At 33.8% G+C, this 57,671-nt stretch carries 53 protein-coding genes (2 of these 53 cut by a window edge); 24 read left to right on the top strand and 29 right to left on the bottom strand.

Translation table 11 applies throughout. From position 1 onward, the window contains the following. Positions 1-560, bottom strand: the 5' portion of a protein-coding gene (locus D9R05_RS09465) for a LysE family transporter (RefSeq protein ID WP_121666988.1). The gene continues 67 nt to the left of window position 1, outside the view; only the first 560 of its 627 coding nucleotides appear in the window; the start codon lies at positions 558-560; its stop codon lies off the left edge, out of view. 10 nt (positions 561-570) lie between these two features. Then, positions 571-1,245 carry a tRNA (guanosine(46)-N7)-methyltransferase TrmB gene (gene trmB, locus D9R05_RS09460; protein WP_121666987.1) on the bottom strand — a complete coding sequence of 225 codons (675 nt, stop codon included), beginning with the start codon at positions 1,243-1,245 and terminating at the stop codon, positions 571-573. 69 nt (positions 1,246-1,314) lie between these two features. Between trmB and D9R05_RS09455 the strand changes: the two genes are divergently transcribed. After that, positions 1,315-2,376: a glycosyltransferase family protein gene (locus tag D9R05_RS09455; RefSeq protein ID WP_121666986.1), complete on the top strand. Its 1,062-nt coding sequence runs from the start codon at positions 1,315-1,317 to the stop codon at positions 2,374-2,376. On the opposite strand, the gene D9R05_RS09450 is transcribed toward D9R05_RS09455, so the two are convergent. Continuing rightward, on the bottom strand, positions 2,329-3,390 hold the full coding sequence (locus D9R05_RS09450; RefSeq protein WP_121666985.1) for a sensor histidine kinase: 1,062 nt from the start codon (positions 3,388-3,390) through the stop codon (positions 2,329-2,331). The two genes, D9R05_RS09455 and D9R05_RS09450, sit on opposite strands and share 48 nt — an antisense overlap. Then, positions 3,391-4,074, bottom strand: a complete 684-nt coding sequence (locus D9R05_RS09445; RefSeq protein ID WP_121666984.1) for a response regulator transcription factor — start codon at positions 4,072-4,074, stop codon at positions 3,391-3,393. A gap of 203 nt (positions 4,075-4,277) precedes the next feature. Here D9R05_RS09445 and D9R05_RS09440 point away from each other — a divergent pair, with 203 nt between their 5' ends. The 3 genes from D9R05_RS09440 (at position 4,278) to D9R05_RS09430 (ending at position 10,143) form a co-directional block, all read left to right on the top strand. After that, a complete protein-coding gene (locus tag D9R05_RS09440) occupies positions 4,278-7,070 on the top strand; it encodes a TonB-dependent receptor (RefSeq protein ID WP_121666983.1) in 2,793 nt (930 codons plus the stop codon). 55 nt (positions 7,071-7,125) lie between these two features. Beyond that, positions 7,126-9,039 (top strand): hypothetical protein, encoded by a 1,914-nt coding sequence (locus tag D9R05_RS09435; RefSeq protein ID WP_121666982.1) that lies wholly within the window; start codon positions 7,126-7,128, stop codon positions 9,037-9,039. 126 nt (positions 9,040-9,165) lie between these two features. Continuing rightward, complete coding sequence (locus tag D9R05_RS09430) at positions 9,166-10,143, top strand: LuxE/PaaK family acyltransferase (RefSeq protein WP_121666981.1); 978 nt, start codon at positions 9,166-9,168, stop codon at positions 10,141-10,143. 161 nt (positions 10,144-10,304) lie between these two features. Here the strand turns inward: D9R05_RS09430 and tyrS are convergent, their stop codons facing one another. Further along, complete coding sequence (gene tyrS, locus D9R05_RS09425; protein WP_121666980.1) at positions 10,305-11,600, bottom strand: tyrosine--tRNA ligase; 1,296 nt, start codon at positions 11,598-11,600, stop codon at positions 10,305-10,307. Between the two features lie 82 nt (positions 11,601-11,682). Here tyrS and D9R05_RS09420 point away from each other — a divergent pair, with 82 nt between their 5' ends. Beyond that, positions 11,683-12,693, top strand: a complete 1,011-nt coding sequence (locus tag D9R05_RS09420; RefSeq protein WP_121666979.1) for an SDR family oxidoreductase — start codon at positions 11,683-11,685, stop codon at positions 12,691-12,693. 2 nt (positions 12,694-12,695) lie between these two features. Here D9R05_RS09420 and D9R05_RS09415 read toward each other — a convergent pair whose 3' ends face one another. From D9R05_RS09415 to D9R05_RS09405, 3 genes are read right to left on the bottom strand one after another with little or no spacing between them, the layout of a single operon-like run. Further along, on the bottom strand, positions 12,696-13,130 hold the full coding sequence (locus D9R05_RS09415; RefSeq protein ID WP_121666978.1) for a DUF4296 domain-containing protein: 435 nt from the start codon (positions 13,128-13,130) through the stop codon (positions 12,696-12,698). A gap of 5 nt (positions 13,131-13,135) precedes the next feature. After that, on the bottom strand, positions 13,136-14,476 hold the full coding sequence (locus tag D9R05_RS09410; protein ID WP_121666977.1) for a dihydroorotase: 1,341 nt from the start codon (positions 14,474-14,476) through the stop codon (positions 13,136-13,138). A gap of 18 nt (positions 14,477-14,494) precedes the next feature. Beyond that, entirely contained in the window at positions 14,495-15,223 is a 729-nt protein-coding gene (locus D9R05_RS09405) for a polyprenol monophosphomannose synthase (protein WP_121666976.1), read from the bottom strand. Positions 15,224-15,321: 98 nt separating this feature from the next. Between D9R05_RS09405 and D9R05_RS09400 the strand changes: the two genes are divergently transcribed. Together D9R05_RS09400 and D9R05_RS09395 are read left to right on the top strand one after the other, a co-directional pair. Then, positions 15,322-15,978, top strand: coding sequence for a DUF4271 domain-containing protein (locus tag D9R05_RS09400; RefSeq protein WP_121666975.1), 657 nt, complete (start codon positions 15,322-15,324; stop codon positions 15,976-15,978). 33 nt (positions 15,979-16,011) lie between these two features. After that, positions 16,012-16,758 (top strand): uroporphyrinogen-III synthase, encoded by a 747-nt coding sequence (locus D9R05_RS09395; RefSeq protein ID WP_121666974.1) that lies wholly within the window; start codon positions 16,012-16,014, stop codon positions 16,756-16,758. Positions 16,759-16,830: 72 nt separating this feature from the next. Here the strand turns inward: D9R05_RS09395 and pckA are convergent, their stop codons facing one another. Continuing rightward, positions 16,831-18,429 carry a phosphoenolpyruvate carboxykinase (ATP) gene (pckA, locus tag D9R05_RS09390; protein WP_121666973.1) on the bottom strand — a complete coding sequence of 533 codons (1,599 nt, stop codon included), beginning with the start codon at positions 18,427-18,429 and terminating at the stop codon, positions 16,831-16,833. A 75-nt stretch (positions 18,430-18,504) separates the two neighbouring features. Then, complete coding sequence (locus tag D9R05_RS09385; RefSeq protein WP_121666972.1) at positions 18,505-18,894, bottom strand: DUF423 domain-containing protein; 390 nt, start codon at positions 18,892-18,894, stop codon at positions 18,505-18,507. A gap of 76 nt (positions 18,895-18,970) precedes the next feature. Between D9R05_RS09385 and D9R05_RS09380 the strand changes: the two genes are divergently transcribed. Beyond that, on the top strand, positions 18,971-20,341 hold the full coding sequence (locus tag D9R05_RS09380) for a saccharopine dehydrogenase family protein (RefSeq protein WP_121666971.1): 1,371 nt from the start codon (positions 18,971-18,973) through the stop codon (positions 20,339-20,341). Positions 20,342-20,519: 178 nt separating this feature from the next. Here D9R05_RS09380 and D9R05_RS09375 read toward each other — a convergent pair whose 3' ends face one another. Both D9R05_RS09375 and D9R05_RS09370 read right to left on the bottom strand, forming a co-directional pair. After that, entirely contained in the window at positions 20,520-21,212 is a 693-nt protein-coding gene (locus tag D9R05_RS09375; RefSeq protein WP_121666970.1) for a zinc metallopeptidase, read from the bottom strand. Positions 21,213-21,441: 229 nt separating this feature from the next. Next, a complete protein-coding gene (locus tag D9R05_RS09370; RefSeq protein WP_121666969.1) occupies positions 21,442-24,594 on the bottom strand; it encodes a leucine--tRNA ligase in 3,153 nt (1,050 codons plus the stop codon). Between the two features lie 142 nt (positions 24,595-24,736). Between D9R05_RS09370 and D9R05_RS09365 the strand changes: the two genes are divergently transcribed. From D9R05_RS09365 to D9R05_RS09350, 4 genes are read left to right on the top strand one after another with little or no spacing between them, the layout of a single operon-like run. Beyond that, positions 24,737-25,615, top strand: a complete 879-nt coding sequence (locus tag D9R05_RS09365; protein ID WP_121666968.1) for a cell division protein FtsX — start codon at positions 24,737-24,739, stop codon at positions 25,613-25,615. Between the two features lie 27 nt (positions 25,616-25,642). Continuing rightward, positions 25,643-25,942 carry a hypothetical protein gene (locus D9R05_RS09360; RefSeq protein WP_121666967.1) on the top strand — a complete coding sequence of 100 codons (300 nt, stop codon included), beginning with the start codon at positions 25,643-25,645 and terminating at the stop codon, positions 25,940-25,942. A 9-nt stretch (positions 25,943-25,951) separates the two neighbouring features. Further along, the gene (locus tag D9R05_RS09355) at positions 25,952-26,221 is read left to right on the top strand and encodes a DUF3098 domain-containing protein (protein ID WP_121666966.1); all 270 of its coding nucleotides are present in this window, start codon (positions 25,952-25,954) and stop codon (positions 26,219-26,221) included. Then, a complete protein-coding gene (locus D9R05_RS09350) occupies positions 26,221-27,012 on the top strand; it encodes an undecaprenyl-diphosphate phosphatase (protein WP_121666965.1) in 792 nt (263 codons plus the stop codon). Before D9R05_RS09355 ends, D9R05_RS09350 begins: the two co-directional genes overlap by 1 nt. Before the next feature lie 63 nt (positions 27,013-27,075). On the opposite strand, the gene D9R05_RS09345 is transcribed toward D9R05_RS09350, so the two are convergent. Continuing rightward, positions 27,076-28,440, bottom strand: a complete 1,365-nt coding sequence (locus tag D9R05_RS09345) for a peptide-N-glycosidase F-related protein (protein WP_121666964.1) — start codon at positions 28,438-28,440, stop codon at positions 27,076-27,078. Positions 28,441-28,587: 147 nt separating this feature from the next. Between D9R05_RS09345 and truB the strand changes: the two genes are divergently transcribed. Next, a complete protein-coding gene (gene truB, locus D9R05_RS09340; RefSeq protein WP_121666963.1) occupies positions 28,588-29,295 on the top strand; it encodes a tRNA pseudouridine(55) synthase TruB in 708 nt (235 codons plus the stop codon). A 157-nt stretch (positions 29,296-29,452) separates the two neighbouring features. Here truB and D9R05_RS09335 read toward each other — a convergent pair whose 3' ends face one another. Next, on the bottom strand, positions 29,453-30,064 hold the full coding sequence (locus D9R05_RS09335) for a thioredoxin family protein (RefSeq protein WP_121666962.1): 612 nt from the start codon (positions 30,062-30,064) through the stop codon (positions 29,453-29,455). A gap of 73 nt (positions 30,065-30,137) precedes the next feature. On the opposite strand from D9R05_RS09335, the gene D9R05_RS09330 reads away from it, so the two are divergent. The 3 genes from D9R05_RS09330 to D9R05_RS09320 are packed head-to-tail and all read left to right on the top strand — an operon-like array spanning position 30,138 to position 31,980. Beyond that, positions 30,138-30,704 carry a DNA-3-methyladenine glycosylase I gene (locus tag D9R05_RS09330; protein ID WP_121666961.1) on the top strand — a complete coding sequence of 189 codons (567 nt, stop codon included), beginning with the start codon at positions 30,138-30,140 and terminating at the stop codon, positions 30,702-30,704. A 15-nt stretch (positions 30,705-30,719) separates the two neighbouring features. Then, positions 30,720-31,304 carry a hypothetical protein gene (locus D9R05_RS09325; protein ID WP_121666960.1) on the top strand — a complete coding sequence of 195 codons (585 nt, stop codon included), beginning with the start codon at positions 30,720-30,722 and terminating at the stop codon, positions 31,302-31,304. Next, positions 31,285-31,980 (top strand): DUF2490 domain-containing protein, encoded by a 696-nt coding sequence (locus D9R05_RS09320; protein ID WP_121666959.1) that lies wholly within the window; start codon positions 31,285-31,287, stop codon positions 31,978-31,980. Before D9R05_RS09325 ends, D9R05_RS09320 begins: the two co-directional genes overlap by 20 nt. On the opposite strand, the gene aat is transcribed toward D9R05_RS09320, so the two are convergent. The 3 genes from aat to D9R05_RS09305 form a co-directional block, all read right to left on the bottom strand. Beyond that, positions 31,975-32,610, bottom strand: coding sequence for a leucyl/phenylalanyl-tRNA--protein transferase (gene aat, locus D9R05_RS09315; protein ID WP_121666958.1), 636 nt, complete (start codon positions 32,608-32,610; stop codon positions 31,975-31,977). The genes D9R05_RS09320 and aat overlap by 6 nt on opposite strands. A 211-nt stretch (positions 32,611-32,821) precedes the next feature. Next, complete coding sequence (locus tag D9R05_RS09310) at positions 32,822-33,199, bottom strand: DUF3127 domain-containing protein (RefSeq protein ID WP_121666957.1); 378 nt, start codon at positions 33,197-33,199, stop codon at positions 32,822-32,824. A gap of 21 nt (positions 33,200-33,220) precedes the next feature. After that, positions 33,221-34,093, bottom strand: coding sequence for a flavin reductase family protein (locus tag D9R05_RS09305; RefSeq protein WP_121666956.1), 873 nt, complete (start codon positions 34,091-34,093; stop codon positions 33,221-33,223). 115 nt (positions 34,094-34,208) lie between these two features. Here D9R05_RS09305 and D9R05_RS09300 point away from each other — a divergent pair, with 115 nt between their 5' ends. Continuing rightward, the gene (locus D9R05_RS09300; protein WP_121666955.1) at positions 34,209-35,354 is read left to right on the top strand and encodes a sensor histidine kinase; all 1,146 of its coding nucleotides are present in this window, start codon (positions 34,209-34,211) and stop codon (positions 35,352-35,354) included. Here the strand turns inward: D9R05_RS09300 and D9R05_RS09295 are convergent. The 3 genes from D9R05_RS09295 to D9R05_RS09285 form a co-directional block, all read right to left on the bottom strand. Further along, a complete protein-coding gene (locus D9R05_RS09295; protein WP_121666954.1) occupies positions 35,351-35,740 on the bottom strand; it encodes an HIT family protein in 390 nt (129 codons plus the stop codon). The two genes, D9R05_RS09300 and D9R05_RS09295, sit on opposite strands and share 4 nt — an antisense overlap. 75 nt (positions 35,741-35,815) lie before the next feature. Beyond that, positions 35,816-36,925, bottom strand: a complete 1,110-nt coding sequence (locus D9R05_RS09290) for an ABC transporter permease (RefSeq protein ID WP_121666953.1) — start codon at positions 36,923-36,925, stop codon at positions 35,816-35,818. A 5-nt stretch (positions 36,926-36,930) separates the two neighbouring features. Further along, on the bottom strand, positions 36,931-39,072 hold the full coding sequence (locus tag D9R05_RS09285; protein ID WP_121667042.1) for a carboxy terminal-processing peptidase: 2,142 nt from the start codon (positions 39,070-39,072) through the stop codon (positions 36,931-36,933). Positions 39,073-39,297: 225 nt separating this feature from the next. Between D9R05_RS09285 and surE the strand changes: the two genes are divergently transcribed. Genes surE through D9R05_RS09260 form a run of 5 tightly spaced genes read left to right on the top strand, consistent with a single transcriptional unit; the run spans position 39,298 to position 44,067 of the window. After that, positions 39,298-40,080: a 5'/3'-nucleotidase SurE gene (gene surE, locus D9R05_RS09280; RefSeq protein WP_121666952.1), complete on the top strand. Its 783-nt coding sequence runs from the start codon at positions 39,298-39,300 to the stop codon at positions 40,078-40,080. Then, a complete protein-coding gene (locus tag D9R05_RS09275) occupies positions 40,073-40,360 on the top strand; it encodes a hypothetical protein (RefSeq protein ID WP_121666951.1) in 288 nt (95 codons plus the stop codon). The genes surE and D9R05_RS09275 overlap by 8 nt, the downstream gene beginning before the upstream one ends. Positions 40,361-40,374: 14 nt before the next feature. Continuing rightward, positions 40,375-41,487 carry a lipid-A-disaccharide synthase gene (gene lpxB, locus D9R05_RS09270; protein WP_121666950.1) on the top strand — a complete coding sequence of 371 codons (1,113 nt, stop codon included), beginning with the start codon at positions 40,375-40,377 and terminating at the stop codon, positions 41,485-41,487. Between the two features lie 17 nt (positions 41,488-41,504). Continuing rightward, positions 41,505-42,002 carry a C40 family peptidase gene (locus D9R05_RS09265; protein ID WP_121666949.1) on the top strand — a complete coding sequence of 166 codons (498 nt, stop codon included), beginning with the start codon at positions 41,505-41,507 and terminating at the stop codon, positions 42,000-42,002. Between the two features lie 31 nt (positions 42,003-42,033). Beyond that, positions 42,034-44,067: a ComEC/Rec2 family competence protein gene (locus tag D9R05_RS09260; RefSeq protein ID WP_121666948.1), complete on the top strand. Its 2,034-nt coding sequence runs from the start codon at positions 42,034-42,036 to the stop codon at positions 44,065-44,067. 29 nt (positions 44,068-44,096) lie between these two features. On the opposite strand, the gene D9R05_RS09255 is transcribed toward D9R05_RS09260, so the two are convergent. From D9R05_RS09255 to D9R05_RS09240, 4 genes are all read right to left on the bottom strand, one after another. Then, positions 44,097-44,636, bottom strand: coding sequence for a thioredoxin family protein (locus tag D9R05_RS09255; protein ID WP_121666947.1), 540 nt, complete (start codon positions 44,634-44,636; stop codon positions 44,097-44,099). 65 nt (positions 44,637-44,701) lie between these two features. After that, positions 44,702-46,477 carry a peptide MFS transporter gene (locus D9R05_RS09250; protein WP_121666946.1) on the bottom strand — a complete coding sequence of 592 codons (1,776 nt, stop codon included), beginning with the start codon at positions 46,475-46,477 and terminating at the stop codon, positions 44,702-44,704. A gap of 17 nt (positions 46,478-46,494) precedes the next feature. Then, complete coding sequence (locus D9R05_RS09245) at positions 46,495-48,321, bottom strand: peptide MFS transporter (protein ID WP_121666945.1); 1,827 nt, start codon at positions 48,319-48,321, stop codon at positions 46,495-46,497. A 10-nt stretch (positions 48,322-48,331) separates the two neighbouring features. Then, the gene (locus D9R05_RS09240) at positions 48,332-50,509 is read right to left on the bottom strand and encodes a S9 family peptidase (protein ID WP_121666944.1); all 2,178 of its coding nucleotides are present in this window, start codon (positions 50,507-50,509) and stop codon (positions 48,332-48,334) included. A gap of 196 nt (positions 50,510-50,705) precedes the next feature. Between D9R05_RS09240 and D9R05_RS09235 the strand changes: the two genes are divergently transcribed. Together D9R05_RS09235 and D9R05_RS09230 are read left to right on the top strand one after the other, a co-directional pair. Next, a complete protein-coding gene (locus tag D9R05_RS09235; RefSeq protein ID WP_121666943.1) occupies positions 50,706-52,010 on the top strand; it encodes a hydroxymethylglutaryl-CoA reductase, degradative in 1,305 nt (434 codons plus the stop codon). Beyond that, positions 52,003-52,926, top strand: a complete 924-nt coding sequence (locus tag D9R05_RS09230) for a GYDIA family GHMP kinase (protein WP_121666942.1) — start codon at positions 52,003-52,005, stop codon at positions 52,924-52,926. Before D9R05_RS09235 ends, D9R05_RS09230 begins: the two co-directional genes overlap by 8 nt. Here the strand turns inward: D9R05_RS09230 and D9R05_RS09225 are convergent. The 5 genes from D9R05_RS09225 to lptC form a co-directional block, all read right to left on the bottom strand. Next, positions 52,923-53,756, bottom strand: a complete 834-nt coding sequence (locus tag D9R05_RS09225) for a phospholipase A (protein ID WP_121666941.1) — start codon at positions 53,754-53,756, stop codon at positions 52,923-52,925. The genes D9R05_RS09230 and D9R05_RS09225 overlap by 4 nt on opposite strands. A gap of 135 nt (positions 53,757-53,891) precedes the next feature. Next, a complete protein-coding gene (locus D9R05_RS09220) occupies positions 53,892-56,012 on the bottom strand; it encodes a SurA N-terminal domain-containing protein (protein WP_121666940.1) in 2,121 nt (706 codons plus the stop codon). A gap of 95 nt (positions 56,013-56,107) precedes the next feature. Further along, positions 56,108-57,397, bottom strand: coding sequence for a hemolysin family protein (locus D9R05_RS09215; protein ID WP_121666939.1), 1,290 nt, complete (start codon positions 57,395-57,397; stop codon positions 56,108-56,110). Next, positions 57,397-57,588, bottom strand: a complete 192-nt coding sequence (locus D9R05_RS09210; protein WP_205589281.1) for a hypothetical protein — start codon at positions 57,586-57,588, stop codon at positions 57,397-57,399. The genes D9R05_RS09215 and D9R05_RS09210 overlap by 1 nt, the downstream gene beginning before the upstream one ends. Further along, positions 57,588-57,671 carry the final stretch of an LPS export ABC transporter periplasmic protein LptC gene (gene lptC / locus D9R05_RS09205; RefSeq protein ID WP_121666937.1) on the bottom strand. 483 nt of this gene lie beyond the right edge of the window, so the window shows 84 of its 567 coding nt (coding positions 484-567); its start codon lies beyond the right edge, outside the window; the stop codon is at positions 57,588-57,590. The genes D9R05_RS09210 and lptC overlap by 1 nt, the downstream gene beginning before the upstream one ends.

The following is a 57,671-nucleotide window of genomic DNA, read 5'->3' as shown; positions in this document are numbered from 1 at the left end:
TTAGAATATTTCGAAAAATGTCCGGTATGTTTTTCAATTTTCAAAAAAGAAATCACATAAACATATAAACTTGTAAAAGTTCCTAAAGCTGCAGCTAAAGCAAAAACAGCCACACTTAATGCACTATAATTATAGCCTCCTTTTGCGTTAAAAGCAGTACTAATAACCACAAAATAAGGAATAGGAAAAACATTAAGCAAAGCAATGGTAATGCCCGTAAAGAAACTTTTAGCTGAATTGTGCTTGGAGACTTTTGTTTTTTTAACTTTCTTTTTTCTCGCCATTATAAAAAAGTAAATGGCTAAAATTACAAAAACAACTAAACCGGCACGCAATAACATATTGCGCACAAATGGATGATTAAAAATATATTTTGCCATTAAAATGGCAATACAAGCCTGGCAAAAAACAATTAAGGAAGCTCCTAACGCTACTAAAATACCATTAGATTTTCCTTTTTGAACACAAGTTTTGGCTACGGTCATGTTTACTAAACCTGGTGGTAAAACCCCAAGTAAAGCTGCAAAAAAAGTAAAGAAAAAGAGTTGTGCTTCTTCCAAAAGTAATTGGTTATTTAATTCTGAATTGTATAAAGGTTATTTTTTTATTTTGTTCAAGATACTGATTTTCATAGAAAGTTTGAATACCGACCACCTCTTTTGGTGAATATTCATTTTTATAAACGTCATGATTAGCATGTAAAATCTCGTGTCCTTCGCCGTGTAATAAGCCCAAAGTATAGCCGTGCATGAACTCACTATCGGTTTTTAAGTTAACTACACCCTCAGGTTTTAGTATCTTTTTATATTTCTGAAGAAACTCGGTATTCGTTAGTCTATGCTTTGTACGTTTGTATTTTATCTGAGGATCTGGAAACGTAATCCAAATTTCATCTATTTCATTTTCTGCAAAAATCTGATCTACCAATTCTATTTGTGTTCTTAAAAACCCAACATTTGTCATGTTTTCTTCAAGGGCTGTTTTTGCTCCTCTCCAAAATCGAGCACCTTTAATATCGATTCCTAAAAAATTTTTATCAGGAAACATTTTGGCTAACCCAACACTATATTCACCTTTCCCACAACCTAATTCTAGAACAACAGGCAGGTTATTTTTAAAAAAATCGCTAGCCCATTTTCCTTTCAACTTAAATTCTCCTTCAACAATTTCACTTCGCTTAGGCTGAATTACATTGCTGAAGCTTTCATTTTCTTTAAATCGCTTTAACTTATTTTTACTTCCCACAGGTTATATTTAATATTTTGGTAAAATTAATTAAAATACTATAGCCATAAAATAAACCTATGTTTGTTTATGGCAAAAAAGAAAATTCTTGTAGCTCCGTTGTATTGGGGTTTGGGTCATGCTACGCGTTGTATTCCTATCATTAAAAAACTAGAGCACCTTGGTTTTACGCCTGTAATAGCTTCTGATGGAGCTGCTCTTTTGCTTTTAAAAAAAGAGTTTCCGCACTTACAAAGTATTCAACTTCCTGCTGTTGACATTAAATACAGTAAAAAAGGAATTTTCTTTAAATGGAAAATATTACTAAGTTCCTTTCGGTTTTTAAAGACAATAAAAGCCGAACATAAATTTGTTGATAAGCTAATTGAGACAGAAAAAATAAGCGGAATTATTTCTGATAATCGTCTTGGCGTTTTTTCAAAAAAAGTACCGAGTATTTTTATCACTCATCAACTTCGTGTTATTTCTGGGAGCACGACTTACTTCAGTTCAAAAATTCATCAACATTATATTAAAAAGTTTGATGAATGCTGGGTACCTGATGTAAAAGGCACACCTAATCTTAGCGGAAAATTAGGTCACCTTAAAAAAATTAAAGGCTTTAAATTACGCTACATTGGACCTTTAAGTCGTTTTGAAAAAGAGACTTCAGCACCTATTTATGATTTGCTTATTATTCTTTCCGGACCAGAACCTCAACGTAGTATTCTTGAAAAAAAGCTTTTAAAAATCTTTAAAAATACTACTCAAAAAATAATTTTTATAAAAGGTATTGTTGAAGAAAAACAAACTAAACATCAAGAAAATAATATTACCATCTATAATTATGCTAGTGGAAAAAATTTAGAACAATTTTTTAACCAAAGTAAAATTGTACTAGCCAGAGCGGGTTACACCACTTTAATGGATTGCGCTAAATTAGATAAGAAAGCATTTTTTATTCCAACGCCCGGACAGTTTGAACAGGTTTATTTAGCCAAGCGATTGAAAAAATTAGGAATAGCTCCTTCCTGTAAACAACATGAATTTTCATTAAAACATTTAGAAGAGATTGATAATTACAAAGGCTTGCAAGAAATACAATCAACTGTCGGTTTCAGTAGACTCTTTAGCCTTTTCAATGGTGAATGAAAATTCGCTTCCTACGCCAAAATCACTTTCAACATAAATTTTCTCGTTATGAGCTTCAAGAATATGTTTTACAATAGACAAGCCTAAACCAGAGCCACCTTCTTTACGTGAACCACTTTTGTCCACTCGATAAAAACGTTCAAAAAGACGTGAAATATTTTTTTGTTCAATCCCTTCGCCATTATCAGTTACACGCACAATTACTTTATTTTTGATAAGGTCTTCTACACTTACTTCGGTTGTCCCGTCGCGTTTTCCGTATTTAATTGAATTAACAACTAAATTGGTCACTACTTGCTGAATTCTATCCTTATCGGCATCTACCCAAATTGGAGATAAATAATCAGTATCAAAAGTGAGTGAGATATTTTTTTTAGCCGCTTTCATTTCAAGTAAATCAAATACGCTCTGGACTAATTCTACAATGTCAAAATTTTCATTATATAAGTGTAAATCGCCTGTCTCTAATTTAGTAATCATATCTAAATCTCGAACAATATAAATTAATCGCTCTACTCCTTTACTGGCACGATTTAAATATTTATCACGTACTTTTTTATCTTTAATAGCACCATCTAATAAGGTTAAGATATAGCCTTGTACAGTAAATAATGGTGTTTTAAGTTCATGAGAAACATTTCCCATGAACTCTTTTCGATAATTTTCTCTAATTTTTAAGGCTTCTATTTCAAGTTTTTTTCCTTCGGCAAATTTTTCCACTTCCTTGGTTAAGGTTGCCATATCTGTGGTAATTTGTTCTTGCTGTAAAGAAGAAGAATCGAGTAAAGAAACTTTGTCATAAACAGCTTTTACACGTTTGTAAATAAAGTGTTCTATACGCAATTGTATAATAAGAAAGGAAAAAACATAACAAACTATAGAAAAAATAAAAAGGTGATTCCAATTTAAATAGCTGTAAAAGGATTGATAGAGACCTAAAATCAGACTTACAAATACCGTAATAAATAAAGAGGTATAAAAAGCAAACTTATATGAACGTTTAAATTCTTTCACTTATAATACAAACTTATAACCAACTCCTTTAACGGTTTTAAATTTATCGTCGCCTATTTTTTCTCTTAATTTTCTAATATGCACATCTATTGTTCTACCCCCGACAACAACTTCATTTCCCCAAACTTTATTAAGGATATCTTCACGTTTGAAAACTTTACCGGGTTGAGATGCTAATAAAGATAGTAACTCAAATTCCTTTCTTGGTAAAACAATCTCACTTTTACCGTTTAAAATTTTATACTCATCCCTATTAATAGTAAGATCACCTATTTTTACGATGTTTTCCTCTGCTTCGTCAGATTTTAAACGTCTTAAAAGTGCTTTTACCTTACTTAATAAAACCTTAGGTTTTATGGGCTTTGTAATATAATCGTCGGCCCCGGCATCAAAACCTGCAACTTGAGAGTAATCTTCTCCTCTAGCTGTTAAGAATGTAATTAAGGTATTTTCCAGGCTTGGTATTTTTCTAATTTGCTCACAGGCTTCAATGCCGTCCATTTCAGGCATCATTACATCCAAGATAATTAGATCTGGTGTTTTTTTCTTCGCCATTTTTACAGCTTTAGCCCCATTATCTGCAGTAACAACTTGGTAACCTTCTGCCGTTAAATTATAGCCGATAATTTCTAAAATATCCGGCTCGTCATCAACCAAAAGAATAGTAATGTCTTTAGTTTTCATAATACTATTGATATTAATTTTTTGCTCGGTAAAAGTAAAGATAATATTAAAAATCCGAAGTTAACAAATCTTCAATACTCATAACATAGATAACATTTTCGTAACAATAGGCTTAGTTACAATTAACAAGCACGTAACATCTATAATGTAGTTGTTAGCTTCCTTTGCATCGAAAAGAAAGTGACCCAAAAGTGACCCAAAAAATGAGAATTTTAACTTTATTATTTTTAAGTATGTTAGCCAGCGTTTCTTATAGTCAAGAAACCGGAGCTTTAAAAGGATCTTTAGCAGACAAAGAAACAGACAACCAGCCCTTACCGTTTGCTAATGTCGTTATTAAAGGAACAAGTAAAGGTACCACTACAGATTTTGATGGACTTTACGAAATCAAAAATGTTGAACCAGGAACCTACACTATAGTATTTAGCTTTGTAGGTTATGAAACTAAAGAGATTCCGGATGTAGTTATTAAAGCCGGAGAAACAACAACCTTAAATGGAAGTTTAGGAAGTAGTGCTGCAGCGCTTGATGCAGTAATGATCAAAGCCGTAGGTAGAAGAGATTCTGAATCTGCCTTACTACTGAAGCAAAAAGATGCGATTGAAATTAAAGAGAGTATCGGAGCGCAAGAATTAACAAAAATGGGTGTAAGCGATGCTGCAACGGCAACTACAAAAATATCTGGAGTAAATAGCAGTGAAGCTTCAGGAGATGTTTTTGTACGTGGTTTAGGAGACCGTTATCTATACACTACTTTAAATGGTTTACCTATTCCCTCTAATGATATCAATCGAAAAAATATCGACCTAGGCTTATTCCCAACAAGAGTAGTAGAAAGTGTTTCCATTAGTAAAACCTATTCTCCAAGCTCTTCTGCAGATCAAGCATCAGGACATATCGATATTACTTCACGCTCTTTAGCCGGAACCGAAGAATTTAACGCCAGCACACGTATAGGAGTTAACACCAATGCAATACAATCTGGAATCGGAAATAATTTTAAGCAAACTGCCAATAACGATGATATCTCTTTAGGTTTTTACTCAAAAAGTAGATCTACCGAGAATGCAGTAACCGAACAAACATGGAATAACGGAAGCACTAGCATGCCCGTAAATTATAGATACACTTTTAGAGGTGGAAAAAAAATCGGTGAAAAATTTAAATTCTTCATTACCGGATCGCATCGTGGTGATTATGAATACCGAAACGGATTTTTTAAAGAGTATCAAAACAATAGATTAGTACAAGATTTTAGTGATGTAGAACAATTCCGTAAAAACGTAACAACATCAGCTCTATTAAATCTAGACTACAAATTTAACAACGAGCATTCGTTAAGAGCCATGAGTTTGCTTATAAATGAGCTATCTGACCGCGTATATGAATCCGGAAGAAACGGAGAAGGTTTTGTCTTTGAAGAAACAGCGGTAGATGACAACCTATCACAATTCATTAGAGACCAAAACACATTACAAACAAGACTATGGGTAAATCAACTTATAGGTGAGCACGAATTAGGCGAAAAAAACACCTTAAATTGGGCTATAGGTTATAATATAGTAGATACCGATCAACCTAACCGTATTAGAAATGAACTGAACTTTTCTGCAAATCAAGAAGATGTTTATTTAGGAGAAATTGGAGGATATCAAAATAATAAAAGTTATCAATACATTGATGATACGGAATATAATGGACGTATTAGCGATGAATTTAAAATTATCAATAAAGAAGATAAGAATCTAACCCTAACTGCAGGAGGTAATTACCGTAGAAAAGACCGTGATTTTAAAGCTCGTTCTTTTGGTTTAACAGAGCCTAACAAACGTACTTTAAGTGCTCCATCCATAGATAATCTTGATCCAATTTTAAATCAGGAAAATATCGACAATGGTACTTTAAACTTCGTAGATTTTCTTCCTCAAGATGTTTACGATGCCTATTTAGAGTCTATGGGAGGCTTTTTATCAGCAAACTTTAACGTAAACAACTTTAACTTTAATGTCGGTGCACGTTATCAAAATGATGATATCTATGTGAATTACGATGTAAACAATATTAGCGACGGATCGGTAAATAAAACTTACGATAACATCTATCCCTCTCTTAGTATAAAGTATGCTTTAAACGAAAAAAACAACTTTAGAATTGCCGGAAGTAAAACAATAACATTACCGGAACTTAAAGAAATTGCACCTTTTGAATATGTACCTGCTAACGGACAAATTGTAGCCGGTAATCCAGATGTTGAGGCAAGTACTAACTACAATTTAGATGCTAAATGGGAGTTTTTTCCTTCTAGTGGCGAGCTATTATCAATTACTGGGTTTTATAAACAAATCCAAGACCCTATCAACCGTGTACAACGACGTGGATCTTCAGGAGTGTTCTCATACTTCAATTCTGGTGAGAAAGCAGAAGTATATGGGGTAGAATTTGATGCAAACATAGGTTTAATTGAAGAAAATGTGGATGACAATACAGGAATCAACTTAGACTTAAACGCTAATGTTACCCGCATGTGGCATAATCAAGACTTAAAAGAAATTGTAAACGAAAGTGGTATAATCGCAAATTCATTCCGTTATGCAGGAAAAACAGAAGAAGGTTTACAAGGTGCATCAGATTGGATTTTTAATGCTGCCTTAAATTTTAGTACAGCTTGGGAGAATGAATTATCAGCTAATGTATCAGCGAGTTATTCTTCAGATAAAATTTTCGCTCTAGGTCGTGGCGTTCAAGATTTATCTTTAAGTGATGTTTATTACAACGATGCGATCATCGAAAAAGGTTTTGTGACCTTAAATCTAGTAGTTAGCCAAGAATTAAACGAAAATTGGACCTTACGATTTACAGGTAAAAACCTACTAAACCCAACAATAGAAAGAGAACAAGACGTACTACCTATCGATGGTGATACGGTACAAACTAACACAGTACAATCCTATACAAGAGGAGCTGTACTGTCACTTGGAGTAAGTTATAATTTATAAACAAAAATCTTTATTAATCAATTTTTAATCTTTAATTATTTAAATCAAAACAAAAATGAAAAAATCAATTAAAAACTTATCGGTTTTATTTTCGATTTTACTTCTAGCTGTTTTTGCAGTTAGCTGTAGCGACGACGATGATTCATCTTCGGATGACGATCCAATTATGGACTCAGAACTTAACGGGTCTATTACAGAAGACATGACTCTTGATGCAGGAACAAACTACCAATTAACTGGTACTTTTAGCGTGGAAGAAGGAGCTAAACTAACTATTCCAGCCGGAACTCAGATAACGACTGGAACAGGAACAGATGTGTATATCGTAGTTCAACAAGGTGCACAAATTGATATTCAAGGTACATCTTCATCTCCTGTTTACATGGCTCCAGAAGGAGAAGGAAATTGGGGTGGTTTAGTAATCTTAGGAGAGGCTGAAACCACTGCTGGTGTAGATGCAGTTGCAGAAGTTGGCAACTTAATTTATGGAGGCAGCAACAATGCTGACAACTCAGGTTCTATCAGATATTTAGTGATTGAGCAATCTGGAGCTCAGATTAACACCGACTCTCAGTACAACGGACTTACACTTTATGCAGTTGGTTCAGAAACAACGATAGAAAACGTAGCAATCCTTAACGGATTAGATGATGGTATCGAGTTTTTTGGAGGAACTGTAAGCGCTTCGAACGTATATGTTGAAAACCTAGAAGATGATGCTATCGATTGGACTGAAGGTTGGAACGGTACATTAACAAACACGTATGTATTACATACTATTGAAGGATTCTCTACTGCTATTGAAGCAGATGGAACAAACAACAATCCTTCTATTGTAAACTTTACTGCGGTTTCTGAAACTGGAGGAACTGCTTTACAATTTAAAGCTGAATCTGGAGCTACAATTACAGGTTTATCCCTAAATGGTTATGATACTTCTGTAGAAATGGCTGACAACGGACCACTTGCAAACATCTCTATTGATGGTGAGGTTGCAGATCCTGCTAACACTTACACAGGACCTTCTACTGTAAATCCTGCTGATTTTGACTGGATTGCAAATGCTAACGTAGACAATGTATTAAACGGAAGTATTACAGGTGATGTAGAATTAGATGCTAATATTACGTATAAGCTTCCTGGTATTCTTAGTATTGAAGATGGTGCTTCATTAACTATTCCTGCAGGAACTAACATTGAAACAGGAGCTGGAACAGATGTATATATTGTTGTACAAAAAGGTGGACAAATCTTCATTGAAGGTGAAGCTTCTAATCCTGTAACGATGGGACCAACCGAAGGTGATGATTGGGGAGGTTTAGTAGTTCTAGGAAATGCTACAACAACTGCCGGAATAGATGCAACTGCTGAAGTTGGAGGATTAATTTACGGTGGTAGTGACGATGAAGATAACTCAGGTTCTATTGAATACTTAATTCTTAGAAAATCTGGTGCTCAAATTAATACGGATTCTCAGTATAACGGACTTACACTTTATGCGGTTGGTTCTGGAACAACAATAGACAATGTTGCTATAATTGAAGGAAAAGACGATGGCATCGAGTTTTTTGGAGGGACTGTAAGTGCTTCTAATGTATATGTTGAAAACTTACAAGATGATGCTATCGACTGGACTGAAGGATGGAGTGGCACATTAACAAACACGTATGTAATGCACTCTATCACAGGATTCTCTACTGCTCTAGAAGCAGATGGAACAAACAACAATCCTACTATCGTAAACTTTACTGCGGTTTCTCAAGAAGGAGGTACTGCTTTACAGTTTAAAGCACAATCTGGAGCAACTATTACAGGTTTATCTCTAAATGGTTATGATACTACTATCGATATGGCAGACAATGGGCCACTTTCAAACATATCGATAAATGGTAGCATCGCAGATCCCGCTTTAGACTATGATGTTGAAGCAACTGTAGATGTAAACGATTTTAGCTGGGCAACAAACTAAAATTAGTTTTTGTAATCATTTTAGTAGGCTGTTCATTATGAGCAGCCTATTTTTATTATAATAAAGCAGTACTACTTAAGGCTGCTTTTTTTATTTTAATATTTTTGTAACCAAGAAAATCTATATATGGAAATCGATTCTATTTTTTCGATTTCGAATCCACAAGCATTCGAAAAAAAAGCCCTGGAAATATTTCAGTTTCAATACCAACAGAATTCGGTTTATCATCAATTTTGTGAACTCATAAAATGTAATCCTTCAAAAGTGGATAGATTGGAAAAAATTCCTTTTTTACCGATTGAATTTTTTAAAACACATCAAATTGTTTCTTCAGCAAAAAAAACGGAACAAATTTTTACCAGTAGCGGGACAACAGGAAGTGTCACAAGCAAACATTATGTAAGCGATATTTCTGTTTACGAAAAAAGTTTTAGAACTGCTTTTTATCATTTTTACGGCGCTATTGAAGATTATGTGGTCTTAGCATTGTTACCATCGTATTTAGAGCGGTCGGGTTCTTCACTTATTTATATGGCACAAGATTTTATTGAAAGTAGTAAGCACCCAGAAAGTGGCTTTTACTTAAACGAACTTGATGAATTGGCAAAGAAATTAATTAGGCTTGATGCTGAAGGAAAAAAAATCTTATTAATTGGCGTCTCTTTTGGTTTGTTAGATTTAATTGAAAAACATCAATTTCACTTAAAAAATACCATTGTAATGGAAACCGGCGGCATGAAAGGTCGGCGTAAAGAAATGATTAGAAAAGAGCTACACGAACATTTAGCAAATGGTTTTGGTGTTAAAAAAATCCATAGTGAATATGGAATGACCGAATTATTATCGCAAGCTTATTCTAAAGGAAATGGTATTTTTTCTTGTCCGCCACAGATGAAAATTTTAATTCGTGATCCTGAAGACCCGCTTACGCTTTTAGGCGAACAAAAAAATGGAGGAATAAATATAATTGATTTAGCAAATGTTAATTCTTGTAGTTTTATAGCTACACAAGATTTAGGAAAAAAAATTGGCCCAAATCGCTTTGAAATCCTAGGTAGATTTGATCACAGCGATGTAAGAGGCTGTAACTTAATGGCTTTGTAAACTATAAACTTTGTTATTCTTATGTTAAGATGTAAAAAATTTGTAATAAAATTGCTTTTTGTACGTCTTATATAATGCTAAGATGAAGTTTTTTCATAATAGATTGGTTAGTTAGTTGGAGAATCCCGAGCGCTTTGCTCGGGTTCTCCTTTTTTATAGCATTAGTTTGCCTTAATAATATAGGTATTTTTCTTCCCTTTGTTTAGAATAACATATTTCCCATTTATTAAATCTTCGCTGGTAAGCCTATAACCTTCTTTTACTTTTTCTTTATTTACAGAAACAGAATTTGCCTTTAGCGCTCTTCTTGCTTCTCCATTGCTTGCTAAAAAATTGGTTTCTGCGGCTAAAGCGGCAATCATATCTACGCCTTCTTCAAATTTTTCTTTACTAATTTCTGCCTGTGCAACACCTTCAAACACGTCTAAGAAAGTTTGTTCATCTAACTTTTTTAAATCATCTGCGGTGCTTTTTCCAAATAAAACTGCTGAGGCTTGAATAGCATTTTCTAAATCTTCTTTAGAATGAACCATTGTTGTAATTTCTTCTGCTAATTTTTTCTGTAACAAACGTAAATGCGGAGCTTCTTGATGTTCTTTTACTAAAGCTTCAATGGTTTCTTTATCTAAAAAAGTAAAAATTTTGATGTACTTTTCGGCATCTTCATCGCTTGTATTTAACCAGTATTGGTAAAATTTGTATGGTGAAGTTCGCTCTTTATCTAACCAAACGTTTCCGCCTTCGGTTTTTCCAAATTTGCTTCCGTCGGCTTTAGTAATCAACGGACAAGTGAGCGCATAACCTTTCCCGTTTCCGATTCTTCTAATCATTTCGGTTCCGGTGGTAATATTTCCCCATTGGTCACTTCCGCCCATTTGCAACGTGCAATTATGTGTTTTAAAAAGATGTAAAAAATCATAACCTTGTACCAATTGGTAGGTAAATTCAGTAAAGCTCATTCCTTCTTTTGCTTCAGAAGAAAGTCTCTTTTTTACCGAATCTTTTGCCATCATATAATTTACGGTAATGTGTTTACCAACATCGCGAATAAATTCTAAGAATGAAAATTCTTTCATCCAATCGTAATTATTCACCAATACGGCAGCATTTTTTTCCTCACTTTTAAAATCAAGAAATCTTGAGAGTTGCTCCTTTAACGCTTGTTGATTATGGCGTAAGGTTTCCTCATCTAATAAATTTCGCTCATTAGATTTTCCTGAAGGATCACCAATCATTCCTGTTGCACCGCCAACTAAAGCATAAGGTTTATGACCTGCAAGTTGAAAATGACGTAACATCATTACACCTACCAAATGACCAATATGCAACGAATCTGCTGTAGGATCTATACCTACATAGGCAGATGTCATTTCTTCTAGCAAATGCTCTTCGGTTCCGGGCATTGCATCGTGTAACATTCCTCTCCACGTAATTTCTTCAACAAAATTTTTGGCCATTTTTTTCAATTTAATTTTAAACGAAAAACAAAGATAGTAGAAACTGAATTTTTTTCGATACAGAAATCCCTATATTTACGCTATGATTTTAGTTACCGGAGCTACAGGATTGGTCGGTTCGCATTTATTGGCGAAATTACTTCAGCAAGAAGCTCCTATTCGGGCTTTATATAGATCTGAGTCAAAAATTAGCGAGACTAAAAAAATTCTTGAACATTATTTTGAAGAAAAAACCGAGGCTTTTTTTTCCAAAATTGAATGGTTTCAAGCAGATATTACTAATATTCCTAAGCTTAATGATGCTTTTGAAGGAATTACGCAAGTTTACCATTGCGCCGGCTTGATTTCTTATGATTTACGCGATTATAAAAAATTGCGAAAAATTAATATAGAAGGCACCGCTAATGTGGTGAATATTGCTTTAGCAAAAAACATTGATAAGCTCTGCCATGTGAGTTCTATTGCAGCTTTAGGTGATGAAATTGGTAAGAAAAAAATTACTGAAAATTCTCCGCGAATTAATGAAAATTTTCACGACAATTATTCTATCACAAAATATGGTGCCGAAATGGAAGTTTGGCGCGCGTCGCAAGAAGGCTTGCCGGTGGTTATTGTAAATCCTGGCGTAATTATCGGTAACGGGTTTTGGGATAGCGGTAGCGGCTTACTTTTTAAAAAAATTGACAATGGCTTAAACTACCATTTCCCATTAACTACAGGTTTTGTTGGAATAAATGATGTGACGGAAATTATGGTCAAGTTAATGCAAAGTAATGCTGTAAATGAACGTTATATTCTGGTAAGTGAAAACTTATCTTTTGAAAAAGTACTGAAAGAAATTGCCAACAAAATTTCTAAACCTGGACCAAAAAAAAGCCTAAAAAAATGGATGATTTTTTTAGGCTGGATCTTTCAAGCTACCGGAAATTTATTTTTTAACACCAAACAGGAAATTACGTGGCATTCTTTAAAAGCAGTTTTCTCAAAATCGTATTATTCATCAAAAAAAGTTAAAAAAGAGCTTCACCATTCTTTTGAATCTATAAATAGTGTTATAAAAAAAACAGCTAATTATTATCTTGAAAACCGCTAGAATTATTCTTGTGCTTTTCTTAAGCTTTCCTTTAATTCTTTCACCAAACTATCGCTTTGAGCTTGAGTTAAATCCTTTTCATTTTCAATGCTCACTATAGAATCAATATATTCTTTATCTCTAGCTAAACGTTCTTTTACGCTATCAAAAACTTCTTCATTTAATTTAAAATCTTCTGCATAAAAAGCAATATTATTTGCCATTTGAGTGCTATCGACTTGATATTTTTCAAAGATCATTTTTTTAATCTCTACTTCTCTGTTATTAAATTCACGTTGACTATAATTTTTACTCGCCTCAAGTTTAGTAAGATCATATAAAATATCAATCATCTTTTCTTTTGCGATAAAATTTTCGGGCTTTTCTACAGTTTTTACTTTCTGGCAAGCTGAAAAAACAAGCAATAAAAAACACAGTATAGATAATTTACTTTTCATAAAAACTAGCGATCAAATTGAAGCTGCTGAGCGTTTTTAATATTTAACACTTTAAAGTTTTTATAGACTAATTTTCCGTTTACAAACGTGTGCGTAATTCTAGATTTAAAGGTTGTTTTCTCAAACGGAGACCAACCACATTTGTATAATATATTCTCTTTTTGAACTGTCCACGGTGCATTTAAATCTACCAAAACTAAATCGGCTTTAAAGCCTTTTTTAATATACCCTCTTTTTTCTATATTAAATAAAATAGCCGGATTGTGACACATTTTTTCTACAATTTTTTCAAGCGTAATTTTATTACGATGATAAAATTCTAGCATCGCCGGTAAGGCATGTTGCACTAAAGGCCCGCCACTTGGTGCCTTTGTGTAAACGTTTTGCTTTTCCTCTTTAGTGTGTGGCGCGTGATCTGTTGCTATTACATCAATTTTATTATCGATTACTGCTTTTAACAACGCATCTTGATCTTTTTTAGTTTTTACAGCCGGATTCCATTTTATAAATGTTCCTTTTTCTTTGTACATAGAATCGTTAAACCATAAATGATGAATGCAAACCTCTGCGGTTATCTTTTTATCTTTTAAGGGTTTTTTACTGTCGAATAATGATAATTCTTTAGCCGTAGATAGATGAAAAACGTGCAAACGTGCTCCGGTTTTTTTGGCAAGCGCTACTGCTTTTGAAGAAGATAAATAACAAGCCTCTTCACTTCTTATTTTCGGATGAAATTCAATTGGAATATTATCTCCATACTCTTCTTTATAGGCAGCTAAATTTTTCTGTATAGTTTCTTCATCTTCGCAATGTGCGACAACCATTACAGGCGAATTTTTAAAAATTTCTTCTAAAACTTTTTCGTCATCTACCAGCATATTTCCGGTAGAAGATCCTAAAAATAATTTTAAGGCTGCAGTAGTTTTTGGGTCTACTTTTTTAATTTCCTCTAAATTATCGTTAGTTCCGCCAAACATAAAAGAATAATTTGCGTAAGAAACTTCCTTTGCTAAATCAAATTTCTCTTGTAGTTTTTCTATGGTTGTGGTTTGCGGATTGGTATTAGGCATTTCTATAAACGAGGTAATCCCGCCAGCTACAGCCGCTCTAGAACCTGATGCAATATCTTCTTTGTGCGTTAAGCCCGGCTCTCTAAAATGTACTTGATCATCTATAATCCCCGGAAGTAAATGTTGCCCCTCTGCGTCTATAATTTGTACATCTTGTGATTTTGCACTAATCATATCGGCAACATCAACAATCATGTCGTCTTCAATATAAACATCGCCATCTACTACTTTTCCTTCGTTAACGATTTTTGCGTTTTTAATTAAAATCTTCTTCATTTACTTCTTCTTTATGCTTTAGACCTCTTTTCCTATCAGGCTTTTTAATTTCATTTTAATGACTCCAAAAACTGCTTCAGAAATTATATTACTGCTCAGTTTTGATTTTCCTCGGGTTCGATCAGTGAAAATTACCGGTACTTCTACAATTTTAAATTTGTGCAAATAGGCTTTAAATTTCATTTCTATTTGAAAAGCATAACCTATAAATTGAATGCTATCTAAGTTTATTTTTTCTAAAACTTTACGATGGTAACACACAAAACCCGCCGTGGTATCTTGTATATCCATTCGTGTAATAGCACGCACATATTTAGAAGCAAACCAAGACATTAATACACGATTCATAGGCCAATTTATAACATTAACGCCTTTGATGTAACGCGAGCCAATACTTACGGATGCTTTTTGCTTTACACACGCATTATAAAGCCGAATTAAATCATTGGGATTATGCGAAAAATCTGCATCCATTTCAAATATATAATCATATTCTCGTTGAAGCGCCCATTTAAACCCATGAATATAGGCTGTTCCTAAACCCGATTTATTTTTACGAACTTCCAGGTGTAATTTTTCTTTAAATTCTTTCTGTAATTCGTTTACTTTTTTTGCCGTTTCGTCTGGCGAATTATCATCGACTACTAGAATATGAAAGAGATGCTTTTGAGAAAACACATTACGTATAATTCGCTCTATATTCTCAATCTCGTTATAAGTAGGTATAATAACAAGCCGCTTAGACATTCAACTTTTTTAGGCAAATGTAACTATTTTTAAGGTCTTCTATTCCATGTTTTTGTGCTATTTAATTTTACCTTTGCAAAAAACCCAGCAAGTCTATATTGGAAGCAATTGAACGAAATATATTATCTACCGATTGGAACACTATTTTGTTTCTGCTCATGCTTTTATTACTGGTTTTAGCAAAAATATTTAACAGTGAGCGTTTTTATGATTTTTCACGCATTCTTTACTCTAATAAATATTTTACCAGTCATAAAAAATCATTACAAATAATTAACCGCTTCAGTTTTTCTCTATTTCTATTGCATACGCTACTCATTAGTTTAGGCTTATATCTTGTATTTAAAACCTATGGCGTTTATTTTGAAGACAAACGAGGCGTCTTGTTTTTTATTCAAATTTTTGTAGCCTACGCTATATTTATTAGTGTAAAATATTTTTTTGAAAAAATTATCGGCAATATTTTTTCTATTGAAAAAATTATCGACAATTACATTTTTTATAAAATTACTTACAAGAATTTTTTAAGCTTAGGTATTTTTCCTGTTTTAATTTTATTGGTCTATGGTTTCTCTGCATCAAAAATGGCACTACTTATTTTAGGCAGTATTTTGATTCTAAGTAACCTACTTATGTTATTAAGTTATTATCAAAAAAACCAAAAGCTAGTTTTTACCCATTGGTTTTATTTTATTTTGTACCTTTGCACCCTTGAAATCGCTCCGTATTTCATTTTATTTAAAGTAATTACGTAAGTAGCATCAGGTTTCAAGCTAAAAAGACTGTATATGAAAGTGAAAACAATTTTAATTTCTCAACCAGAGCCTAAGGTTGAAAACTCTCCTTATTTTGAACTAGAAGAAAAGCAAAAGGTTAAAATTGATTTTATTCCGTTTATCCATGTAGAAGGAGTTTCTTCTAAAGAAGTTAGACAGCAAAAAATTGATTTATCGCAATACACCGCTATTATTTTGACGAGTAGAAACGCTGTAGATCACTTTTTTAGAATTGCAGAAGAAATGCGATTTAAAGTACCGGATTCTTTAAAATATTTTTGCCAAAGTGAAGCTGTCGCCTATTACTTGCAAAAATACGTAGTCTACAGAAAGCGTAAAATTTATGTGGGAAAAAGAACTTTTCCTGATTTAGCTCCTATGCTTAAAAAATACAAGAATGAAAAATTCTTGCTTCCTTCATCAGACATGTTGAAACCTGCTATTCCGAAGCAACTAGACAAACTAGGTGTTAATTGGACACGTGGAATTTTTTATAAAACAGTAGTTAGCGACCTTTCTAATTTAAAGGAAGTCTTTTATGATATTGTAGTATTTTTTAGTCCGAGTGGTATTATTTCATTATTTGAAAACTTCCCGGATTTTGAACAAAAAAACACGCGTATAGCTGTTTTTGGAAATTCTACCATCAAGGCTGCAAAAGAGCATGGACTCACCATTAATATAAAAGCTCCTACGCCAGAAACACCATCGATGACCATGGCCTTAGAAAAATATATAAAAGAAAATAACAAAAAATAATTTTCTAAAAATTTTGATATAAAAAAACCGGTAATAAAAATCACCGGTTTTTTTACGCTTAATTATTTAAGCTTATTTTATTGGTCCTCCAGCTAAAATTTCTTCGTTAGCATAGGCTTCAAACTTCTTAAAGTTGTCTTTAAAGAAAGAAGCTAAGGTTTCTGCTTTTTTATCATAAGCCTCGCCATCACTCCAAGTTTTCTTAGGGTTTAAAACCTCCTTAGGAACATTAGGACATTCTTCCGGCATTTCTAACCCAAAAATATCATGCTGTACAAAAGAAGCATTTTCTAACTTACCTTCTAATGCCGCAGTAATCATAGCGCGTGTATATTTTATTTTCATTCGCGAACCAGTTCCGTAAGGTCCTCCAGTCCAACCGGTATTTACCAACCACACATTTACACCGTTTTCTTTCATTTTTGCACTCAACATTTCTGCATAGCGAGTTGGGTGAAGCGGCATAAATGGCGCTCCAAAACAAGCAGAAAAACTTGGTTGTGGCTCATCGATTCCTGCTTCGGTTCCGGCAACTTTTGCCGTATACCCGCTAATAAAATGGTAAGCTGCTTGACCTGGAGTCAATTTACTTATCGGAGGCAAAACTCCAAAAGCATCGGCGGTTAAAAAGAAAATATTTTTTGGCTTATCAGCAATTGATGGCTGTTGAATATTATTGATATGATAAATCGGATAACTCACCCGTGTATTTTGAGTAATAGAAACATCATCAAAATCTACATCCCCTTTATCATTTAAAATAACATTTTCTAAAATTGCTCCCGGTTTTATTGCTTTATAAATATCGGGCTCATTTTCTTTAGAAAGGTTGATTACTTTAGCATAACAACCGCCTTCAAAATTAAACACTTTATTTTCTTTTGTCCAACCATGTTCATCATCACCGATTAATTTTCTATCAGGATCTGCAGAAAGTGTTGTTTTTCCAGTTCCTGAAAGGCCAAAGAAAATTGCTGTATCTCCTTCTTTACCAACATTTGCTGAGCAATGCATTGGCAAGGTGTTTTTATCTACTGGAAGAATAAAATTTAAGGCAGAAAAAATTCCTTTTTTAATTTCACCGGTATATCCGGTTCCTCCAATTAAAGCAATTTTTTTACTGAAGTTTAAAATGGCAAAATTATGCTGACGTGTTCCGTCTACTTCTGGATCTGCCATAAATCCTGGCGCATTTACAACCAACCATTCTTCTTCAAAATTCTCTAATTCTTTTTCTGTCGGTCTTAAAAACATATTGTGAGCAAACATATTGCTCCAAGGATATTCATTAATCACACGTATGTTTAATCGGTATGCAGGATCTGCACAAGCATAAGCATCACGAACAAATACTTCTTTTTCAGAAAGATAATCAGTTACCTTTTTGTAAAGCTTATCAAACTTTTCACTTTCAAAAGGAATGTTGATATTTCCCCACCAAATTTCATCTTCGGTAACTTCATCTTTTACAATAAAACGATCTTGTGGCGATCTTCCGGTAAATTCTCCGGTTTTTATTGCTAAAGCGCCAGAACTGGCTTCTACGCCTTGTCCTTTTTCAATAGTAATATTATGAAGTTCTTCCGGTGATAATTGGTAGTTGACTGTCGCGTTCTTTATTCCGTAATCTGATAAGGATAACGTATTTGTGGTTTGATTGTTTGCCACCATGAAAAATTTTTAATGTTGTGTTTGTAAAGCAAAAATATAAATAATACCAAAGAAATAACGATTTCAGCGCTATTTTTATTTCATTTTAATCTTCAAAATGTTAATAACTACTATTAGCCAAGCTATAATTAAGAGTGTCCCGCCTAACGGGGTAAGCAAAGCTAGACTTGTAAAATCGAAGTTTGTCAAATTATTTGTTGCTAAACCATAAATAGAACCGGAAAACAAGATTATTCCTGTTAACAACAAATAAAAAAGTATCGTTTTTGTTTTTGTACTAAAAAAAGAAAAACCACCAATCAATAACGCTAAAAAAGCATGATAAAATTGGTAACGCACACCGGTTTCAAAAGTTTGCAAAGCCTCTGCATCGACTAATTTTTCCAAGCCATGGGCACCAAAAGCTCCCAAAATCACAGCTAACAATCCTGCTATACTTCCTAACAACAATAATTTACGATGCATAAATTAAATTTTTAAAAACAATAATAATTTAAGTACTTTGAAAGTAACCCAACAAATTTAATTAACTAAACTTAAGATGCGAAATATTTTAATCATAGGAGCAGGAAAATCAACCTCTTCTTTAATCAAGTATTTAAAAGAAAAAAGTGAAACCGAACAATTGCAATTAACCATTGGCGATTTAAAATTAGAAAACGCTGAAAAATTTGCAGGAGATCATCCTCGCACTAAAGCCATCAGCTTAGATATTTTTGAAGAAAAAGAACGCCAAGAAGCTATAAAATCTGCTGATATTGTCATTTCAATGCTTCCGGCGCGTTTCCATATTGAAGTTGCCAAAGATTGCGTTCAATTCAATAAAAATATGGTCACCGCTTCTTACGTAAGCGAAGCTATGCAGGCGCTTGATGAAAAAGTAAAAGAAAAGGGCTTAACTTTTATGAATGAAATTGGTGTAGATCCAGGGATTGACCATATGAGTGCCATGCAAGTAATCGATAGAATTCGTGAAAAAGGCGGAAAAATGCTTTTGTTTGAATCTTTTACCGGCGGATTGGTTGCTCCTGAAAGCGATACCAATTTATGGAATTACAAATTCACCTGGAATCCAAGAAATGTAGTCGTAGCCGGACAAGGAGGTGCTGCGGAATTTATTCAAGAAGGACAATATAAATACATTCCGTATAACCGCTTATTTAGAAGAACCGAATTTTTAGAAATTGAAGGTTACGGAAGATTTGAAGGTTTAGCCAATAGAAATTCCTTAAAGTACCGCAGTGTTTATGGTTTAGAAAATGTAAAAACATTATACCGTGGAACTTTACGTCGTGTTGGTTTCAGCAAAGCTTGGAATATGTTTGTACAACTCGGTATGACAGATGATACATACAGTATGCAAGACTCTGAAAATATGAGTTATCGCGATTTTGTAAATTCTTTTTTACCTTATTCGCCTACCGATTCTGTAGAATTAAAAATGCGCTACAGTCTAAAAATTGATCAAGATGACGTGATGTGGAATAAGCTGGAAGAATTGGATATTTTTAATCCAAATAAAAAAATCGGACTTAAAAATGCAACGCCAGCGCAAGCGCTTCAGAAAATTTTAGAAGAAAAATGGACGCTCGCTCCTGATGATAAAGATATGATTGTGATGTATCACAAATTTGGATACGAATTAAATGGCGAGAAAAAACAAATCGATTCCACAATGGTTCATATTGGTGAAGATCAAACCTATACTGCAATGGCAAAAACTGTTGGTCTTCCGGTAGCAATTGCCACCATAAAAATATTGAATAAAGAAATTACTACACCCGGTGTTTTACGACCAATTCATAAAGAAGTTTACACGCCTATTTTAAAAGAACTTGCCGAAAACGGTATTGAGTTTAAGGAAAAAGAACGTGAATACTTAGGCTACAACATAGATAATGTAGTAGGCTAGTTTTGTAGTTATTAATTATAAAAAAGAGGCTGTTTAAAAAGGTGAAAAAAGCGTCATTCTGAATTTATTTCAGAATCTCATTTTGCTGAAATACAAACCAGTATGAGAACCTGAATCAAGTTCAGGTTGACAAAAATAGACTTTTTATACAGCCTTTTTTTGCTAATAAAAAGCTGTTTTAATCCCTTCCTAAAAATATTCCGATAAAATAAAGTAGCGTTGCCAGCGAACCAATTGCAGCAACTACATAGGTTCTCGCTGCCCATTTTAATGCATCTTCAGAATGTTTATATTCTTCTGATGTCACAATATTTTCCGTTTTTAGCCAAGCTAGCGCGCGATTACTCGCATCATATTCTACAGGAAGCGTAATAAAGCTGAACAAGGTTCCCATACCGAACATAATAATTCCTCCCAATAAAACCATTTGCCCAACACCGCTCAAAGACATCATCATCAAAAGCAACCCACCAATTATGACAAGATGGCTAAAACGAGAGGCAACACTCACGGCAGGAACCAATGTACTTCTCATTTTTAACCAACCGTAGGCTTTAGCGTGCTGAACCGCGTGACCACACTCATGTGCTGCAACAGCAGCCGCAGCCGCATTTCGTTGATTGTAAACCGATTCACTTAAATTAATCGTTTTTTTAGTCGGATGATAATGATCGGTTAATTGTCCTGGTGTTGAAATTACTTTTACATCGGTAATTCCATGATCTGCCAACATTTTTTCGGCAACTTCTTTCCCGCTCATTCCGTTTTGTAAATGAACTTCTGAATATTTTTTAAATTTACTTTTCAGCTTGTGGCTTACATACCAACTTGCCAACATAATTAGTCCAATAAGCAAATAATATCCCATCATAATTTTTCGTCTTTAATCGTATACTTGAATTGTATAAATCAAAAACCTCGCCATTTCAGCAAGGTTTTATAAAGCGGTTATTTTGTCATTCGTTAGCATGTAGATCGCTACGCTATTAGATATGAGAATTTAGATTAAATGGACACGATTTTTCAGTATTCTTGACTCATATTTTAATAATCTTAATAGAATATCTTTTCTCTTACAGCAAAGCGGTCCTACTTCTTATCTACCCAACAATATTTACAATTTTACCGGGAACAATGATTACTTTTTTCGGTTCGCGGCCGTTGAGTTGCTTTTGAGTACGCTCATCTTCCATCACGATTTTTTCAATTTCATCTTTTGATAGGTCTAACGACAAATCAAGCGTAAAACGCATTTTTCCGTTGAAGGAAATAGGATAGGTTTTCGTGCTTTCTACCAGATGTTTTTCTTCAACTATTGGGAATTCAGCGGTGGAAATACTTTCTGAATGCCCTAATTTGCTCCATAATTCTTCCGCAATGTGTGGCGCATAAGGCGAAATTAAAACAGCTAAGGGTTCTAAAATTTCTCGGCTGTTACATTTTTGTGCAGCTAATTCGTTCACGCAAATCATAAAGGTTGAAACCGACGTATTAAAACTGAATTCTTCAATATCTTCAGTTACTTTTTTAATGGTTTTGTGTAGTGTTTTTAACGATTCTTTGCTTGCCTCAGTATCGGTTACCGAAAACTGTTCTTCCCCTTCGGAGGAGTTAGAGGGGGAATGGTAAAGTTTCCACAGCTTTTTCAAGAAATTATAAACACCCGTAATTCCTGCAGTATTCCAAGGTTTTGCTTGTTCTATCGGCCCGAGGAACATTTCATACATTCGCAAGGTATCGGCGCCATATTCATTACAAATATCATCGGGATTAACGACATTGTATTTTGATTTCGACATTTTTTCAACTTCTCTCTCAACAGTATACTCACCATCTTCTTCGATCATAAACTCCGAATTTCTAAACTCAGGAAGCCATTCTTTAAAGCCTTCAATATCTAATTCATTAGAGGTGTTGACTAAAGAAACATCGGCGTGAATCCTTAAAACAGAGAATGATAATTTATTTGGATCAAAACCATATCTCAATATAGTTTCTATCTCACTTTTATTCAATCTAATGCAGTCAGAAACTAGATATCCGTTATCGCCTTTTTCATTTTCTTTTAAAAGAGGGTATGAAATGAATCTTTGTTTAAAAATTTGTTTATACAGATCATGTAATTCTGTTTTCTTGACAAACTCGTCATCTAAGTTTAGCCCTAAATCATCAAAAGGATACAATAATCCAGAAATCCTGTAAACAAAAGCACTTTCACCCAAAATCATGCCTTGATTAATCAGCTTTTTAAAGGGTTCTTCTACAGGTACCAATCCGCGGTCTTTTAAAAACTTGGTCCAAAAACGCGAGTATAATAAGTGACCGGTTGCGTGCTCGCTTCCGCCTAAATATAAATCTACATTTTCCCAATACTTCATCGCTTCCGCGGAAGCAAAAACTTCATCGCGCTTTTCATCTTCCATATAGCGGAAAAAATACCAAGAACTTCCCGCCCAACCCGGCATCGTGTTTAATTCTAACGGATAAACTTCAGGATGAGATTCCGAGTCAAGTTCGGAAGTACGTTCAGTTTCGTCATGCTGAACTTGATTCAGCATCGCATTAGAAACCACTTTATTATTTTTTGCATCCCACGCCCAAACATCAGCTCTTCCTAATGGCGGTTCACCTTCTTCGGTAGGTAAATATTTTTCGACTTCCGGTAATTGGAGCGGCAAATATTTTTCGTCGATCATTTTTGGCATTCCGTTTACGTAATATACCGGAAACGGTTCGCCCCAATAACGCTGGCGACTAAAAACGGCGTCGCGTAATCTATAATTAGTTTTTCCTTTTCCCTGACCAATTTTTTCTAATTCATAAATTGCCGTTTTCAAGGCTTTTTTATACGGAAGATCATTTAAAAAATCTGAATTTGCGATCACTGTTCCTTCTTTTCCGGCATGCGCTTCTTCAGAAATATCGACATCTTTAAAAATGTTTTTTATCGGAATATTAAAATGTTTCGCAAAATCGTAATCACGCTGATCGCCACACGGTACAGCCATTACCGCGCCGGTTCCGTAGCTCGCTAAAACGTAGTCGCCAATCCAAATCGGCACTGGTTCTTTGGTAAATGGATGCTCAGCATACGCGCCGGTAAAAACGCCGGTAATGCTTTTTACATCGGCCATTCGGTCACGCTCGCTGCGTTTTGCAGTGGCTTCAATATAATTTTCAACAGCTTCTTTCTGTTCTGGAGTTGTTAGTTGCGACACCAATTCATGTTCCGGCGCCAAGGTCATAAACGTAACACCAAAAATAGTATCGGGGCGGGTGGTGAATACGGAAATACGAGGATGGGATTCCGAATCAAGTTCGGAATGACGCGTGTCACCCTGAACTTGTTTCAGGGTCTCATCGTACAAATTGAAATGGACCGTAGCTCCTTTCGATTTACCTATCCAATTTCTTTGAATATCTTTTAAAGATTCTGACCAATCGAGTTCTTCTGAGTTATAATCAATACCATTTAGCAAACGTTCTGCATAGGCAGAAATTCGCATACTCCATTGCTTCATTTTTTTTCGAACTACAGGATAACCTCCACGTTCAGAAACGCCGTTTACAATTTCATCGTTCGCTAAAACAGTTCCTAATTGCGGACACCAATTTACTTCGGTTTCAGCTAAATAAGTTAAGCGATATTTTAATAAAATTTCTTGTTGTTCTTTTTCAGAAAATGCGTTCCACGCTTCCGCAGAAAATTCAGCTACATCATCATCGCAAGCAGCATTAATTGTTGTATTTCCTTCTTCAGCAAAAACATCTTTTAGTTCAGTAATCGGTCGAGCTTGTTGTGAATCGTTGCAGTAATACGATTCAAAAAGTTGAATAAAAATCCACTGCGTCCATTTGTAATAATGAGGATCGCTGGTGCGAACTTCTCGGCTCCAATCAAATGAAAATCCTATTTTATCAAGTTGTTCTCGATAGCGTTTCACATTTGTTTTGGTGGTAATTGCAGGATGTTGACCGGTTTGTATCGCGTATTGTTCTGCGGGCAATCCAAACGAATCGTAACCTTGTGGATGCAATACATTAAAACCTTGATGTCTTTTGTAACGCGCTACAATATCGCTGGCGATATAACCGAGCGGATGCCCAACATGCAAGCCGGCTCCCGATGGATACGGAAACATATCGAGTACATAAAATTTCTCTTTGTCGCTTTTGTTCGAGGCTTTAAAAGTTTGGTTTTCTGCCCAATATTGTTGCCATTTGGCTTCTATCTGCTTAAAATTGTAGCTCATTTTCTGTTTTTTTCGTAGTTACGAATGCTGAAATTTGATTCGCAAAAGTACTATTAATGTACGAAAGTGAAAAGTTTAGACGTTTTAAAGAAAAGAGTTCAGATTACTTTATTATTTTTACAAAAAATCACACGCGCTTTTTATGAGTTCTTCTTTTGAGAGATATCAGAAAAGACGGTTAATTTCGTCTTATTTTTCGGTTGTTATTAGTATTTCGCTTGTCCTTTTTTTATTAGGATTGCTAGGGCTTTTGGTGTTGAATACCAAAAAAGTTGCCGATCATTTTAAGGAGCAAATTGCTTTAACCATTTACCTAAAAGATACCGCGAAAGAAGTAGAAATTAATCAGCTTCAAAAAAGTTTAACTTTAGCCGAATATACCAAAAGCACTAATTTTGTATCTAAAGAGGAAGCTGCCAAAGCACACAGCGAAGAAATTGGCGAAGATTTTATGGACTTTTTAGGCTATAATCCGTTACAAAATTCGATTGATGTTTATTTTAATGCCGATTATGTTTCTGAAGTTCAAATTGCAGAAATTTCGCGCGATCTAACTGAAAAAGATTTTATTGATGAAGTCATTTATGACAAACCGCTTATTGCTTTGTTGAATGATAACGTAAAACGAATTAGTTTTTGGATTCTGGTGGTAAGCGGAATTTTCACATTTATCGCTGTTTTATTGATCAACAGTTCTATTAGGCTTTCAGTTTATTCTAAGCGATTTACCATAAAAACCATGCAAATGGTGGGCGCTACAAAAGGATTTATCAGACGTCCATTTATTTGGAAAAGCATAAAATTAGGAATGATTGGTGCAATTTTAGCTTTAGCGGGAATGGCAGGTGTTTTATATTACATCAATAAAAGTTTTCCGGAGCTTGAACTTTTAAAAAATCAAGTGCTATTAGCGGGATTATTTGGTGCAGTATTTTTAACGGGAATTATTATTTCTTGGTTCAGCACCTTTTTTGCAACGCAACGTTTTTTAAATTTAAAGACTGATGAACTTTATTATTAGAATATTTTTAATCGCGCTTATTTTTCAATGACGAGTTGTAGTGGTTTTTTCTCGCCAACGTTAGAAAACACCAAAAAAATAACGATTAAACTTAAAGGAGCAGGAACTACGTCTTCAGAAAACAATAATGATGTTCTTATTTTTGCTGAAGATTTAAAAGTATACACTATTGAAGATGGTCAAAAAAATATTGACATTAAAATTCTGAATAATTATCAAGGAGAAAAAGTAGATATTTACCTTCCAAAAATGTGGTTTAATCAAGTAGGCAACAGAATTGCTCAGGTTTCTGTAAATGATAGTATTTTATATACTGAATTGAAATAGAATTTAAAAATGGGAGAACAAAAAAGAAAACAAGAAGTTAAGCAAAAAAACGAACCTTATTTTATTTTTGAAAAGAAGAACTTTAAGGTCATGCTAATTGGTTTAGCTGTAATTGCATTAGGCTTTATATTAATGGCAGGCGGCGGTAGCGATGATCCTGAAGTTTTTAACCCAGAAATTTATAGCTGGCGAAGAATTAGACTTGCTCCAATGCTTGTATTATTAGGTTTTGGTATTGAAGTTTACGCTATTCTCTTAAATCCTGCTAAGAAAAAATAATGGAGATTTTAGACGCCCTATTATTGGGGATAATTCAAGGGTTAACCGAATTTCTACCCGTTTCTTCCAGCGGTCATTTAGAATTAGGAAAAGCCATTTTAGGCGACACCAGTGTTCCAGAAGAATCACTCCTTTTTACTGTTGTCTTGCATTTTGCCACCGCATTAAGTACCATTGTCATTTTTAGAAAAGATATTTGGGAAATTTTACGCGGATTGCTTCAATTTAAATGGAATGAAGAAACCAAATTTTCGCTGAAAATCATTATTTCTATGATTCCCGCGGCACTTATTGGTTTGTTTTTTGAAGAAGAATTAGAGCAACTTTTTGGCGGAAGCATCATGCTTGTCGGTTTTATGCTCATCATTACTGCCTTACTTTTGTGGTTGGCCGATAAAGCAAAAAACACAGCAAAAAAAGTAAGTTATTCCAACGCTTTTGTCATCGGGATTTCACAAGCAATTGCCATGCTTCCGGGAATTTCCAGAAGTGGCGCTACAATTTCAACCTCTGTTTTACTAGGCAACGATAAAACCAAAGCCGCGCGTTTTTCATTTTTAATGGTCGTTCCGCTTATTTTAGGAAAAATCGCTAAGGATTTACTAAGCGGGGAATTAACACATACCGGCAATACCACAAGTTTAGCTATTGGTTTTGTAGCCGCATTTATTTCTGGTCTTTTTGCTTGTACCTGGATGATTTCTCTCGTCAAGAAAAGTAAATTAAGATACTTTGCTATTTACTGTCTAATAGTTGGTATCATAGCCATTATTGTAAGTTATTACTCTTAAAATAGTCATATAAAAACCCGCAAAAGATATTTGCGGGTTTTATGATTTGAACTAAGTTTTTAATTAATTTACTGTAGGTTTTGAAATCTCAGTATTACTTTTTACAACTACAAAAGTAGAAATCGCATAAAAAGCACCGTCTCCTGTACCATCAGAAGTCCAAGGCTCAAACTTGTATTCAAATTCTATGGTTTCACCCGACATTGAAGAGTCAAAATTATTGATTCGAACTGGAACTTCCATCCCAGGACACCAACCAGCACGATCTGGTTGCCAATTTCCAGCTTGTGGACTTACAGGATTTTGACTACACCCAATAGCATCCATATCGTGAGTAAATGTTTCTACCCCATTTACATATATATGATGTGTTCTAAAACACCATTCTGCACAACGTCTATTTCCTGAATCTGCTGGAGTAGCATGTCCCCATCCTGAGATTATACTACGTAAATGTGTTGCTTCTGTATTATCAGGAAAATTAATATTTTTGGTTAAATCAAATTCATTTTCATCATAATTTACACCATAAGGAACACCTTCTAGCGAATTTTTATTATACTCTATTACACGAGCAATGTTATAATATTTATAATCAGCGTAACCTTCTGTATAGTCAAACTCTAAAGAAACGCTCCAACCTGGATTCACCCAAGTTTCTGCATAAACTCTTAACTCAACCTCTCCCTCTAATAAAGATTTAAAATCAGTTACATCTACAGGAAAACCTCTTTCTAATTGATGATTATCGACTCCATATGGAGTAATATAACGTCCCATTTCATACCATAAACCAGAAGAAGGATCTTTAACTTGAACGTGTGCAAACCTATCCCAAGCATCACAACCTCCTGAAGGACAATTTAAACGGATATACATCATTATATTCTTGGTGCGCGAAACATCTTCTTGCAAAGTGAATGATTGCGCTGAAGCTTGATTATGATCATTCCCAAAAGCTAAATGTTCATTTTCAAAAGCTTGATAAGTATTTATTGTCCTAACTCCTGTTCCTTTTAAATCGATGTTGATAGTATTAATATTAGCATTTGCAATTGCTAAACTCCCCGTTTGCTCTCCTTCTTCTGTTGGGGCAAACTGAATATACAGATTTTGTTCAGCGACAATATTCTCTTCTGTTAGCTCTAGCTCACTATCAAATGTTTCTCCATCAATAGAGATTTTATAATTTCCTGATGTATTTATAGATGTTATTCCCGCTATGCTTGCAGTTTTTATATAGATTTGCTGTTCAGCTAAATGACCTATAGAAACCTCTCCAAAATCAGTGATTTCACCATCAACATTTAAACTCGGATTTGAAGTTTGTGGTTCTTCTGAAGTTTCATCGTCGCTACAACTTAAAATTAAAAAAGGCGATGTAAAGCAAAAAGCAATTAATAAATTGCGTAAGTATATTGTTTTCATATTAAAATGTTAAAAATTTAACGGTAAAGTTAACTAAAAGTATTCTTGAAGGCAAAAAATATATTAGTCTCCTTTTATTATATTATTTCAAGATTAGTTTTGAAGAAAAGCACTTAAAAAATTACCTTCGCTTAAAATTTAGTGTTCATGACTCAGTTTACCGCAGAAGATTTTAAAAACGGACAAATTTTAGTATTTGATAAACCTTTAGAGTGGACTTCCTTTCAATTGGTAAATAAAGTGCGTTGGTTAATTAGAAAAAACTGTGGCATCAAGAAAATAAAAGTCGGTCACGCCGGAACTTTAGATCCGTTAGCAACCGGTATTTTAGTGATTTGTACCGGAAAATTCACTAAAAAAATCCCAGAACTCCAAGGGCAAGAAAAAGAATACACGGGCACATTTACTTTTGGAGAAACCACGCCATCTTACGATTTAGAGACCGAAGTCGATAAAACTTTTCCTACAGAACATTTAACCGAAGAAAAAATAAAAAAAGCTACCGCACAATTTACAGGAGAAATTGAGCAATATCCACCAGTTTTTTCAGCTTTAAAAAAAGACGGTAAACGTTTGTATGAATATGCCAGAAAAGGCAAAGAGGTGAAAATTGATCCGCGAAAAGTTACGATTTCTTCTTTCGAGTTAACTCAAATTCAACTTCCAAAAGTTGACTTTAAAGTGACTTGCAGTAAAGGAACTTACATTAGAAGTTTGGCACACGATTTTGGAAAAGCACTAGAAAGTGGCGCACATTTATCCGCATTAAGAAGAACAAAAAGTGGCAATTTTCATATAGAAAACGCTTTAGATTTAGAAACCTTTATCGAGATGTTACCTAAGAAAGAAAGTTAAATTTAAAAACGTTTTCCTAAACTAATTCCTAAACGAGGAAAAGCTTCAATAGTTTCATCATTAAAAAGTCTACCTACCCGGCATAAATTTCACCGCTAAATCCATTTCTAGCTAAAAGTTTAAAACCTACTGCAAGCCCAAACCAAAACTGGTGAATTTATTTTTCTAATAATGCTATAATATCTTTTACAATGGTTTGTCCTTTATCTTTGTTATACCAGCGTTGTAACTCTTCCTTAAATTCAGGTGTAATTGTGCCGTACTCTTTTTTATATGCCTCTACCATTTTTGTAGCGGTTGAAGGTCGCGGGCCCCAATTACCAATTACCGTTTTTGTCTCTGGTTTATATATAATTAGTTTAGGAATAGACTTGCCTCCATTTGTCAAAAACTGATTCATTAGCTCATCGTGAGAATCTTGAAGTACAATTTTTAAATCGATGTTATCATTTAATTCTGCTAATTTATTCAACACTGGTAAAGCGTGCGCCGCATCGCCACACCAACCTTCAGAAATAACTAGCCAGTAAACCTCTTCTGAATAATTTTCTATTTTTTTAATTTGATCAGAACTCAATTTTAAGGTTTTATCCCAACGTTTCATTCGACGTTCATTCAGTTTAGAATATTCCGTTAGAATTGGTGTTTGTATTTTGGCTGTAGACTCATTTTGAGCAAGTAATTCTGAAACCAAATTTTTATATTCTTGGTATGAGTATGCTTCAACTAAACTCTTTTCAATCAACTTACTTAAAGGCAATGTTTCCATAGTATTAATTTACTGTAAAGGGCGATAAAGCCAAAAAAAACTTTCTATTTTAGACATCAAATATAAGATAATTATGCCGAAGAAAAGATGTGGCTGGTGTGAAGGAGACGATCTTTATGAAAGCTATCATGACCAAGAATGGGGCGTTCCTGTTTACGATGATAAAACCTTGTTTGAATTTTTACTGCTCGAAACTTTTCAAGCCGGTTTAAGTTGGATTACCATTCTACGTAAAAGAGAAAATTTCAGAAAGGCTTTTAGTGATTTTAATTATGAAAAAATTGCTGTTTATTCTGAAGAAAAAATTCAGAAATTACTGACTGATAAAGGAATTATCAGAAACAAATTAAAAGTAAAATCGGCAGTCACCAATGCAAAAGCTTTTATAGAAATACAGCAAGAATTTGGAAGTTTCAGTAAATTTATATGGGCTTTTGTAGATGAAAAACCAATTCAACATACTATAAAGGATTATAAAAAAGCACCTGCTACTTCAGCAATAAGTGACAAAATTAGTAAAGAATTAAAAACAAGAGGATTTAAGTTTACGGGTTCTACTGTAATTTATGCATTTATGCAAGCCACCGGTATGGTAAACGATCATGAAGTTAGTTGTTTTCGTCAGCAAGAACTACGTTAAAGATATTTTTAAGTTATGAAAAAGTTAATTTTTATACTGTTTTTTTTAATTAGTTTGAGTACTATTGCACAGCAAAAAAAATCGGAAAAAGAAGAACGGATTTCTAAAGAGGAAATGCCTCAAAAAGCACTTTTGTTTCTAAGAAATTTTGAAAACAATAAGACAAAAAAGAATCGGTTTTATTTTGAAATTGACAGCGAAAAAAAAGGTTACGAAGCAAAATTTAAAATAGCTTCTTTCCTTTATAGTGTAGAGTTTGGTGAAAAAGGAAACTTACAAGACATTGAAATTGTTAAAGATTTTGACAGTATTAATCCTTTAGCTAAAAAAACAATCCAAACGTATTTTAAAGAAAACTACGCTAAGTTTAATGTAGAAAAGGTACAGTTGCAATTTAAAAAACAACGTACTGAAACTGAAAAAGAAACTTACAATCGCGCCATCAATCACAGACGAAATAAGCCTGACTATTATGAGTTTATTGTAAAAGTTAAAATTCAAAAAGAACGTAAACGTTTAGAAATTTTGTTTGATTCTTCCGGTAATTTCAAAAAACAAAGAGAAATAGCGGAGAGTTCTTATGATTACTTTATGTACTAAAAAAACAAGCGTACTATTTTTTATCATTGCTTTTATTTGCGTTTCAGCTTCTGCCCAAGAAGATTTGAGAATGTTGATTAATCCGGCGGTTAATATTAAAGTGAAAAACGATACGCCTTGGTCCTATAAATTTGGAGTTGCAAATAGAGAGGTTATTTATAGAAATAATCAGTTTGATCCGGCAGTTCGGTTTTTAGAGTTTTCGCATTTTACCAGTCGAGAAGTTGGTCTTTATGGTAAACTTAGTGCCGGTGTTCGGTACCGTTTTATTGAAATGTTTCCTGAAGGTTTTCACAATGAACTCCGTTTTATAGAAGAATATACACACTCTAAAAAAGTAGGTGTTTATAAAATATCACATCGCTTTAGATTAGCTCAACGTTTTAAAAGCATAACCGTTTATAGAGGTCGATATCGTGTTGCTGTAGAATTTCCACTTAACGGTTTGCGTACAGATAATCGTGAGTTATCCATGGAAATCAATACAGAAACGGTGTGGGAAATGGCTAACAATTTTAGACCTACACTAGGACAGCGTTTTACTACAGCATTCGACTACAATTTTTCTGAAGCGGTAAAAGTAAATTTTGGTCTAGAATATCGTTACCGAAATTACACGGGAAGATTTCCTTACACCCAACTTTTTTTCTTAAGTGGATTAAGTATCACTTTATAAATAGCTTAAAAATTCTGCTCTTGAAACTTCCTGTGCACCTAACCGTTCTAAATGTTGCGTATAAACTTGGCAGTCTATTAATTTTACATGTTCTTTTTTAAGCTTTTGTACTAAACTGATAAATCCATACTTTGAAGCATTACTTATTTTAGCGAACATACTTTCGCCACAAAATACTTGTTTCTCTCTCAAATAAATTCCGTAAAGCCCACCAACCAGCACTTCCTCTTGCCAAACTTCTACAGAAGTTGCAACACCCAATTTATGCAAGGCAATGTATGCCTTAATCATTTCTTCAGTTATCCAAGTTCCTTGCTGGCCTTCTCTTTTAATTTGTGCACACTGCTTTATTACCTCCTCAAAATTTTGATTATAAGTCACTGAAAAAGCTTCATTTCTAAACAGTTTTCTCATGCTTTTTGAAATCTTTATATTTTCAGGAAAAAGTACCATTCTAGGATCTGGACTCCACCATAAAATAGGTTGCCCTTTTTCATACCAAGGAAAAATACCCGATTGATAAGCAGTAATTAACCGCTGCTCAGACAAATCTCCACCAACAGCTAACAAGCCGTCAACGTCAGCAAGATTAGGACTTGGAAACTCATCATTAGGTTGTAAAAAATACATTTATCTGACCGCTAAGTATTTACAATAAAAACAATGGTTGATTTTATTGTATTTTAAGAAAATTTTAATGATATTTGATATTCCTTTATCGACATAAATTTTGTTCATCATTGCTTTTTTAGAATATCGTTAAAGGATTAGCTTAATAGCATAATACTAAAATCCGACCTTTTTATGGGTCGGATTTTTTTGTTTTACTCTTCTTTCTATTCTAAAAAGGTAAATCATCATGGTCTTCATCATTAAAATCTGATGCAGGTTCAAATTGATCTGCTGCTGGCGGCGGTGGCGTACTTCCTTGTGGAGCGCCAGCTTGTAAATTCTCTATACGCCAACCCTGAATAGAATTAAAATATTTAGTTTCTCCTTGAGGACTTACCCATTCTCTACCTCGTAAATTAATTCCTATTTTTACGCTTTGCCCTACTTGATAATTATTCAATAAATCACATTTATCTTGAATAAATTCAACTAAAATATGCTGCGGATATTGTTCTTCTGTTGTAACAACTACCTCACGTTTACGAAAACCGTTGTTTCCATAAGTCTTAGTTTCATCTATCTTCTTAATCTTCCCTTGTAACTCCATAATTCTTTTCGTTTATCGTTTTTATTTTTTTGCCAATAACAATTTCCAAGCGCTATCAACATCGTCTTTCTTTAAGTATTCTTGTGCTATCGCATGGATTTTATCAGCAGAACTTTCTTTAATAAAGTCTTGTAATTTATTATTGGTAATGTATGTTTTCACCTCCTCGGTTAGTGGCAGTTCTTCCACGTTTCCTAATTTTCCTAAATCGTTTCCGGTTAATACCGTACTTTCTTTTATATTTAAAGGAATGTTGTCTATTCCCATTCCCATTGTTGAAATAGGCTTTGGTACTTCAAACATCCCCATGTTGGCTCTAGAATACCAACCGCCACCCATACGAGCTACTTGATCTAATTTCTCTTGATCAATTTTCTGGTTTTCATCTAAAACTGCTTCGTTAATGTGCATTTTTATAACTTCACAAACTACCAAGCTTCCTGCTCCGCCTTCTTCTCCTAAACCTACAATTTGATTTACTTTACATTCAAACTGTACTGGAGATTCTTTTACTCGAAACGGTTCGATTAATTCAGATTTCTCCATGGTTAAACCAGCTTTATCAAACTCATTTACCCCATCACCATATTCAGTACTTGATAGTGACATTTGCTGAACAATATCATAATTTACAATATTGATTACCACTTCTTTTGTTGCCTGAACATTTTGCAAAGTATGTTTTTCTGAATTATCTCTAATTCTTCTTACAGGAGAAAATACAAGAATAGGCGGTTTTGCACTAAACATATTAAAAAAACTAAAAGGCGATAAATTTGGCTCTCCTTTTTTATTTATAGTACTTGCAAACGCAATAGGCCTTGGCCCAATACTACTCACCATTAACCCGTAAAGTTTTTGGGTAGGAATTTCTTTAGGATCTATTGAATACATTGATTTTTAATTTTCACAAAGATAACTATTCCTTTAAGGAATGAAAAGTTAGAAAACCATAATATTTTAGCTCAAAAATATTTATCTTTAAACGCAATAATTTCATCACTTGCCTATGATTTTTAATGAAGAGCGAAAATTTACTAGATGGTTTATAATCATCTCATCGCTTAGTATTATTATTTTATTTTTATGGAATATTGCTATTTTTTTCAATAGGATAAAGCAAGAAGAGCGCAACAAAATGGAAATTTGGGTAAGCGCTTATTCAGAAATTGTAGGCAAAAGTATTGATGATGATTTTAGTGAGCTTGCTCTTACAGTGTTAGAGCGAAACACAACCACTCCCATGATTTTTTACACTGTAAAAAGTGGCGCTTACGATGCTAGAAATATTTCTGATATTAACAGCGATGATGAGATTAAACAACTCGCTAAAGAGTTTGAATCTGAATATGAACCCATCCCTATTACCGATGGTGATGAATTATTAATGGTTGTTTATTATGGAAATTCTAATTTATTGAACAATCTAAAATATTTCCCTATCGGAATTTTTGTGATTGTTTTCCTGTTTTTAGCTATTCTTTACTACTTCTATTCTACAGCAAAAGAACATGAACAAAGTAAACTTTGGGCAGGGATGGCGAAAGAAACAGCTCATCAAATTGGCACACCATTATCTTCATTAGTTGGTTGGGCAGAAATTCTACGTAGTGAAAAAGTAAACCCGTCATACATTGCAGAAATTGAAAAGGACATCTCACGCTTACGTGTAATTACCGAACGTTTTTCTAAAATTGGTTCCTTACCAACCCTAGAAAAAACAAATTTAGTAGAGGCTACACAACATTCTTATGATTATCTTTCCTCGCGCACATCAAAATTAATTAACTTCTCTTTACAGCTTCCTAAGGAAGAAATCATAGTCAATTTAAATGAACAATTATTTAGCTGGACTGTGGAGAACTTGGTGAAAAATGCTATTGATGCGCTTCGCGGAAAAGGTGATATTAACATCGATATTACCCAAGACAGCAAATATGCGTATGTTCATATTAGCGATACCGGAAAGGGGATTGCAAAAGCCAATTTCAAAAAAGTATTTCAACCTGGTTACACCACAAAAAAAAGAGGTTGGGGTTTAGGTTTATCTTTAGCTAGAAGGATTATGGAAGAATATCATGAAGGAAAAATTCGTGTACTAAAAAGTGAAGCCAATCAAGGAACAACCTTTGAAATTCAACTCAAAAAAGCTTAAAAATTAGCCTGAATTTTTTCTGCCAATTTCTTAAATTCTTCTTCACTTAATTTTATTTTATGCTGAAATGTAGCATCCCGCATTTCTTGTAGCGGAATTAAATGAATATGTACATGGGGAACTTCCAATCCAATTACAGACATCCCTATACGTTTACAATCTACCGCTTTTTCTAATGCTAGAGCCACTTTTCGAGAGAACTCTAAAAGCTCATGATAGGCATCCTTATCTAAATCAAAAATTTTATTAACTTCCTTTTTTGGAATACATAAAGTGTGTCCCTTCGCGTTAGGATTAATATCTAAAAATGCTAAAAACTGCTCGGTTTCTGCTACTTTATATGCAGGTAATTCGCCATTGATTATTTTTGTAAATATACTTGCCATAACACCATTTCTTTTTAAAAAATTTAAGATACAAAAAAAATCACTTTTCTAAAAAATAGTGCTTTTTTCTAACTATTACTTCACATCAAAAGCATCACGAAGTGCATTCCCAATAAGCATAAACGCCATCACTAAACTCATTATGGCTAAGCCAGGAATTATGGCTAAATAAGCTTTTCCCAGAATGATATAACTATAGTGATCTTTAATCATCGAACCCCAACTTGGCATTGGAGGCTGAGCGCCAATCCCTAAAAAACTCAATCCGCTTTCAATTAAAATAGCAGCTGCAAAATTAGCAGCAGAAATTACAATTACCGGCGCCATTACATTAGGTAAAATATGATTTTTAATAATACGTCTGCTATTGTACCCTAAAGCTTTAGCTGCGGTGATATATTGCATTTGCTTTACGCTAATAACTTGCCCTCGTACCACACGTGCAACCTCGACCCACATCGTTAAGCCCACGGCTATAAAGACCTGCCAAAAACCTTTTCCTAAGGCTAAGGTTATGGCGATTACTAAAAGTAAGGTGGGTATAGACCAGGTAACATTAATTAACCACATAATGGCAGCATCTAATTTACCTCCAAAATAACCGGCCAATGCTCCCAATGAAATGCCTATCAACAAAGAAATAAATACTGCTACAAAACCAATTGAAAGCGAAATTCTTGTACCAATAAGTATACGACTCAATAGATCTCTTCCGTATTTATCGGTTCCTAATAAAAACTTTTTCTGATAAATATAATTCCTCTCTATAGCTGATTTTGATAATTCTGAAGGGAAATTTTCTGACAATTGATATTCCTTTTCTAAAGCCTTTTCATTTGCTCCGGAATACGGAATGACAATTAATTTATTCTCCGAAAAATGATAAGAAGAAATTGGATGCTCGGTTCCTGAACTTTGCTTACCAAAAAACAATTGCTTTACCCACGATTCTTCTAACTGATTTTGACCCGGAATTTGAAGCATTTGCACTGTAAATCCAGGTGCTTTTGAATGAATAGACAAATGCATTTGATTGGCATTTTCAGAATCGTCTGGTGCAATAAAATAAGCAAAAACAGCTAAAAAAATACAACAGATAATAAATATAAAACTCAAAACGCCCCAAAGATTCTTTTTGAATTTTTGGAGCGCTAATTGAGCTAAAGAATTTGTCTGTTGACGCATTCTAGTTAATTTTTAATGTCTGCCATTTCAGACTTTCTGATATTATTTAGTTTTAAATCTTCAAGCACATGAATAGCTTCTTCTACATAAACATCTTTACTTAAGCTTTTATGCCAACGATCACGCTTTTCTGCCAATGTAGTATCGGTTTTAAATCGATTTTTTTCGTATGGCAACGATTCAAAAGTTAAATCTGTTTTATAATCTTGTATCGCATCAAAACGTTCGGCTTGCTTTTCGTCTTCAGCAATTTTTGTTTTATATGCTTCATATTTTAAAGAATAAGTATTTTCATCACGCTGCTCTTTAATCCACTTAGCACTTTCATCAATCAATTTTAATTGATCACTTTTTGCCATTCGTTTTTTACTGTTTTTTATAGTTTCATCAAAGTCTATATAGCCATCCCATTCTTGGTAATCTGCTGGTTCGATTTGATCCCAAGGTAATGGATTTTTCATATCGCGTTCACCAATATCTATATAACTGTAACGGTCTGGCACTACAACATCACTCTCTACTCCTTTTAATTGCGTAGAACCTCCATTAACACGATAAAATTTTTGGGTAGTTAATTTTAACGCACCCATATTACCCATATCACTGTTACGCATCCATCGGTTTAGATCGACTACGTTTTGAACAGTTCCTTTTCCGTAAGTCTGATTGCTTCCAATAACAATAGCGCGTTTGTAATCCTGCATTGCAGCAGCTAAGATTTCTGAAGCTGATGCAGAAAGTTCATTCACTAAAATTACTAACGGACCATCCCATAAAATACTGTCGTCTCTATCACTTAACACTTCTTTTTCGCCATCACCAGAGCGCACTTGTACAATAGGCCCTTCTTCAATAAACATTCCGGCAATATCGATTACGGTAGATAATGAACCTCCGCCATTATTTCTCAAATCAATTACCAGCCCATCCATGTGTTCTTTCTTGAGACGAACTATTTCCTTTTCAATATCTGAAGCTGCATTTCTACTATTGGCATTTTCCATATCGAAATAGAATTTAGGCAGATTAATTAAACCGTAATTTCTACCATCTTTTTCTACCATTGTGCTTTTTGCGTAAGTCTCTTCAATTTCTACAATATCTCGAACAATAACGATATCTTCTATAGTTCCGTCTACTTTTTTAACCGTCAGCGTTACTTTAGTTCCTTTTGGCCCTTTAATTAAATCTACTGCATCATCAATAGGCATACCTACAATACTAACCGCTTCTTTTTCGTCTTCTTGTTTTACTTTTTTAATTACATCGCCAACTTCCAGTTCTTCTCCGCGCCAAGCAGGACCTCCAGAAATAATTTCAACAATTTTTATATTATCCATTTTTTTCTGCAGACGCGCTCCAATGCCTTCTAAGCTTCCACGCATTTGAATATCAAAACGCTCTTTGTCACGCGGTGCAAAATAAACGGTATGCGGATCGAATTTTTCTACAACTGCATTTACATAAATAGCAAACCAATCTTTTTTCTCTAAATCACCAAAAATATCAAAGGCTTCATCTAATGAATTTTTTGTGGTCTCTCTTGCTTTTTTTTCTAATTCTTCATCAGAAAGTTGTGTGTAATTTTCATCTTCTTTTGCTTTTAATTCTTCTTCCTTTTTTAGGTCGTAAAAATTACCAAGCGTACTAAATTTTAATTGTTGTCTCCAGCGTTCTTTAAGTTCTTTTTTTGAAGATGCATAAGGAATATTATCATAATCGGTATTGATTTCTTCACTTTCAGAAAAATCAAACGGTTTTTCTAAAATTTCTGCGTAAAAACCTTTAGTTTCTTCAATTCTTTCAAGCAAGCGCTGGTGAGTTAGATTGAAAAATGAAATTTTATGATTATTAATTTCATCGTCAATCTTATCTTCAAATTTTTGAAATTCTTTAATGTCTTTTTCTAGAAAATAGCGCTTTCTAGGATCTAAGCCTAACAGATAATCTTCATAAACAGCCTTAGAAAAGGAGTCGTCTATATCTTTAGGATCATAATGTCCTCTGCTGAGTACAAAAGAGATCAATTCTATTAATACTTCATCTTTATCAGAATCGGTATTCGTTTCAATTTTATTAGTGGTAAAACTACAAGAAGCTACTGCTAACAAAAGCCCTAATAAAAATATTTTAAAATTCTTTTTCATAAACCCGTTAAATTTCATGTTCATCTACTTACATACATTAAAAATTATGCCAATTTTTTTACAATATCTTACTTTCATAAGCTTTTTGCAAAGCTTAAAAGTACTATTTTTTTACTTTTTATTTCATAAAATAAATATAATACTCTTTTTGGGTTGAAGAAAAATAGCTTTGCATCGTTTTGACGGTTTAAATATGTATTTTAGTGGCTTATTAAAATGAAGTTTATGGCAACAAAAAAACCACTAATTTTAGTAACTAATGACGACGGCGTTACCGCTCCCGGAATTCGCCACTTAATAAAATTAATGAAAGAATTAGGCGATGTTATAGTGGTTGCGCCGGATAGTCCACAAAGCGGAATGGGACACGCAATTACAATTAACGATAATTTATATTGCGACCCTATTACCTTAAAAAAAACCGAAAAACATAAAGAGTACAGTTGCTCCGGCACGCCGGCAGATTGTGTGAAAATTGCTAAACAAGAAATTTTGCACCGCAAACCGGATTTATGTGTCAGCGGAATTAACCACGGATCTAATTCTTCTATCAATGTTATTTACTCGGGAACAATGAGCGCCGCTGTTGAAGCGGGTACAGAAGGAATTCCGGCAATTGGTTTTTCTTTGTTAGATTATTCGCTTACAGCAGATTTTGAACCAACATCTAAATTTGTAAAAACCATTACTAAAAATGTTTTAAAAAACGGACTTCCAGCGGGTGTGGTGCTTAATGTTAATATTCCTAAACTTCCTGAGAAGGAAATTAAAGGAATTAAAGTTTGCCGACAAGCAAAAGCTCATTGGGTAGAAAAGTTTGATAAACGCACTAATCCGCAAGGACGTGATTATTATTGGTTAACCGGAGAGTTTGTAAACGAAGATCAAGGAGAAGACACAGACGAATGGGCTTTAAAAGAAGGTTATATTTCTGTGGTTCCTGTTCAGTTTGATCTTACTGCACATCACGCTATTAAAGAATTAAACACTTGGAATTTACATGATTAAAAAAGAAATTTTTATTGGCTTTTTAGTAGGAATTCTAGCTACTTGTGCCGGATTATTTTTATACGTTACCGCATTATCTGATTATAGCTTTTTAAAAACCTTAGAGCTTGCAAGAGATGAAGACCGGTTAGGACATTTACTTTCTTTAGGAGCAATTTTAAATTTCTTGCCCTTTTTTGTATTCTTAAAAAAGAAACAAGTTTACAGAAGTCGTGGTGTACTTATAGCAACTTTACTAGTTGCTATTGCTATCATTTTTATTACAATTGATACGTTTTAACTAAGAAAAGCAGCATGAAATATTATTTAATTGCAGGAGAAGCTTCGGGAGATTTGCATGCATCAAACCTTATGAAAGCCATAAAAGTAAAAGACAGTGAAGCAGAATTTAGGTTTTGGGGCGGCGATTTAATGCAGAATGTAGGCGGCACTTTGGTTAAACATTATAGAGAGCTCGCCTTTATGGGTTTTGTAGAGGTCATTTTCAATTTAAAAACCATTCTTAAAAATATTTCAGTTTGTAAAAAAGACATTGCTACTTTTCAACCAGATGTTATTTTATTTATAGATTATCCTGGCTTTAATTTCAGAATAGCCAAATGGGCAAAAGAAGAAGGCTACAAAACACATTATTATATTTCTCCGCAAATTTGGGCGTGGAAAGAAAACAGAATTAAAGCTATAAAACGGGACATCGATAAAATGTATGTAATACTTCCGTTTGAAAAAGATTTCTATGAAGAAAAACATCAGTTCCCTGTTCATTTTGTAGGCCATCCCCTTTTAGATGCAATAGAACAACGTAACGAAATAGATTTTGATGCCTTTGTTTCTCAGAATAAATTAAGTCAAAAACCTATCATTGCTTTACTCCCGGGAAGTCGAAAACAAGAAATTAGCAAAATGCTAAAAACCATGTTAAAAATGGTTGATAAATTTCCTGATTATCAATTTGTAATAGCCGGGGCTCCCAGCCAAGATCGAGAATTTTACACGCCTTTTATTCAGCAAAAAAATGTTTTTTTACTTCTTAATAAAACCTATGATTTGCTGAGTGTCGCTTCAGCTGCCTTGGTAACTTCGGGCACTGCAACATTGGAAACCGCACTTTTTAACATTCCTGAAGTGGTTTGCTACAAAGGAAGTACTGTATCTTACGAAATTGCCAAACGAATTATTAAACTGAACTACATATCCTTGGTTAATTTAATTATGAACCGTGAAGTGGTAAAAGAATTAATTCAGCATGAATTTAATGCTAAAAATCTTGAAAAAGAATTGCATAAAATTTTAGGCGAATCTCACCGAAAAGTTTTATTACAAGATTATAAATTACTGAAAGAAAAACTTGGCGGAAGTGGAGCCAGTAAAAAAACTGCACAATTAATAATTGATAACATCCGTTAACTTAAAAAACTCTTTCTATGAAAAAGCTTTTATTACTTGTTCTCTTAACTGGCTTCCTTGCTTCTTGTGGTGCTCCAAAAAATAATACTTCTGGTATTGAAGAAAGTTCCTCGTACCGATATGATCCTGTTCCGGCGGCAAGTAATATTGCAGATTACGCCCTTAGTTTTGAAGGAACAAAATACAAATACGGAGGTACTACAAAACGAGGTATGGATTGTTCTGGATTAATTTATGTATCGTTTCAAAAAGAAAACATACAATTACCACGAACTTCGGGAGCGATGTCTAAAGAAGGAAGAAGGCTACGCGTAAACGAAATAAATGTAGGCGACTTGCTCTTTTTTCAGACCAACAAAACGCGAAGGGTGATTAATCACGTGGGTTTGGTGGTTCAATTAGCCCCCGGAGAAGTTAGTTTTATACATTCTACCACTTCGAGTGGAGTTATTGTTTCCTCTCTCAACAACCCTTATTGGAATAAAGCTTTTGTAATGGCAAGACGAGTTTTCTAAACTTCTAGATTATTTTCTGTAACTTTATACTATGAAGTTATGGAGCAATCCTGTAAGTTTACTTTGTATTTCTTTTGGTATCGGCATTTTTTTAGCTAAAAACTATTCGTTTCAAGAGTGGACTTTTTATGCTCTTTCAGCAATTCTTTTAAGCTTTATTTTCGTTTACTTTAAAAGTAAATTTACTTTATTATCTTCTGCTCTTTTTCCAACAATTAGTACTGTTTGCTTTGTTGGTTTAGGATTTTTTTGTTTTCAAATTCATCAAGCGCCACAGCAATCTAAACACTATATAAATCATATAAAAAGTAAGGAGTTTAATCATCTTGTTTTAGAAATAAATGAGCAAAAATCCAGCAATTCATATTATGATAACTATATAGCTGAAGTAAGAAAAGTAAGTTCAAAAAATACGGAAGGAAAAATATTATTCAGCGTAGAAAAAGATTCCCTTAGCAGAAAATTTTTATTGGGTGAAATCATTTTTTTAAACTCAAAAATAACGCCTGTTTTTTCTTCTAAAAATCCGTTTCAATTTGATTATCGGGCGTTTCTAAAAAATAGAGGAATTCATCGACAGTTAACTACCTCTTTCGAGAAAGTTATTTCTATTGATACAAGTACTAATTTACAGGCGTACGCAGAAAAGGCTCAACAAAAAATACATCAAGCTATTACAAAAAATTCTTTTTCTAAAAAGCAAACTGCTTTGATGGAAGCGCTTTTATTAGGTAGAAAAAATCAATTAAAAGATGGCACTTATGAAAAATTCACTAAAGCCGGTGTAGTTCATATTTTAGCAATTTCGGGTTTACATATCGGGATTATTTTATGGATTTTATATGCTCTATTTTATCCGTTAAGAAAAATTCTCTTCGGAAAAGTAATTGCCTCTATTTCTATCATTTTGCTACTCTGGATTTATGCATTTTTGGTTGGATTGACACCTTCAGTTTTACGAGCGGTTACTATGTTCACCTGCGTGAGCATCGGCCTTTTTATGGATCGAAAATCTAGTGTTATAAATATGCTATTGCTTTCGGCCTTAATTTTACTTCTTGTCAATCCTAATTTATTATTTAAAGTCGGATTTCAATTAAGTTATGCTGCGGTAGCTTCCATAATTGCTTTTCAACCCTCTTTTTTTAAGCCCTTTAAAAATTCTCCAAAGTTAATTCGTTTTTTTGGTAGCATTATAAGCGTGACTTTTGCAGCGCAATTAGGGGTTTTGCCACTGAGTATTTTTTATTTTCATCAATTTCCGGGCTTGTTTTTCCTCACAAATATTATTGTTGTTCCGGCATTGGGCATCATTTTAAGTATAGGTGTTTTAGTCATTTTTTTAGCCTTAATAAATCAGCTGCCAGCGTTCATTAAAAGTATCTATCAATTCATATTAGACACATTAATGCAAGTCATTAATTGGGTTGCTATGCAAGAAAACTTTCTCATTGAAAAAATCTATTTCCCGGTAATGTTTTGCTTCTGCAGTTACGTTGTAATTATTGCTTTTTATAATTTTTTGGCAAACCGAACTCAAAAAAACACCATGCTTTTTTTGAGTTGTATTATTGGTTTTCAAGTTTTTTACATCATAAATTTTAACAACAAAAAAAATCATCATTCATTTACAGTTTTTCATCAATACAAAGCAAGCATCATCGGAATTCAAGAAAACACAAGGTATTCTGTTTTTACAGATTCTCTAGGAAAAAGCAAGGCAAATAAACTGGTAAAACCGATTGCTGAAGAATTTCCGATCGATACGATTATGTATAAAAATCAGTTTAAAAACTGGTATCAAATTGATGATCTCTCGGTTTTTGTAATTGATGAAAATACCATTTATAAACTTCCGAAGCATACTGAAGTTGATATTTTGTTATTGACAAATTCTTCTAAAATAAATTTAAACCGCGTTATTAATCGTTTAACTCCCCAAAAAATTATTGTTGACGGCAGTAATTATAAAAACTATGTAAAACGATGGAGAGAAACTTGTAAGCAAAAAAAAGTCCCTTTTCACTATACCGGTAAAAAGGGAGCTTTCACTATTGATTATTGAACATCTTAGCACATTATCAATATCAATTGTTAATTAAACGTACCTTCAAAATTTTCTTGATATTCTTTCCAAGCCTTTTGTGTGGTTAATTCCTTATAATCATCACTAGCGATCATTTTTAAATAAATTTCTAGCTGTTCAGGAGTATGATAACCTGTAATTGCCGGTAATTTTTTTCCTTTTTCATCAAAGAAAACCATGGTTGGATAAGCTCTGACTTTTAAAGCGTTTGCAAATAAATGCTGACTATTTCTACCTCTTTTCCCTTCTTTATAATTGGGATTCGTATAGGTGAAATCCTGATAGGTTATTTTCTCTGTTCCCTCGGCATTAAATTTCACGGCATAATAATGTTTGTTAACATATTTAGCGACATCTTCATTTTGAAAAGTTTTTCGATCTAAAATTTTACAAGGTCCACACCAATCGGTATAAACATCCATAAAAATTTTCTTCGGATTTTCTTTTTGCGCCTCAAGGGCTTCATTCATACTCATCCAATTAATCTTCTGTGCCGATAAAACTCCGGTAACTAAAATAGCTACCATAAATAAAAATTGCTTTTTCATACCAAATTCAAATCAAAAAGTATTCCATTTTAATTATAACTCATAACGAATTAACTATCAATATATTACCTTACGCCATGCATTAATTTTTTCAATAACGGATTTAAAACAGCAACTAAAATTCCCGCAGCAACCGGTATAATTGTAAAAATTAAAAAGAACGTTGATAAATTATATTCTTCCTTAATGGTATCTACCATTCCCCCTAAGGATCCGGCTAATTTATTACCAATTGCAATTGCTAAATACCACATTCCAAACATTAAAGCAATCATTCTTGCAGGCACTAATTTACTAACATAAGAGAGTCCTACAGGCGATAAACAAAGTTCTCCTAAAGTGTGAAATAAATAGGCAAGAATTAACCAAATCATACTCACTTTTACACCGGGGTTAATTCCATCAGAACCATACGCCAAAAATGCAAAACCAATACCGACCAATACTAAACCAATACCATATTTTAAAGCTGCAGATGGATTGTATTTACTTTCCCACCATTTAGAAAACATGGATGCAAAAGTGATAATAAAAAATGAGTTTAAAATACTGAACCAAGAAACGGTAATCTCAATTGAGTCTGAAGAAAACTCACGCCCGAGCATCCAAAGTACAAGTGCCCAAACTCCTAAAAAACAAACAATAAGAACAATATTAGAACCTAAAACTTTTTTGTGAGTTTGTTTCCATAATAAGATCAGAACCCAGGTAATAATCCCTAATGGAATAATGGTTAAAAGTGAATTGATAATATTATAGGTTAAGGCCGCATTTCCTTCTAAAGTTCTATCTACATAATCTCTTGCAAATAATACTAATGAAGATGCAGCTTGCTCAAAACACAAAAAGAAAACGACGGTAAAGAATGCGAAAATTACCACAGCGATCATTCGGTCTCGAACAACTTTTGTATACCTTGAAATTCTAGAAACAATTAGAATTAAAAATAAAGCCAAACCTACTAAAGCAATTCCTACAGGTCCGGTAACAGCATCTGTTCCTATTTCAAAAGGCATTTTTTCGGGTAGTAAATTTATGTCCCCAATCTTTGAAGTAGGATCGTTTATTAAATATAAAAATCCGATTACAGAACTTACAATAATTAATATTTTATCGAATAAGGAGAAAGGATTCGGTTTATAATCTTTCTTTTCTTCATCAGAAATCTCTACTTCTCTTCCTTTTTCGGGTACACCCCCAATTTTTCCAAAAAGTGGTTTTGCTAACCAAAATTGAAGCGTTCCTAACAGCATAAAAATTCCGGCAAGTCCGAAGCCCCAGCTCCAACCTAATTTTTCAGCTAAGTAACCACAAAGCATCATCCCGAAAAATGCTCCGGCATTTACGCCCATATAGAAAATAGTATAAGCACCATCTTTCTTTTCTGGCAAGTATTTATACATTTCAGAAATGATAGAAGTAATATTAGGTTTAAAAAATCCTGTTCCTAAAATCAGAAAACCTAAACCAACATATAGCATAACTTCAGTTTCTACTGCCATAGCCGCATGACCAATGGTCATTAAAACCGCCCCTACTACAACTGCCCAACGGTAACCAATAAGTCTATCAGCAATAATTCCTCCAAGAATTGGTGTTAAATAAAGCATTCCGGCGTAGGTACCGTAAAGTGCACCGGCATTTTCAGTTGACCATCCCCAACCCGGAAAATCTACACCAACAATGGCCATAGTTAAAAAATTAACTAACAAAACACGCATTCCATAGAAGGAAAAACGCTCCCACATTTCAGTGAAAAATAATACAAACAGCCCTGCCGGGTGACCTAAAACTTTACTTTTAAATAAGTTATCGTGCTCAGTAGATGTTATTGATGCCATTTTCTTTTTATAAAAATTTAAACGTTTTCTTCTAATTCGTATGGTTCGTTGTCCTGAACGTCTTTTAATTTACGTTCATTATCTTCAGCTCCGTGAGTAAGTTTCTTTAATTTCTTCAAAAACAAAATCACTAATAACCCAAATGCCACTGTAAAAATCGTCAAATACATAAAGGTTCTATATTCCTGTTCACTTTGCTCTTCTTCTAATACAAATGAAACACCATAATTTTTACCATCTCCAACATTTTCTATCTGCTTTGCTGCATCTGGGTCTTTTTCAAAAATAAGATTAGCATGATATGGGTTTTCAGCAGTAGCTTTATTCTCTTTAAGAGTTTCTTTCAATTCTGAAGTATTGCTTTCTTCACCTGTTGAAAGTTTAAAAAGTTTATTTAAGTCTTTATTAGATTCAAATTGATTAAAAACCAAATTGCCATCTTGTAAATACACATTACTTTTAATGCTGAAGTTTTTATCAAGGTTAATAGGATAATCATAAACCTTGACTACTTTGTTCTTATTATTTTTAACTTCAATTGTATCTTTAGACATAAACGGAATCACTTCTTGTTTTTCAACAATCATTGTCCCTTCAAAAGGTTCTAATTGTGCCGATTCTCCAATATTTCCGGCTAGTTTATTACCGAAGCCTGTTGCGGCAAAATATACACCCATCATTATTGATGCGTATTTAAGTGGAGCCAATTTGGTGATAAAAGAAAGTGCCACAGGTGAAGTACATAGCTCTCCAATAGTATGAAAAAGATAAGCCAGGAAAATCCAGATCATTGCTGCTTTCCCAAACACCTCTGCACTTGCTTCTTGAGATGCGAACATCATAAACACATAACCAAGTCCCATAATAATAGTTCCCACGGCCATCTTGAACAAAGAAGATGCTTCTTTTCCCTTTTTCTTCACTGTAATCCAGAAGCCTCCCACCAAGGTTCCGAAAATGATAATATAACCAGCATTTAATGATTGAAAAACTGCAGCCGGAATTTCCTGCAACCAGCTTAAACCAATGGTCCTGTCTACTTTAGCATCTGTATAAAGGTTCATCAATCCACCTGCTTGCTCAAAAGCACCCCAGAACACAACCACAATCAGAAAAGAAATTAATAATACAATAACTCTGTCTTTTTCTATTTTATTTAATGGTCGTTTGGCAGCTGCCTTTTCTGCTTCGGTAACATTTTCTCCACCAGTAAACTCACCAACACCTTTTAAAAATTTTTGTCCCCACATAAAGACAATTTGCCCCAGTAGCATTCCTATTCCGGCAAGTCCGAAACCATAATGCCAACCATAGTAATAGGCTACTAATCCGACAGAAATACTTGCTAAAAAGGCACCTACATTTATTCCAATATAAAAAATAGTGAAACCACTATCTCTTCTTATATCTCCTTCTTTATAGAGACCTCCAACCATCGTAGAAATGTTTGGCTTTAATCCTCCAACTCCCAGAATGATTAAAATAAGTCCTGTAAAAAAGGCCCAGTCTTGTGGAATAGCCAATACCCCATGTCCTAAACAAAGTAAAATACCTCCAATTAATACTGTTTTCTTTTGTCCTAAAAACTTATCCGCAATCCAACCTCCAGGTATAGATGCAACGTAAACTAACATCGTGTACCAACCATAAAGCCAAATCGCATCTTTGTTAGTCCACCCAAGACCTGGATCTATAGCCGTAGCCGAAGCTGCTATGTACAAAGTGAGTATCCCTCTCATTCCATAATAAGAGAAACGCTCCCACATTTCCGTAAAAAACAAAATAAATAGACCTACTGGATGACCAAAAAGTTCTTTTCTATTAGTTTGAGCTATTGTTGACATATATTTACTATTATAAGTTTTCTTTAATAAAGTTGGTCATTTTCGTGTATAGATGAAGTCTTGTATTCCCTCCGTAGATGCCATGGTTTTTGTCAGGGTAAATTGCCCAGTCAAATTGTTTGTTCGCTTGAATTAAAGCTTCAACCATCTGCATGGTATTTTGTACGTGAACATTATCATCTCCACCTCCGTGAATTAATAAAAACTCTCCTTTTAATCCATCAACGTGTGTGATGGGTGAATTTTCATCATAACCCCTTGCGTTTTCTTGTGGGGTGGTCATATAGCGTTCCGTATAAATTGTATCATAAAAACGCCAGCTAGTTACCGGTGCTACGGCAATAGCCATGCTAAATGTATCGTTGGCTTGAAAAATAGCATTAGAAGCCATAAAGCCTCCAAAACTCCATCCCCAAATTCCAATTCTTTCTGCATCTATATAATTACGATTTCCTAATTCTTTAGCGGCATCTATTTGATCTTTCAATTCAAATTTACCTAATTCTTTTTGTGTTACTTTTTTAAAATCAGCTCCTTTAAATCCGGTACCTCGACCATCTACACAAGCTACGATATAGCCTTGTTGTGCTAAGTGCTGATACCAGTAATCATTTGTTCCAAAAAAGGTATTGGAGACTTGTTGAGAACCTGGTCCTGAATATTGATAGAGTAATAAAGGATACTTTTTATTTGGGTCAAAATCTACCGGTTTAATCATCCACATATTCAGTTCATTTCCGTTGATATCGATCGTAGAAAATTCTTTATCTGAAATTTTATAGTCGGCTAGTTGATTTTTTAATTCTTGATTATCTTTTATTTTTCGGACTAACTTTCCATTACTGGATTTGTGCAGACTAAACTCATACGGTGTTTTTGCACTCGTATATGAATTGATGAAATACGTAAAATCAGCACTAAAATCAGCACTATTTGTTCCGCGTTTTTGCGTTAACTGTGCTTTATTTTTTCCGTTAGCACGAATAGAAAAAACATCGCGATTAATGCTTCCGTTTTCTGTACTTTGGTAGTAAATTCTTCCTGTATTCGGATCAAACCCATAATAATCGGTTACTTCCCACTGCCCTTCGGTTACTTGATTTAAAAGCTTTCCTTTTTTGTTATAATGATAAATATGATTCCAACCGTCTTTTTCGCTTGTCCAAATAAAACTATTATCGTTTAAAAATGTAAGGTTATCAGTAATATCGATATACGCTTTATCCGTTTCATTTAAAACTACTTGAGCACTATTTTTTTCAGCATCAACAAAAATTAAGTCTAAATTATTTTGATGACGATTTAGAGCTTGGACGCTTAATACATTCTCATCATTAGTCCACTTGATTCTCGGTAAATATTCATAAGCTTTTTCAAGATCAACTTTGCTATGTTTTTCTGCAGCTAAATCGTAAATATGCAGACTTACTTTAGAATTTTCTTCTCCTGCTTTAGGATATTTAAATACTTCTTGAGAGGGGTATAATTGCTGACCGTAAGTCCCGTACATATCCATAGAAAACTCGGGGACCTCCGTTTCATCAAAACGCAAATAGGCTATTTTATCGCCTGTTTTATTCCATTGATAGGCTTGTACAAAAGCAAACTCTTCTTCGTAGACCCAATCGGTTATTCCGTTAATAATTGTATTGATCTCACCGTCTTTTGTAATCTGATTTATGTTTCCGGAAGCTAAATTTTTCACATAAATATTGTTCTCGTAAACATAGGCTACTTTCGAGGCATCCGGAGAAAATGTTGGTTCTTGTATTTTCTGATCGGCAACTTGATCTAGTTTTCCACTTTCTAAATTGTATACATAATAAATTCCACGATTAGATCTACGATAAATTGGCTCAATATCGGTAGAAAGTAATGCTTTATTTTCATCTTCGCTCAAAGAATAAGATTGAAAATAAGGCAGTCCGGAAATATCTGCAGAATTAATTAACGTACGTACTTTCTCACCAGATTCATAATTGTACACATCAACTTTCATCGCTCTAGCCGAACGATCAAAATTTTGCACAATATATTCCGTGCCATTATCTAAAGATTGTAAGGATTGCAAACGTTCTTGACGAAAAGTACCGTTCCAGATTTCTTCTAAAGTAATTTCTTTTTTTTGAGCCGTTAAAAGGCTAGTAGCCGATAGAAATACAGCTAAGGCAAGTATTTTAAATTTCATAAATTCTAGAAAATAAAATTTTGGATGTCAAGTTTACTAAAAAATCAGCAAATAATGAGTAATTAAGGTGTTAAATACTAAGATTTTGTTAAGATAACTGAACTTACAATCGACCTTTCTTCTCTTTTCAAAATAAATAGTTATTCATTATTAGGAATTGTATCTTTGCCGTTTTATAAAAGATTGTATTCAACTTATGGCGCAAATCTCTGGTTTCTCTAAACTTAGCAAAGAAGAAAAAATAAATTGGTTAGCAAAAAACTATTTCAGTAATCCGCAGAAAGCTTCAGAAACACTTCAACTTTATTGGAATAAAGATAAAAAGTTACAACGTTTACACGATGAGTTTACAGAAAACACACTTTCTAATTACTACTTGCCTTTTGGTGTAGCGCCTAACTTTAACATAAATAATAAAATCTATGCCATCCCAATGGCAATAGAAGAAAGTTCGGTAATTGCTGCTGCCAGTAATGCTGCAAAATTTTGGCAAAAAAGAGGAGGTTTTAAAGCCGAAGTACTTAACACTAATAAAGTTGGCCAAGTTCATTTTAATTATAGTGGAGACCCAAAAAAATTAACCGATTTTTTTGAAGAAATTCAAGCTAAACTTTTTGAAGCCACCAAACCCATCACCAAAAATATGGAGAAACGAGGTGGTGGAATTCTCAGTATTGATTTAGTTGATAAAACCGACGCCTTAGCCAATTATTTTCAATTGCACTGTCAATTTGAAACCCTCGATGCAATGGGTGCTAACTTTATAAATTCTTGCTTAGAACAAATAGCAGAAAGCTTTATAAATTTGGCGGCTAATTTTTTTACGGCTGATGAAATGCCAGAAATCATTATGAGCATTCTCTCTAATTATGTGCCTGACTGTTTAGTAAAAGCTGAAGTTTCTTGCCCTATTGAAGATTTAGCTGATGATAAAAATGAAGCCGAAAAATTTGCCGAAAAATTTGTTGAAGCGATAAAAATTGCAACGATAGAACCTTATCGAGCCGTAACGCATAACAAAGGAATTATGAACGGAATTGATTCGGTCGTGCTTGCCACAGGAAACGATTTTAGAGCAGTAGAAGCCGGCGTTCATGCCTATGCCGCAAGAAACGGACAATATCAAAGTTTGACGCAAGCCAAAATTGATAATGGAGTCTTTAAGTTTTGGATAGAAATACCGCTAGCTTTAGGAACCGTAGGCGGCTTAACCAGTTTACATCCTTTAGTGAAACTTGCGCTAGAAATGCTTAGAAAACCCTCAGCTAAAGAATTAATGCAAATTGTAGCTGTTGCCGGGTTAGCACAAAATTTTGCTGCCGTAAAATCATTGGTTACTACAGGAATTCAAGAAGGACATATGAAAATGCATTTAATGAATATTTTAAATCAATTTGAAGCCACCAACACAGAACGCAGTAAAGTAATTGAACATTTTAAAGCTAACACCGTTTCTCATAGCGCTGTGGTAGATATTTTAGAACAGCTCAGAAATGGATAAACAAGTTTTTTACAGTCCTGGAAAACTTCTTATCAGTGGTGAATACTTGGTGCTTGATGGCGCAAAAGCCTTAGCAGTTCCCACAAAATTTGGACAAGAATTAAGAGTAGAAAAAACTGACTCTCCTTACATTACTTGGAAAAGTAATTTACACAATGGAAATCTTTGGTTTAAAACACAGTTTAAAATTAAAGCCGGAAAAATTCAGTTACGTAAGACAGAGCAAAAAGATAAAGCTGTTAGCCAACGTCTACTTCAGATTTTTGAAGAGATTGAAAAAATCCGACCAAATTTTTTACAAAACGGCTTAGAATTTGAGAGCAGTCTAGGGTTTCCTCAAAATTGGGGTTTAGGCTCTTCCTCAACCTTGATAAACAATTTAGCTGAATGGGCAGAAATAAACCCGTACATTTTACTCCAAAACACATTTGGCGGTAGCGGCTACGACATTGCTTGCGCTAAACATAAAACGCCTTTGTTTTATCAATTAATCGATAAAAATCCGATTGTAAAAGAAATTAATTTTAAGCCTGATTTTTCTTCCGAATTGTTTTTTGTACATCTAAATAGAAAACAGAATAGTCGTGACTCAATTCAACATTACAAAAACCAGAACCTTGCTGAAAAAGATAAAAATTGTCAAGAAATTTCGGGATTAACCGAAGAGATTTTGCACTGCAAAACGATTAAAGCTTGTGAAAAGCTTTTAAGAAATCACGAAGAAAAGCTTTCTGAAATTTTAAATACGCGCACAATTCAGGAAGAATTATTCTCAGACTATTCCAGACAAATAAAAAGCCTTGGAGGTTGGGGTGGTGATTTTATTCTAGCAACAGGAAGAGAAAAAGAAAAAACTTATTTTCAAGAAAAGGGCTTTTCAACTATTTTATCTTGGGAAGAAATGATAAAAAGTTAGTTTTTGCTCTTTAAAAAGTCTAACTCATTTGTCCTAATAACATATCCTAGCCTGATCATACTTTTAAATTCTGTATAATTTATTAAACTTTCTGCATAACCTACAAACCACTCCAACATAAAATACTGATTTAAGGTTTTAAACGGACTGTAATAAATACGACTTCTTATTTTTCCTTTCCACTCCCAAGTAATTCCTTTCTGCAACATAATTTCAGCAATTAATCGATTTTCAATAAACTCGTGCGAAAGATCTATTTTTCCCAAACCTATATATTCCAGCAAATCCGGATTATCTTCTTGATATCGAAACGGAACCCAAGCTTCTACTTTCAATAAAGTTTTTTGTCCTAAAAATGTTGCATACTCCAAAGCTAGATTATTCCAGCTTCTTGAGTAAATACTATCGCGTCCATTAGAAGTGTGATTCAAACTAAAAGTCGCTAAGCTTTTAATCCGCTCTGTTTTATCATAAATTGGTTTCCCAAGCCCTAGAGAAGGATTAAAGTTAATTTCCTCAAAGGGTTTTGATTTCTGATAAATATCCCAAAAAGCTTTCTGACTATAGGTTAAGAATAGGTAAGTTTCCCACGGCAAGGTATTTCTTGTTATTAATTGTTTAAAACTGACTTGATATTTTACATCAGCTGTTTCTGAATTTACATTTTTGTTAGTAGGAATTCCGGTTATAAAAAAATTATCTTTATGTATAGAAAATGCTGGTAAATCCTTTATAACTTTATTTACTTCAGTTCTGGTAAGATTTTGAGCTTTAATTATGGAACAAAATAAAGCTATAAAAACACAGCTAAGAATAGTATTAATTCTCATTAGCTAATAGATATTAGATTTAATAATGAATCTACAAAAGTAAAGTATTTTATACTTCTCCTGGATTATATACTATTTCAAAAAAAAAGCGACTCAAAAAAATGGAGTCGCTTTTTTTATTTTATGCTATAGATTTTAATAAAAATTAGCACGATTATCTTTAATTTCAGCACTTTCTTTTAAGGCATCATTTACTTGTTGTACTGCTTGCGCTGTACGTCTTTTTGTTTCTTGTTCTGAGATTCCTCGGTAATTTGGTAAAGGTTGAGCTTCTTTTTTACTTAATAACTCTACCACATAAACTCCTTTTTTACCTTCAACAGGTTTGCTGATAGCGCCTTTTTCTAAAGAAAAAGCAGCCCCTACAACTTTAGGCTCTCGCGTAGCTCCCGGTAAAGTTGGATTTTTCATATTTACTGCACTAGCAGATTGTACTTGTACATTTTGTGCTTGTGCTATTTCTGATAAAGAATTTCCAGAAATTTTTTCTTTTAACATTTTAGCTTTCTTCTTGTTTCTGATAATTGGCGAAACTATTGGAGAAGCTTCCTCTACGCTCATTAATCCCTTTTTATTTTCTGCTGTAACTTGTGCAACTACATAGCCGTTTGGAATATCGAAACGTTTAATATCACCTACTGAAGTTTCTTCTTTAAACGCCCATTGAATAACTTGACGTTGATTACCAACTCCTGGGATATTTTCTTGCATACTTTCTACACCTTTTACAGGACGCACTTCGTAACTTTTATCTTCCGCTATTTTAGCAAAATCACCATCGGCAGCAGCAATTTCAAACTTAGTTGTTTCAGTATATAAATCACTTGTTGTTTTTTCAGAAGGCTCAATTTGTTTAGCTAAAGTAGCAACTTTAACCGCTTTTTGCTTATCGGTTACTTCTTCTAATGAAAAAATGTAATAACCCATTTCTGTTTCAACCACATCTTTACTTCCTTCATCATTTCCGAATAAATAATCAATTACTTCGTTATCTTGATTTACCTGATTATACATTACCCAGCCTAAATCTCCCCCATTAGTGTTTGTAGAAGTATCATCTGAATATTCTTTTGCTAGTGCTGCAAATTGATCTGGTGTTTCTTTAATAACATTTAATAAACTATCAGCCAATTCTTTTGCTTCTTCTTTGGTACGTGTTACTTCCTGGCTGATTCCTGCTTCTTTGAAAGTAATTAAAATATCCTTAGCCTTTACAGAATCTGCTACTTGCTTAACACCCGTAACTTTAGAAACTTTCCAGAAACCATTTTGTTTATAAGGCCCGTAAGTTCCTCCTTCATTTAAATTAAAAATTTGCTCTGCGTGTGCCTTTGGCAAATCCTCTTTAAAAGTATATCGTTCTTGGTAAGGCATATCAGAATTTTCTACCAAGAAAGTTTGTAGATCTGAAGCATTTTTAAAGCCTTCTACCTTTTCGTCCATCTTAGATACTTCATTAAAAGACGTACGATCATCCATTAACTTATTGATTTCAGCTTTTGCAGCCTCTTCGTCTTCAGCTGAAGCTTTTTCTTCAAAAAACACGTACTGAAGATCTCTTGACGCTTCTGCCTGATATTTTTCTTTATGCTTATTAATATAATCTTTCACTTCCCCTTTACTAACTTCAACATCTTTAATTGAACTGTATGGAAGCAATACGTACTTTAAATTTACCGTGTTATTTTCTAATTTGTATGCTGCTTCTCCTTCTGCTAAAGTAGCGCCAACACCGGCTCTTATTAAGTTATAATAAATATTTGCTTTGGCTTGCTCGGCAATATTTTCTTCTACATTAACCCATTGGCGATACGCTTCTGGCGATGTAGCCTTAAGGTTGGTAATGTAATCACGCATTACATTAATATCAAACATTCCTGCTTCATTCGTGAAATTTGGATTTCCGGAAAACTGTTGACGCAATACGCTATTAATTTGCTCTTGCCCAACTTCTAAACCTAATTCTTCAAACTGCTCTTTTAACAAGGCTTGACGCACACTAGAATTCCACACTTGGTTAACCGCTTGCGTTGTGGTCATATTTCCTCGTGCGTTACGCTGATAGTTTTCTACCTGACGTGCAAACTCTTCGCGCTCAATATCTTCACCATTTACGGTAGCAATTGTATTTTGAGATTTTTGCGAAGAAAAACCTCCACTTCTAATAACATCTGCTAGCACAAAAGAGAATAATGCTAATGCAATAATGATGATTAAAAAAACTGAACGTTCTCTAATTTTATTTAATACTGCCATTTTATTTGTATTTATCTAAATATAGTGGGCGAAAATAAGATAAATCCTTAAATTATAAAATTTAATAGCCTTAAAAAGTTGAAGTTTATTAAAACTTAATCTTCCTGAGCAATTTGCACTTGCACTAATTCTATTTTTGTATTAGAAACTTCTAGAATATCAAATTTAAATTCATTGATATGAACTTGACCGCCTTGCTCGGGAATTTCTTCCGTGTGGTGCATAATTAAACCGCCAAGGGTCTCATAATTCTCTTCCTCAGGAAGGTTGAGCTTATAATGTTCGTTGATATAATCTACTTCCATTCGTGCAGAAAAACGATATTTTCCTTCAGGTAATTCTTCTTCGATTAAGACAATCGGGTCATGTTCATCTTCAATTTCTCCGAACAACTCTTCTACAATATCCTCTACAGTCATCATTCCGCTTGTTCCGCCGTATTCATCTATAACTACGGCAATGCTTTTTCGCTTTTTGGTAAGTAAATTCAGAACATCTTTAACTAACATTGTTTCCGGCACATAAACCACCGGAAGCATAATAGATTTTATAGTTTTTGGATTTCTAAACAAATCAAATGAATGCACATACCCAATGATATCATCATTAGTTTCTTTATAAACTAAAATTTTTGAAAGACCGGTTTCGGTAAATAAACGCACTAGTTTTTTGGGCGACTCCGAACTGTCTACTGCAATTATTTCTGTTCGCGGAATCATTACTTCGCGCGATTTTACTTCAGAAAATTCTAAAGCATTTTTGAAAATCTGTATTTCAGAATCTATATCTTCATGCTCTTCCACCGAATCCATCTGTTCATTGATATAATTTCCTAGCTCTACTTTACTAAAGGCCAGCTGCACTTCATCTCCTTCGGTTTTAAAGAAAACTTTTAAAACCATATCTGAAATCCATATAATAAAAGCAGAGATAAAACTGAAAATGATATAAAAAATATAGGCCGGTAATGCGAAAAATTTAAGCAAGGAATTGGCATAAATCTGAAAAAAAACCTTGGGTAAAAATTCTGCAGTAAGTAAAATAATTAAGGTTGAAATTAAAGTTTGGGTTAGAATTTGTCCGTCGGTAATAAAATAATTAATAAACGCGTTATCGACAGGCCCCATTCCGCTAAGCCAATTCATAAGCAAATCGCCCATAAAAAAACCGTAAATTACCAAAGCAATATTATTACCTACCAACATGGTCGCAATAAACTTTGATGGTTTTCTAGTTAAGCGTTCAAGAATTTTAGCAAGAAAATCGCCTTGCTTTTTTTCAATTTCTATGTGAATTTTATTGGAAGATACATATGCGATTTCCATACCGGAAAAAAACGCAGATAAGAGTAAGGAACAAACAATGATAAGTATATCAACCTCCATTAGTCTTGATTATTTTGCTCCATTTTTTTCCTAAATCGCCTTTTAAAGAAAAACATGAAAATAGCAACGGCTACAAAACCGATAAATATATAAGCTCTACCTTGCGATTCTTCCCAAATTCGGTAAGCTTCAAAGGCAAAAAAAACGGCTACTACTAAATATGCGTATTCAAAAAATTTAAAAACTTTCATTATTTTTCACTTTCATCGATGTATTGAATACCTACGTTTGATCTAGAAATAAATTTATCAAATTTTTCATTAGCATCAAAACC

Source organism: Mesonia aquimarina (genome assembly GCF_003667275.1).
In the GTDB taxonomy this organism is placed as follows: domain Bacteria; phylum Bacteroidota; class Bacteroidia; order Flavobacteriales; family Flavobacteriaceae; genus Mesonia; species Mesonia aquimarina.
Note: the sequence above shows the minus strand (reverse complement) of the source record. Positions and strands in the feature narration are given on the sequence as shown.

Coding starts and splice junctions, on each gene's coding strand:
- D9R05_RS09455 (WP_121666986.1), top strand. CDS start 1,315: ATGGCAAAAAAGAAAATTCTTGTAGCTCCGTTGTATTGGGGTTTGGGT.
- D9R05_RS09445 (WP_121666984.1), bottom strand. CDS start 4,074: ATGAAAACTAAAGACATTACTATTCTTTTGGTTGATGACGAGCCGGAT.
- D9R05_RS09440 (WP_121666983.1), top strand. CDS start 4,278: ATGAGAATTTTAACTTTATTATTTTTAAGTATGTTAGCCAGCGTTTCT.
- D9R05_RS09435 (WP_121666982.1), top strand. CDS start 7,126: ATGAAAAAATCAATTAAAAACTTATCGGTTTTATTTTCGATTTTACTT.
- D9R05_RS09430 (WP_121666981.1), top strand. CDS start 9,166: ATGGAAATCGATTCTATTTTTTCGATTTCGAATCCACAAGCATTCGAA.
- tyrS (WP_121666980.1), bottom strand. CDS start 11,600: ATGGCCAAAAATTTTGTTGAAGAAATTACGTGGAGAGGAATGTTACAC.
- D9R05_RS09420 (WP_121666979.1), top strand. CDS start 11,683: ATGATTTTAGTTACCGGAGCTACAGGATTGGTCGGTTCGCATTTATTG.
- D9R05_RS09415 (WP_121666978.1), bottom strand. CDS start 13,130: ATGAAAAGTAAATTATCTATACTGTGTTTTTTATTGCTTGTTTTTTCA.
- D9R05_RS09410 (WP_121666977.1), bottom strand. CDS start 14,476: ATGAAGAAGATTTTAATTAAAAACGCAAAAATCGTTAACGAAGGAAAA.
- D9R05_RS09405 (WP_121666976.1), bottom strand. CDS start 15,223: ATGTCTAAGCGGCTTGTTATTATACCTACTTATAACGAGATTGAGAAT.
- D9R05_RS09395 (WP_121666974.1), top strand. CDS start 16,012: ATGAAAGTGAAAACAATTTTAATTTCTCAACCAGAGCCTAAGGTTGAA.
- pckA (WP_121666973.1), bottom strand. CDS start 18,429: ATGGTGGCAAACAATCAAACCACAAATACGTTATCCTTATCAGATTAC.
- D9R05_RS09385 (WP_121666972.1), bottom strand. CDS start 18,894: ATGCATCGTAAATTATTGTTGTTAGGAAGTATAGCAGGATTGTTAGCT.
- D9R05_RS09380 (WP_121666971.1), top strand. CDS start 18,971: ATGCGAAATATTTTAATCATAGGAGCAGGAAAATCAACCTCTTCTTTA.
- D9R05_RS09375 (WP_121666970.1), bottom strand. CDS start 21,212: ATGATGGGATATTATTTGCTTATTGGACTAATTATGTTGGCAAGTTGG.
- D9R05_RS09370 (WP_121666969.1), bottom strand. CDS start 24,594: ATGAGCTACAATTTTAAGCAGATAGAAGCCAAATGGCAACAATATTGG.
- D9R05_RS09365 (WP_121666968.1), top strand. CDS start 24,737: ATGAGTTCTTCTTTTGAGAGATATCAGAAAAGACGGTTAATTTCGTCT.
- D9R05_RS09360 (WP_121666967.1), top strand. CDS start 25,643: ATGACGAGTTGTAGTGGTTTTTTCTCGCCAACGTTAGAAAACACCAAA.
- D9R05_RS09355 (WP_121666966.1), top strand. CDS start 25,952: ATGGGAGAACAAAAAAGAAAACAAGAAGTTAAGCAAAAAAACGAACCT.
- D9R05_RS09350 (WP_121666965.1), top strand. CDS start 26,221: ATGGAGATTTTAGACGCCCTATTATTGGGGATAATTCAAGGGTTAACC.
- D9R05_RS09345 (WP_121666964.1), bottom strand. CDS start 28,440: ATGAAAACAATATACTTACGCAATTTATTAATTGCTTTTTGCTTTACA.
- truB (WP_121666963.1), top strand. CDS start 28,588: ATGACTCAGTTTACCGCAGAAGATTTTAAAAACGGACAAATTTTAGTA.
- D9R05_RS09335 (WP_121666962.1), bottom strand. CDS start 30,064: ATGGAAACATTGCCTTTAAGTAAGTTGATTGAAAAGAGTTTAGTTGAA.
- D9R05_RS09330 (WP_121666961.1), top strand. CDS start 30,138: ATGCCGAAGAAAAGATGTGGCTGGTGTGAAGGAGACGATCTTTATGAA.
- D9R05_RS09325 (WP_121666960.1), top strand. CDS start 30,720: ATGAAAAAGTTAATTTTTATACTGTTTTTTTTAATTAGTTTGAGTACT.
- D9R05_RS09320 (WP_121666959.1), top strand. CDS start 31,285: ATGATTACTTTATGTACTAAAAAAACAAGCGTACTATTTTTTATCATT.
- aat (WP_121666958.1), bottom strand. CDS start 32,610: ATGTATTTTTTACAACCTAATGATGAGTTTCCAAGTCCTAATCTTGCT.
- D9R05_RS09310 (WP_121666957.1), bottom strand. CDS start 33,199: ATGGAGTTACAAGGGAAGATTAAGAAGATAGATGAAACTAAGACTTAT.
- D9R05_RS09305 (WP_121666956.1), bottom strand. CDS start 34,093: ATGTATTCAATAGATCCTAAAGAAATTCCTACCCAAAAACTTTACGGG.
- D9R05_RS09300 (WP_121666955.1), top strand. CDS start 34,209: ATGATTTTTAATGAAGAGCGAAAATTTACTAGATGGTTTATAATCATC.
- D9R05_RS09295 (WP_121666954.1), bottom strand. CDS start 35,740: ATGGCAAGTATATTTACAAAAATAATCAATGGCGAATTACCTGCATAT.
- D9R05_RS09290 (WP_121666953.1), bottom strand. CDS start 36,925: ATGCGTCAACAGACAAATTCTTTAGCTCAATTAGCGCTCCAAAAATTC.
- D9R05_RS09285 (WP_121667042.1), bottom strand. CDS start 39,072: ATGAAAAAGAATTTTAAAATATTTTTATTAGGGCTTTTGTTAGCAGTA.
- surE (WP_121666952.1), top strand. CDS start 39,298: ATGGCAACAAAAAAACCACTAATTTTAGTAACTAATGACGACGGCGTT.
- D9R05_RS09275 (WP_121666951.1), top strand. CDS start 40,073: ATGATTAAAAAAGAAATTTTTATTGGCTTTTTAGTAGGAATTCTAGCT.
- lpxB (WP_121666950.1), top strand. CDS start 40,375: ATGAAATATTATTTAATTGCAGGAGAAGCTTCGGGAGATTTGCATGCA.
- D9R05_RS09265 (WP_121666949.1), top strand. CDS start 41,505: ATGAAAAAGCTTTTATTACTTGTTCTCTTAACTGGCTTCCTTGCTTCT.
- D9R05_RS09260 (WP_121666948.1), top strand. CDS start 42,034: ATGAAGTTATGGAGCAATCCTGTAAGTTTACTTTGTATTTCTTTTGGT.
- D9R05_RS09255 (WP_121666947.1), bottom strand. CDS start 44,636: ATGAAAAAGCAATTTTTATTTATGGTAGCTATTTTAGTTACCGGAGTT.
- D9R05_RS09250 (WP_121666946.1), bottom strand. CDS start 46,477: ATGGCATCAATAACATCTACTGAGCACGATAACTTATTTAAAAGTAAA.
- D9R05_RS09245 (WP_121666945.1), bottom strand. CDS start 48,321: ATGTCAACAATAGCTCAAACTAATAGAAAAGAACTTTTTGGTCATCCA.
- D9R05_RS09240 (WP_121666944.1), bottom strand. CDS start 50,509: ATGAAATTTAAAATACTTGCCTTAGCTGTATTTCTATCGGCTACTAGC.
- D9R05_RS09235 (WP_121666943.1), top strand. CDS start 50,706: ATGGCGCAAATCTCTGGTTTCTCTAAACTTAGCAAAGAAGAAAAAATA.
- D9R05_RS09230 (WP_121666942.1), top strand. CDS start 52,003: ATGGATAAACAAGTTTTTTACAGTCCTGGAAAACTTCTTATCAGTGGT.
- D9R05_RS09225 (WP_121666941.1), bottom strand. CDS start 53,756: ATGAGAATTAATACTATTCTTAGCTGTGTTTTTATAGCTTTATTTTGT.
- D9R05_RS09220 (WP_121666940.1), bottom strand. CDS start 56,012: ATGGCAGTATTAAATAAAATTAGAGAACGTTCAGTTTTTTTAATCATC.
- D9R05_RS09215 (WP_121666939.1), bottom strand. CDS start 57,397: ATGGAGGTTGATATACTTATCATTGTTTGTTCCTTACTCTTATCTGCG.
- D9R05_RS09210 (WP_205589281.1), bottom strand. CDS start 57,588: ATGAAAGTTTTTAAATTTTTTGAATACGCATATTTAGTAGTAGCCGTT.